Source organism: Rosenbergiella epipactidis, from assembly GCF_018494055.1.
Taxonomy (GTDB): domain Bacteria; phylum Pseudomonadota; class Gammaproteobacteria; order Enterobacterales; family Enterobacteriaceae; genus Rosenbergiella; species Rosenbergiella epipactidis.
The window spans coordinates 1-57,671 of sequence record NZ_JABBFQ010000010.1 but is presented as its reverse complement, the minus strand read 5'-3'; the positions used below and the strand labels follow the sequence as shown (position 1 = coordinate 57,671).

The window sequence follows — 57,671 nt, the reverse complement described above, 5'->3', positions numbered from 1 at the left end:
GAGCCAAGCCACTCTCGACCAACTGGGTCGCCAGCAAGGTGCTTATACCCTTGAAGTGATCAGCCCAGAGGGCGATATCGATTACCAAACGATCACCGCAATAAAGAAAGTCATCCCTTGGGATGCTAACTTATCGCAGCTGATTCAAGTCGGTGCCGATCCTGAAACAAAGCTAATCTCTTTCACCGTGACTGAAGGCGGTTATTTCCTGAAAGATGATGGACACCTCGACCTTAACCATCCCGTCATCGTTCAAGAGTTGGCCGATCCCAACCCTATTGCCACAGTATACGGGGTATTGGTTGCCATTTTACGCCAGCGTCTAGCGACGCAAGCGGGTCCCATTACCTTACTTAATTGCGATAACCTCCGTCATAACGGTGACTGCTTACGTACCGGACTCAACGAATATATCGCGGCGTTGGGCGATAAAGCGTTAGCCGCTTGGTGTGACCAATCGATCAGTACACCAAACAGTATGGTTGACCGTATTACCCCACAAACTGACGAAGCCCTACTCGACCGCTTGGCCGAGCAAGGTATCGACAACGATCAGGTCCCCGTTGCCTGCGAAGCTTTCTCGCAATGGGTCATTGAAGATGACTTTATCGCCGGTCGTCCTGAGCTAGAGCGAGTGGGCGTAGAATTCGTCGAAGATGTGCTTTCCTTTGAAGAAGCCAAAATCCGTGTGCTCAATGCAAGTCACAGCGGTATCGCTTGGGCGGGCGCATTATTGGGGGTGCAGTCCATTGACGAGAGCCTAACGCCGCAGGTTCAAGAATGGATCCGTAACTATATCGGCCAAGACGTCACCGCAGCACTAGCGAAAGGGCCGATCAACCTTGATGAGTATTGTAAGACCACGTTACACCGTTTCAGTAACGCCAAGGTCCGTGATACGAATCAGCGTGTGTCGTCAGACAGTATCGCTAAGCTACAGCAATTTATTTTGCCAACGCTAAAAACGCGCTACCAACAAGGCGAAGTCCCCAAGGCAACGCTGGTGTTAGTCGCATTGTGGTATCTCTTTATGCAACGTCGCGCGGCAGGTACCCTGCCTTTTGAGTACCAAGATCGGGCAATCGACAGCGTGCCTTTCGAGGCGATTTTTGCTGAAGAAGACAGCCTCAAGGCCTTCGCACAATCTCCTGCCCTAATGGGTAGTTTGGCTGAACATCCGACCTTCACCGAGGATCTCCGCGAGATCGTGAAGCAGGTTGAAGGCACTTTAGCGGAATCTCACTAACATCATGAAAAATATTTTTATTGTTGCTGTTACCATCGCCTTGGCGCTGCTATCGATAGCTGTTCTGACCCCCTGGCCTGTCTGGCTGGGGACGTTAGCGGCCTGGGTCACTACGGGATCGTTTTGCCTACAGGTACTGCATATCGTCAAGAATAAGGAAACTAAAGCCCTCTCCTTAGGCATGTGGTCGGCACTATTTTTCGGCGTTGCCTGCTGGACTGGCTACGGTTTCCGCGTCCACGATATTCCTGTGATGATGGCCAACGGTATCACCGCGCTGCTGGCCATTACCGTGATTGGCTTAAAATTATGGTTAGAACGCCCGCGCTTAATTAAACGAGGTCGACGGATCCGTCGAATGCATCGCGTTGTATTAAAGCCACGAATACATAGTCTGCGTCCGCTACAACGAACGCTTAACGCTCGCGCGGCTAAGAAAAGTAAGAAAAGTCAGGCTGCTACTGAACTTACTGAATAATTAGGTGCCTTCCTTATTAGAAAATCGGTCTTTGTCACGCTCCCACTTTAATAGGGAAGGTAAATTATGCTTATTGATAAAAAGTCTGGCCGTACCGGTAACGAAGACCGCCAGCTTGCTGTTGCGTTAGCGGGGTGCGCCGGGATGCTCAATGTATTGGCATTGGGCGCTTTTGGTCTGTTCCCTTCAAATATGACCGGTAACGCGACGCAACTGTCTCAGGAATTATTGCAGTGGGATAAACTGGAGATGATCCCGCTGATCCTATTGCTGACGTGCTTTCTTTCTGGCGCATTTACCTCACGTGTTGCCGTGTCATTTGCGAAGAAAGTGAATCTACGCACCATCTACGCACATATCCTATTAGTTGAAGGCATATTGTTGATTGCTCCGGTGGTCGTGGGCTTCTGGTATCCTCAAGACCTACAGCATGGCTACTATCTGTTTGGCCTCAGCTTCCTACTCGGTGTGCACAACGCGACTTCTACCCAGCTGTCGCAAGGTAAAGTGCGTACCACCCACGTGACAGGAACCTTAACCGATGCTGGCATCGTATTAGCAAATCTATTATTGCATCCGATCATGCGCCACCCTCCGGCACAAATGAAGCAATTCCGCTATCTGCTCAGCGTCTATGTGACCTCATTTATTTCTTTCTTTATTGGCGGGTTGATCGGTATTTTAGGTTACGAGTGGTTTGGGATGAACGCCTTTATTCTGGCTGGTTCAATCTTACTTGCCGTCTCTTTGCTCACCTTGATCCGCGTACTGTGCCGCAAACGCACCAAAGCCTTTCAAGGATGCTCAGTAGAACGTTAAGCCGAAATTCCCCTTTCTCTGCTGCCCGCTATATATTAATATGTGTTCATATGTTCACTTGTAAACTATAGCGAGGCAGCAATGTCATCCCACTCTCACCACTCTGGCCACGATCATCAACATGATCACGACCACTCTCATGTTCCCAAAGTGAATCAAGCCAACCAAAAGAAAGTACTCCTCTCTTTTGTGCTGATTTTTACCTTTATGATTGTCGAGTTTGTGGGGGGAGTCTACGCCGGATCCCTCGCCCTGATGGCTGATGCGGGGCATATGTTGACCGATGCCTTCGCGCTTGCACTCGCTTGGGCGGCGTTTTATTTTGGACAGCGCCAACCCAATAACCGCCTCACCTTCGGCTATATCCGTTTCGAAGTCTTGGCGAGTTTATTTAACGCCATGACACTGTTCCTCATAGCCATCTTTATTATTTATGAAGCCTGGCAACGCCTCACTGCACCGGCCACTGTGATGCCTTGGCCCATGTTTATCGTCGCCTGCGCCGGATTGATAATCAATCTTGTGGTATTATGGATCATGACGCGCGGCGAAACCGAAAACGTCAATATTAAAGGTGTTATCTTGCATGTGATGGGCGATCTGCTGGGGTCGTTTGCGGCAATCGTTGCGGCAATCGTGATTGGCCTGACGGGATGGGCGCCGATTGACCCGATACTATCAGTGCTGGTGGCGGTATTGATTCTGCGTGGGGCGTGGAAACTGATACGGAAAACATCACATATCCTGCTGGAGGGTGCCCCTGATGACGCCGCGCCAAGCTTAATTAGCGCTCATCTATTGGAGCATGTCTCTGGACTCAGTGAGGTCTCGCATATCCACGTCTGGCAAATTAGTACCGGTTATACACTGGCCACCCTGCATATTCGGGCGGTGGAGGATACTCAGGCGAAACAGGTTGTGCGTGCGGTGGAAACCGCCTTACAAGAAAAATTCGCTATCGGGCACAGTACTATCGCGATTGATTGGTCGGACGAGCCTTCGTCACCACAGTGTTTATTGAGTGAGGCAAGCCATCATCACGACTGCGGCGAAACGCCTCATTCCCCTACTCACTCGCATTAATCTTGCACAGGCTCTTCCGTTAGGTGGATGGCCATATCGCGCAGTACATGGCTAACATGATTGTCAGCGACCCGATAGTAGATATGGCGAGCACTTCGCTCGCCAATCACCAACCGAGCGGCTTTTAATAGTCGCAGGTGATGACTCACCAAAGATTGGGAGAGCTGCAACGCCTCGGCAATATCGTTTACCGCAGCCGGTTGCGTCAGACACTGAAGCAAAATACGTAAACGCGAAGGGTCACCTAATAGTTTAAAGGTGTCTGCCAGCCGCGCAATATCTTGGCTACTGAGTACGGGTAACGGTGGGTGCTCTGCAGTGTGCGGTTCACTACATGGATCAGTACGCATAGTCTGTTCCCTAACAGGGGATCTCTTCATACCCAATATTACAGCGTAGATACTAAAGTGCGTCCAGCTTTTCCTCACTTGACCTTTCCCTTACAGGAAGCTGTAGGCTAGGCTTAATTGAACAGGAGGAGTTCATCATGTCTAGCCAATCATCCACATCTCACCACGCCAAACCTCCCCTACAACTGACGGTTGAGGGGATGTCTTGTGCAAGTTGCGTCGGACGCGTAGAGCGTGTGTTAGCCGCTCAACCCGGCGTTGAACAAGCGAGCGTTAATTTAGCAACCGAACGCGCGACCATTATCGGAGAGGTTGATGGGGAAAGCTTAGCACGAGCCATTACCGCCGCCGGCTATCCTGCAAAAATCTTTGTGGATGCCGCCGAGACCCGCGCCTTACAACAACAAAAAAAGCAGGACCATATTAAGGCCTTACAGCGTAACGTATTGATTGCTGTCGTGCTCACGCTGCCTATCTTTGCCGTAGAGATGGCAATGCACCTGAGCCACAGGCTCCAGAACGGGGTCGATCATTACCTCCCTGTACCGGTACGCTGGGTTGCCGAGGCGATACTCTCCACCTTAGTACTGCTTGGCCCTGGCCGACAATTCTACCGTTTAGGCTTACCAGCCTTATGGCATCGTGCGCCTGATATGAACGCCTTAGTGGCGATAGGTACGCTTGCGGCATGGGGCTATTCGCTCTTTGCGACGTTTGCCCCGCAATGGCTCCCGGCCCAAAGCGTTCACGTTTATTATGAAGCGGCCGCGATGATCGTCTGCTTAGTGCTTATTGGCCGCTTGCTTGAGGCGCGTGCAAAAGGCAAAACATCACAAGCGATGCAGCGATTACTGCAACTGCAACCTAATGTTGCCCATCGCTGGCACAATGAACAAAGCGAAGAGGTGGCTACCGAGAGTCTGGTGCTGGGTGATATCGTTGAAGTCAGACCGGGAGAGAAGATTCCAATTGATGGCGAAGTCGTTACGGGAGAGAGCCACGTAGAGGAATCAATGGTGACTGGTGAACCGCTCGCCGTGCGTAAAGGTCCCGGTGACACCTTGACGGGTGGTACCCTAAATCAACAAGGCTATTTACGCTTCAAGGTTACCGCAACGGGAGAGCAGACCGTCTTGGCACAGATTGTTCAGGCCGTCGAGCACGCTCAAGCCGCGAAACTGCCCATCCAAGGCGTCGTTGATAAAGTTACCCTTTGGTTTGTACCAGTCGTCTTCGTGGCTGCACTGTTAACGCTGATTGGCTGGCTCTATTTTGCGCCACAAGGGGGGATCAGTCTCGCCATAGTGAACGCTGTCGCCGTACTGATTATTGCCTGCCCCTGTGCCATGGGCTTAGCGACCCCAACCTCCATCATGGTTGCCACCGGCCGCGCCGCAGAAAAAGGGATCTTATTCCGCCAAGGCAGGGCCTTGCAGCAGCTTCGTGAAACGACGCTGATCGCTTTCGATAAGACAGGCACCTTAACCGAAGGACAGCCAGCGCTCACCGATATCCAACCGGCTGATGGTTACCGCACAGAACAGCTATTGGCCTATGCTGCCGCGGTTGAGCGTTACTCTGAACACCCACTGGCCAGTGCAGTAGTGAAGGCCGCTGAGGCCCAGCAGCTTGAACGACTGTCTGCAACAGATTTCACCAGCCACAGCGGAATGGGGGTGAGTGCTTGGGTGCAGGGTAAGCGGGTCGATATCGGTGCTCAACGTTATCTACACAGCCTGTCTATCGTATCCAGCGATCTCGACGCACTGGCGACCGATTACGCAAAGCAAGGCAAGAGTCCGTTTTATATTGCCATTGACCAGCAACTCGCAGGAATAATTGCTGTGGCCGACCCGATTAAAGCGGTTAGCCGAACAGTAGTTAGTCAGCTGCAGGCTCAAGGGATCACCGTGGCGATGGTCACCGGCGATAACCGTCTTACTGCACAAGCGGTGGCGAAGCAGCTCGGTATCAGCGAAGTAGTTGCCGAGGTCAAACCCCAAGGGAAGATCGAGGCGATTCAAAATTGGCAGCAACGCTTTACCGGTGTCAGTTTTGTGGGTGATGGGATTAACGATGCGCCAGCGTTAGCAGCAGCTGAAGTGGGGATTGCGTTGGGAAGCGGGACGGATATCGCGATGGAGTCCGCCGATATAGTGTTGATGTCCGACTCACTGACCAATGTGCTGAACGCACGACATGTTTCGCAAGTGACAATGACCAATATTCATCAGAATCTGTTTTGGGCCTTTATCTATAACTTAATCTTGATACCGGTCGCTGCCGGTGCGCTCTACCCCACTTTTGGGATCCAGCTTTCCCCCATTCTCGCTGCGGGCGCCATGGCGCTATCTAGCGTCTTTGTCTTGGGGAATGCCTTACGCTTAAAACGCACTTCTTTTATTCATTAGCGAAAAAGGCCCTGAAACCTACAACGGTTCAGGGCCTAAAGGCTTAACGTTGATGATGCCCGTGTTTAATGGACAATCCAATCATCGGTGTTAAAGGAAGACGAGAGATTTGAGTCAGCTGCCAAGCATGGTACAAATCAGGTTTTCCTGACCATATTTCAGTGGAAGGATGCTGCTGCGGATCCAACTCTTGCCACCAGCTACCATTTTGCGTATCGATCAGGTAGCAACCGATGTAGTCCCACAAACGCCGATACCACTCTTCATAGACCTGCTCTCCGGTACGCTTAAGTAGGCTTGCCGCAGTACCGCAGCTTTCTGCCAACGTCCAGTGGACACGGCTGTGAGCGACCGGTTTGCCTTCCCAATCATGGGTATAGACGATGCCAGGTGTCCCATCGACATGCCAGCCGTGGGCCATACCGGCGTGAAATAACCCCTTAGCATCGGTAAGCAACCACTCTGGAACCGGTTCCCCTGCAGCTTGCAATGCGGCCTCAAGATGCAGCAGAAGCCTCGCCCACTCACTAGCATGACCGGGTGTCACACCATAAGGATGGAAACTGTCAGTCGGTTTATCCTTATTGTAGTCGTGCCACTCTTGCCAATCTTCATGAAAGTGTTCAGCTAAGAAATAGTTATTGGCCGGAGCATGTTGATGGATCACTTTATCGACAATCGCCAGCGCGCGCGCGCGCCAAAGCGGATTTTCGGTAAAGTCCGCCAACTGCAGGAAAAGTTCGGTACAGTGCATATTGCTGTTACCGCCACGATAGGCTTCACGATCTTTCCAATCGCGGGTATAGCTTTCGCATAAGGCTTCTTCGTCGGCCATCCAGAAATGGGTTTCTAATGTCTCGACGGCCTGCTGATAAAGTTCGTCAGCCCGCGGGATCCCCGCCAAGCTGGCACTGCATCCGGCAAGCGTCACGAAGACATGCAGATAAGACGCTTTACGCTCATCCGCAACCTTTTCCGGCAGGGTACTCAACCAGCCACCGTGCTGAGTATCTTTCAACACACCAAGCAACGAATCCACGCCCCATTGCGCCAATTCAGCCGCCCCTGGCTCACCTTGCAGTGATGCTAAGGCGAAGCAGTGGGTCATGCGGGCGGTTTGCATGGTATCCGGTTGGCTCTCTTCCGCCTGATAGCCTTTGTCGTCGAGGGCAGTGAAACCGCCGCGTTCGCATCTAGCGCGCTTATAAAATGCCAGTAATTGTCGGCCTTGATCTTCCAACCAGTGGTGATGATATTCTTGGCTTAGCCAACTTTGACTAAATTGCGCAAATAACATAACAACACCTCATAAAGAAGTTAAGAATCAGCCACCTACCATGGTGCCACCGTTAGGATGGATCACTTGGCCGCTGATATAAGAAGAGTCTAAGCTTGCGAGGAAGACATAAATAGGACCGAGTTCAGACGGCTGCCCTGCACGTCCCATTGGCGTTTCATGGCCAAAGTTCTCTAGCAGTTCTGGGTTGTAATCGCCCAATGTCGCAGGCTGCAGCGGTGTCCAAACCGGACCTGGGGCCACGGCATTGACGCGGATCCCTTTGCCTGCAATTTGGTTAGATAGCGCGCGGGTAAAGCTGACAATCGCCCCTTTCGTCGCAGTATAATCAATCAGCATTTGCGGACCGATATAAGCATTAACTGAAGTGGTATTGATGATGCTGTCATCTTCCTTCAAGTGCGGGAGCGCTGCTTTAGTCAGGAAGAAGATACTATGAATATTGGTGTCAAAAGTGTTGAGCCATTGCTCGTCGCTTAACGTGGTAAGATCTTCGTTCGGGTATTGTGTTCCGGCATTGTTCACCAGCACGTTTAATTTACCGAAAGCTTCAACAACGTCGGCAATCAATTTACGGCAATTTTCGGCTTTACGTAAATCAACTGGGTAGATGGCGCACTGTTGCCCTTCTTGCTCGATTAAGGCTTTGATTGAACGCGCATCAGCCGCTTCATCTTCGTTATTCGGAAGATAAGTGATGGCGACATCAGCACCTTCGCGGGCAAAGTGAAGGGCGGCAGAACGGCCAATACCACTATCGCCGCCGGTGACTAATGCGACCTTTCCGGCCAGCTTGCCGCTACCGCGGTAATCTTCACGGATCATTTCCGCTTTAGGTGACAATTTAGCTTCAGAACCTGGTAATTTTTGTGATTGCGCGTGAATTTCAACTTTCTTGACCATTTGATAGCTCCGTTGTCAAATAAAATAGGCTTAGGTTAATAACTATAGTTGACGAAGATCACACTGGCCGGATGAATTGATGAAAACTTTTTATCAAGATGTAAACGGCCCCGCAGGGCCGTAACAATTAGTGGGTATCAGGAAGGCCGTAAGCGATGACATAATCGCCGACGTTTGTGCGCATAAAGTGGTGGCCACCAGCCATAATCACCAGATACTGCTTACCTCCAGCAGAATAGGTCATCGGCGTGGCTTGACCACCTGCTGGTAAGGTGTCGCTCCAGACTTCCTTACCGGTGCGGTTATCGAAGGCACGAATTTTATTATCCGTAGTTGCCGCGACAAAGGTTAAGCCACCCGCCGTAATGATCGGGCCACCGTTATTTGGCGTACCGACATTGATTGGCATATGGGTAGGAAGTCCAAATGGACCGTTCTTCTCACCACTCCCTAACGGGTGCTGCCATAACACTTTACGGGTATGCATATCGATTGCCGTAATCATGCCGTAAGGCGGTTCGTTACAGAGCATCTGCGTGCTATCTAAATAGAACGGCGAGACTTGAATCGCATACGGGGTATCAGCCATCGCACCGTTACCTTCTGCACCGCCGCCGCCAGGCTTATATTTAGGTGAGTCGATAGATTGCAGGCCTAACTTATCGGCTTTTTTACGGGTGATTAACTGGTCATACATTGGTGTATTATTCCAGTTAGCGATCAACACGCCATTTTGTGGGTTATAGGCCACACTGCCCCAGTCACTGCCACCATTGTATCCTGGGTATTCAATCCATGGCTTATCCAAGCTCGGTGGCGTAAATTCACCTTCGTAACGGGCTTGGCGGAACTTAATACGGCAGGCCAACTGATCAAACATCGTTAAGCCCCACATTTTACGCTCGCTCAGATCGGGCAGCCCAAGACGTGGCATCCCCACCGACCAAGGTTGTGTCGGCGCACGCGGGTCTTCTTTGACGACGGCTGCAGGGGCGGCTTTCTCTTCAACAGGTGTCAAAGGCTTACCCGTTTCGCGGTTCAGTACAAACGTTTGACCACGTTTAGTCGGTACAATTATCGCTGGAATTGTCGAACCATTAGGGCCAGGGAAATCGAAGAGTGTCGGTTGTGAACCCATGTCGTAATCCCACACATCTTTATGCACGGTCTGGAAGACCCAGCGGACGTCACCGGTTTTAACATCGATGGCAACGATGGATGAAGAGACCTTGTTCTCATTCGCCGAGCGCAATTTACTGTAGTAATCGGCGGCAGAGTTACCGGTTGGGACGTACACTAATCCTAAACGATTATCTCCTACCATTGTCGCCCAAGAGTTAGGCGTACCACGGCTATATTCTTTACCCGCTGCCGGTTCTTTATGGTCCGTAGGGTTATTCACATCCCACGCCCATTTGAACTGCCCGGTTTCTGCATCATAGCCGCGGATCACACCAGAAGGTGCCCAACGGCGTTGTCCATCCAGCACCTCGTGGTTAACAACGATGGTGCCATTAATAATAGGCACTGGCGCTGTCACGGCAACGAATCCTGGAACGGTATAGCCCAAACCTTTCAGTAAGTTAGTTTGTCCGTGTTCACCAAATCCTTGGCAAGATTGTCCCGTTTCACTGTCAACGGCCACTAGGCGTTCATCCAAGGTGCCGACGATAAGACGAGTGTGACAGGCTTGTCCAACAGGAGTTTGGGTCGAGGTATAGTAGGTCACCCCTTTACACGCGGCGGTATAAGGGATGCTCTCATATTTTACGCCAGTATTGTGCTCCCAGATTTTCTTACCGGTTTTGGCATCCAACTTGATGATGTTGTTGCGTGCCGAGCAAACATAGACGGCATCACCAACCTTGATCGGGGTATTTTCAGCCGCCCATTTGTTGACTTGTCCCGGCGCAGGAAGATCACCGGTACGATAAGTCCAAGCGCGTTTAAGCTGGCCTACGTTATCGGGGGTTATTTGGCTTAAAGGGGAGAAACGCGAGGCATCAGCATCTCGGCCATAATAGGTCCAGTCACTATCCGGTTGCTCCGCCTGCGAAGGGGTAGGCGTTTTAACCAAAGGTTGCTGAGGGAGTGCCTTACCTGAATGAAAGACATGGGTTGGCACAAATGCCATGCCAAAAGCGACAGCAAAGATCACCACAAAAATCCCGGCTAAACCGAAACTCAACTTATTCGAAGGTTGGCGTTGCAAGGCAGGTAAGCTTAAGGCTAAGAGAAAACCATAAACGGTGAGTAAGGATAAACGAGGTACCCATCCCCAATAATCCGCCCCACTTTCATGAATGGTCCAGAGAATGGTGGCAAGGTAGACGATAAAAAAGAGTATTGCGCCGGAGGATTTACGGCGAAAAAGCTGAATGGTACTGATCAGCAGGAAAATACCCGCAATTAAATAGTAGCAGGACCCTGATAGGGAGAGTAAGTACCCGCCCCCAGCTATCATGATGATGCTGGTGAGCAGCAGCAAGACAGACACGATCCTTAGTAATATCAATTTACCTTTCATGGCGATGACCTGTGCAAAAGAGTGAGAGAAAAAGCTGTCGTGTGAGCGCGAAGTTAAACAAATGTAAAGTTGTCTATGGAATTGTGAATGATAGAACTGACACGACAGTTTTTCCGCTCAAAAAAGGCCATTTTGAGCAAAAATTGATTAATAGCCCTGATGTAAATCGATCGCCCCGTCAATTTCACCCTGCCTAAACCAACGAGTTATTTGTGGCACGACCTGTGCCAAAACATGCTCGACTTGGGTTTTCCCCGCAATATGGGGGGTGATGCGGATTTGCGGCACTTGCCAGAGAGGATCCTCGTCACTTAAGGGTTCATTCTGGGTCACGTCTAGTGTTGCGCCCCGTATTTTCCCTGTTTGAATCAATTGAATCAGGTCCTCCTCAATCAGATGACCACCTCGAGCGACATTGATCAAGTAGCCATCGTCTTTGAGTAGAGAGAGATGGTGAAAGTTAAGGATCCCTCGTGTTTTATCGGTCAAAGGTAGCACACAGATCAGTATGCGTGACGCGCGTAAAAAATCCTCCAGCTGCTGCCCATCGTAGCAAGTCACACCAGGGATCGCTTTGCGGCTGTGGCTCCAGCCATTAACCGGATAATCAAACTGGCGCAAAGATTGAGCGATCTTCTCACCCAGTACTCCTAGCCCCATCACGCCAACCGGATAATCTTCACGATGATGGAGTAAGTTGTTTTGCCACCGATGTTGCTGGCGTTGTTGCTCGTATTGCGGAAACTCGCGATAAAATCGGATCACCGCCTCACAGCAGTATTCCGCTAATTGCACGGCCATCCCGCCATCTTTTACACGGATAATCGCAATATCGGCGGGTAAGTTGAGGGACAAGATAGCATCAACGCCAGCCCCCATATTAAAAATCACCTTAAGGTTTGGATGGGCATCGATAAAGGCTTGATCTGGCGCCCAAGTCAGCGCAACCGTCGCCCGTTCATCGTGGACAGGCCATACATTAAGGGTGGCTTCCGGTAATGCCGCCTTGAGAGGGGCTAGCCATAAATCCGTTTCAGCATGACGGCTGTAAAAAGCAATGGGGTACATAGAGTGTGCCTCCGTCAACAGTAGAGTTTTATTAATGTTATAATCGCTTATCAATTGTTAAAAAAGTCTAATTGAATTGATATCAATCAATCTCCTGTAAGCATCAGATATTGCTGCATTAACGAGCTATCTCTATAATTCGTTTCTGAGTCCTTATCGCCAATTAAAAATTATTGCGTAAGAGACCCTATACGTGCGTTGTCACGTGTTGGGTTATCCGCCTCACCAGGGCAAGAAGAGCGTTCTCTTCTACTGCAACAGCTAAAGCTGCTTATAACAGATAAGACTCAGGGAAGGTCGCTCCGTTTCCCTTCTATCGTTACAGACGCGAAGAGGGAACGGAGCCGGCTTTTTTTAATCTTATGTAGGGGAAAAAACATAATGAAATTTCCCAGTAAAATCACCCCCAGTCCTACTACCGCATGCAGATGCCACTGATATCCTTCGAAGCGGGTGGAAATAGCCAAAGCAACTAAGGGAAACAGTACCGTCGCATACGCCGCCTGCCCCGCTCCAATTCGTCCCACTAATAAATAATAAGCACCAAAGCCGATTACTGAGCCAAATAGCGCAAGATAGCCTAAAGCACCAAGATAAAGAGGTTGTGCCGGTAAAACAAAAGAATAGCCGAGTAGATAAGCGCCAGCACCGGCCACTGCCGCGCCGTAACACATCGCCCAACTGTTGGTCGTCAATATTGCTAAGCCCCGCCGCTGATGGCGAATGCTCAACATATTCCCCAGAGAGAAACCATAGGTTCCCAATAAGCTTAGTGCGATGCCCAAGCCTAAGGATGTCGAGAACTGTTTAGCCCCCCATTGATCGCTAAAGAGTATGGCAATACCGATAATTCCCAGCGCGGCGGCGGGCCAAAACCGCTTTACCGGCGTGGTGCGATAAAAAAGCGCTTGGTTGATGGCATTAAACAGGATTGCCATCGAAAAGATAACCGATTCTATTCCAGTGGTAATATGTGCTGCGGCGAGGTAAAAGCAGAAAAAATTAAGACTGAAGGCGCACAGCCCCTGTAAAAAGCAAAATCCATGATCTCGCCACGATAAGTGATTCTTACCTAACCGCCAGCGACTCATCACCAACAGTAGGCTACCGGCCAGCGCAAAACGCCAAAAAATCGAGACCAAGAGAGGGACCTCACCTTGCTGTAAGGCAATCGCAAACCACGTTGTGCCCCAAATCCCCACTACACATAAATATAATAATCCGTTCATCATCATCCTCACTCAGTTATCTGAGCCACTGTGCACTCAGCACAATTAAAATGCTGTCATCTACATGAGGATGATTTATATATTCTTGCGGTTTTTTGTTAGGCAGTGCAGCGAAAGACTAGTAATTCCCCCTATCGCTTCATACACTGCATTATTCCCTGATTATCTGGAGCGTTGCATGCATTATCAAACGTTCGACACCCTAAGTCAGCAGCGAGCGACCTTGCATCAGAAAGTTGCGCTGAATACAGGTATTCAGCTGGCCTCCTGGTCAAACCAGTGCGATCAAATCAAGGTGTTAAGTGATCACCATACCCTGAGTCTTTATACGCACGGTGGTTATCAAAGTTTTCAAAAACGCCACGGCGGTTGGCAGAATGGGGGAGGCCCGGATAAACTTTGTATCATGCCTAAAGACGTAGAGAGCCATTGGGATATCCGGGGGCCGTTGTCCTTTGTGCATCTCTATTGTACCCAGCAGCATCTTCGGCATATCGGCGAGCAGATTTGGGACCGTAGCCCAGCGGAATTGAGTCTGGTAGAAACCAGTTTTCAGCGTGATGACAGGGTGACTGCGCTGTATCGTCATTTTTTACTTAGCTACGATTGGCTGGATAATGCAAACCAGCTGGCACTCAGTTCAGCAAGCTCGCTATTATTAACCCATCTTATTCAACATTATAGTCAAGTCACATGGCGTCTACCGACGGTGACGGGGGGCTTATCGCCTTATGTGCTTCGTAATATTTGCGACTATATTGACGCCCATCTCGCCGAGCCTCTGACGCTAACGGTCTTAGCGCAACAGGCGGCGTTGAGTGAATACCACTTTGCGCGGATGTTTAGCGCCTCAATGTCCATTCCCCCTCACCACTATGTGATGCAGCGTCGTTTACAGCGAGCCAAACAGCTCCTTGCGACCCGTCAACACAGTATGACCGACATTGCCTATCAATGTGGTTTTAGTTCAGCGAGTCATTTAAGCCAACGATTTAAACGCGACACGGGCGTAACGCCAACTGTCTTTCGCCAACAGCGGTGAAAAATTCCTGACGTAGATCAAACCCTGTTGTGATTGAACTCACAAATACTTTACGAAAAATGCTAATTTTATCTCGATTATTACAACAGTTGTTTAATTATAAAGAATCATCTTATCTTGTTAATTGAGATAACGATGCAATGATGCTGGCCCATGTTTCTCTATCGAGAAGAAGGAAAAAAAATGAAAATAACACGTTCGATGCTTTTCGCAGGTTTGTTTGGTTTAATCTGCTTTGCTGCACAAGCTGCTCAAAATATCTCAAAAGAAGAAGTGAAACATTTCAAATTAACTAAAGTGGGATCCATCTCAGTAGCGGAAACCGGAGGTAGTATCTCTTCGCCTTCCGATTTGCATGAAGAGATCTCGAAACGTGCGGACGATAAAGGTGCCAAGTACTACGTGATCATTGCGGCGCGTGAGCACGGTCCAAACTTCGATGCCGTGGTCGATTTGTATAAATAAATAAGATAGGGGGGAGTATTCCCCCCTTTTTCGGTTAGTGGGCGTATTCTTGTAGGGTGAATCTTAGGCCAATTTTATGATCGCCATACCCAACAGTAGCAACAAGATCCCTATGCCGCCGATCCAGTTAAGCCGTTGACCGAATAAGATCCAGCCAAAAGCGATCGTCGCCAGAAGCCCCAATCCGCCCCATAAGGCATAGGCCACCGCTAAGTCTATTCCTTTTACAGCTTGTCCCAGCGCACTGAAAGCGGCCAATACCGCGATAAGTGACAATATGCCGTAGCCTTTTTTCTGAAAGCCATTGGAGAGTTTGAGTAAAACGTTAGCGATAATTTCGACGATCACCGCCAGTAACAACCATAAGCTATGTTGCCACTCAAGTAAGAAGGCGATCATTGCATCACTCCTTGTGCTTTAGGATCGGTTGAACGCGTCCCAATTTTGATCAAGGTGATCCCAAGGATCAACAGGACTAAACCGCAGAGTTTGCCGGCTGACAATGATTCATCGAATAGCCATAGGCTACATAAGGAGATTAAAATAATTCCCACACCTTCCCACATGGCGTAGGCCACCCCTAAGGCGATTTTTTTTATCGCAATCGACAAGGTGAGATAAGAACATCCAATCATTAATAACATAATGTAATAGCCACTGGCGGACCCACTGAGCGTGGACCACTTCATCGATAATGTTCCAGTGACTTCAAAAATAATGGCGAGTACTAATAGCATCCAATAAAACATGGTGATTCTTCCAAATCATGGTAAAGAGCCCCTGCACCGCAAGTGGGTGAGAGATAAGAGTCAAAAACGATTAGGAAGAGAGGAGCTAAAGCGCCGAGCGCCAGTGTTGATCACTCGCAGAGCTAGAGAAAAGGGATAGAAAAGTCGAACAAAAGAATCCTTCTTTTTGGATCGGCATACGCATAAAAATTACAATTTATCCGCGGGGTTGCTTCTCATCATCGCGGAAAAAATTTGTCCTCGGTAGTAGTGTTAGCATAATTCTGGCATAGCCATGGCAGTAAATCCCGCAGCTTTGCGAATCTTTACCCACCATTTTAGGGCTTAGAGACAGTAATTAGACTGAACCGGCTTTTTCTATGACTAAAATCCGCGCTTGCCCGCGGGGATGGGCGACATGTTCAGTGCCGACACTGGCATAAAAGATATCGCCGACCTCTAGCATCGCCGATTTTTCTTCCCCCGCCTCTCGGTAGAACATCTCAACACAGCCCTGCATCACGGCGAACACCTCTTGGCCATCATTGATATGCCATTTATAGGGTTGGTCGGTCCAATGTAATCGGACGGAAGTTCCATCAAAATCTGCAATATCAAGCGCTTGCCAAGCACGCTCCCCGGTAAAGCGACTACTCGACACTATTTTCATTTTCACTCCGCCACTGCGTTAGGCTGCTCAGGACCGCGAAATCCGCAGCAAGGAGGGCTAGGGTAGACTGCCATAATAATTCGGCGTTAAACGGCGTTCCCGCGAGGGCAAAACTGACCACCGCATCGTCGATAATTGTTACGCTTAACCCTAAGTCAGCCGCCGCCCGTACGGTCGAGTTGACACAAAAGCCTGCCACCGCCCCAATAACGGTGAGGTGTGAGATCCCTTCAGTCATCAAATGTGAATAAAGCCCGGTATGACTCAAAGCAGAAGAGCCGTGTTTAATAAAAAATTTTTCATTTGGTAGCGGTTGGAAGCCCTCAAGCGGCATGGCTGCCGCCTGATCAGGATGCAAGGTCCCAGTCGTGTCGAGGTCGTGATGATAGATATGGATAACCGGGCGCTGCTGCTGTCGATAAGCACTGAGTATCGATAGCCCATTCTCAATCGCTTGGTGAGGAAATGTGTCGACACCTTGATCGATACGCTGTTGGACAAATTGCTGCATATCAATGATTAAAAGCGCATTAGCCATAGTCCTACCCCTCACTCATCTTGTAATCCCTGACGATACCGGCGGTCTTACGGCCCCATTCTGAACCGGCGACACGTTGCTGATGCAAAGCGAACGCAGTGTTATCCGTAAAGGATTCGTCGACCCGCCAGACCAAGGGGTCGGCGGTTTGGGTAACAGAAAAAGATAAACATCCTGCCTCAGCACGCGACAGCTGCTGGTGTTCAGGAAGATAGTGGCTGACAGTTTGCGACTCTTCGGGTGTGCGACAACGTAAAAAACCACTCAATGTAATCATCAGTTTTCCTTTACCTCCGGCCATGAAGCTTCTACGTTAAGAGATAATGGGTAAAAAGGCTATAGCTCTGGAGGCTTATTATGTTGCAAGTATGGGGAAGAGAAACCTCTTCAAATGTCCAAGCCGTTATGTGGTGTATCGGGGAATTGGGGCTAGACTATCAACGTTATGATTTCGGCCACCACTTCGGTGGACTGGACTCTGACGCGTTCTATCAGCTGAATCCCAATCGTACCATCCCGGTGTTACAGGACGATGACCATGCTCCGCTATGGGAAAGTGGGGCAATTCTCCGCTATTTAGCCAGTCGTTATGCCCCAGAGACGTTTTGGCCTGAAGAAATTTTTGCTCGCTGCGAAGTGGATCGCTGGGCAGAATGGGCAAAAGTCAGTGTTGTATCACTCTTCACGCAACCTATTTTTTGGCAACTCGTTCGTACCCCCGCTGACGAGCGTGATCTGCCCGCGATTACGCGAGCAATTGATCGGTTTGAGAGTAAATTAGCCATCGCCGACTAACAGCTAAATCAACATCCCTTTTTAGCCGGTGAGCATTTTAGCCTAGCCGATATTCAATTAGGCCACCTTCTCTACCGTTATTATCAGTTGGGGATTGCTCAGCAACCTTTCCCTGCGCTCAACGCGTACTACCAGCGCCTTACCCAACGGCCGGCTTATCAACGTCACGTGATGGTCAGTTATCAATCGCTACGCGTTTAAGTCTTTACGTAAGTAATGGCGTTGCATGCCGACCTTAGGGAAATCTTCCAGCGTCATTACTGTTTGATAACCACTTTTTGTATAGAATAGAGGGGCTTGAAAGCTAAAGGTATCGACTAAGCTTAGTTGGCATCCTAACTGTTTCGCGTGGCTTTCCGCTTGCTGTAATAACCGTCCTCCCACTCCCTGCCCCCTTACTGACTCATCCACCCATAAATAATCAATGCATAACCACTGGCCTTTGATCGAGGCATTCAATCCCCCTAGCATCACTCCCTGCGCATCACGGCAATATACCCCGAAATGCCCCACCTCTTGAGGGGGAAGAAATGTGTGATTGTAACGACGTAACCCAACAAATAGCTCTTGCTGGTCGGTAATATTTAGCGTTGGCGTCAGAATATATTGCATCGTTGATCCTCACTTTTCGACGACGGTAATAAAAAATTACAGTTAAAGCCTCTGATATAACTTATTTACAGCGTTTTTTATTCTTTTAATAGTTGTTTGCACGATCAAAAACTGGCAATTTTCCTAATCAGCTTTTGGTCAAAACGAAATTAGCGTTAAGGGGTTAGGTTGGACGTTACACTTCAAAAACAGAATAAAATTGCGGGAGCAAATATTCTTTGCTTCATACAGATGTTTTCCACCATGGGATTTGCAGTACTCTATTCTTCGCTGGTACTTTACGCCACCAAAAAATTAGGCTTCAGCGAATACTCGGCTAACGCCATTATGGGGATCTTTGGTGCCTTTAATTATGGACTCCATTTATTCGGCGGCTACCTGGGTGGCAGATTTCTCAGTAACCGTAATCTCTTTGTTCTCGGTATGGTATTACAGGTCATCGGTTGTTATCTGTTATCGAGCGCGCAGATAGACGGCCTCTATTGGGGACTCGCACTCTTTTTAACCGGTAGTGGTCTAAATGTTACCTGTATAAATATGATGCTGACCCAAAGGTTTACCCCCAATGACCCGCGTCGCGAATCGGCTTTTCTGTGGAATTATGCGGGGATGAATCTGGGCTTTTTTATGGGCTTCACCGCTGCCGGCTATTTTCAATTGAGCCTGGATTATCACGCCCTATTTTTATTTGCCACCCTCGGTAATCTTATTGCTATCGTGCTCACTGGTATATTCTGGCGTCATCTGGCCGACCTTAATACGCCGCTGAGTCAAGCTTCAGGACCGAAGATGCGCCAACGCCTGGCAATAGGCTGTGTGATCTTATTACTGCTGCTTCCCGTGGTAAAAGTGATGCTGACCCACTCGGAAGTAAGTAGTTACTTCGTTCTAGGCCTAGGCACCTTAGTTCTTGCAGCCCTCTGTATTATTACAGGCCGACATAAGATTGCCGCGGAACGTTCACGAATGATTGCCTACCTCATCCTTACCCTCGGGTCTTTGGTCTTTTGGTCACTGTATCAACTTGCCCCGATGGGACTGATGCTGTTTGCCGAAAATAATCTTAATTTACAGCTATTTGGCTGGCATATCGCCCCGCAGTGGATACAAGATATTAATACGCTGGTGATTGTCTTAGGTGGCCCGCTGCTTGCCCTACTGTTTAAACGGCTGCGCGCGCAGGGCATCACGATTGATATCCCCAGTCAATTTGCTGCCTCACTGCTGTTTATGGGTGCAGGTATGTTAGTACTTCCTATCGGGATTGGCCTTGCCAGTGCTAATGGCTTAGTCGATTTTCAATGGATATTTTGGAGTTACTTACTGCAAAGTATTGGCGAATTACTGATCTCGCCGATAGGCTACGCGATGATTGGTCGTCTGGCTCCGCAGCAATACCAAGGCTTTTTGATGGGGACTTGGATGATGATTTCCGGTGTTGCTTCTATCCTTGCTGGCTATTTATCGCAAGCGATGCCGACCGCACAGGGTTCCACCCCTCTATTAACTAATCCCGGCTATAGCCATTTATTTATCTTACTGGCCATCGCCTCGGGATTAACGGCAGTAGTGCTGATGCTCTTAATCCCGTTATTACGCCGGTTAATTGGGCCAGTACAAGCCAATTAATCACCTCAGAACATCCCTTGGCGACCCTAGGTCGACCAAGGGTTCACTAGGGCTTCACGCCTAGAATTTCAGGCTGTTCGGCCCGATACCCGCCCCCTAGTGCTTTAATTAAGAGCAGATCACAACTTAACTGCTGGGCATCCAGATCAACCAATAATAATTGCTGGGTTAAGGTCGCTCGCTGCGCCTCTTGTGCCAGATAAAGACTGGTTAATCCCCGATGATAATGCGCCTGCGCGCTGTCGGTTGTCAGCTGGGCAGCGGCAACTTTCTGTTGCTGTAACGCGACTTGTTGGTTGAGATCATTCAATTGCTGCGAGGTAATCGCCACATCCCTGACGGCATTTAATACCGCCTGATTGTACTGTTTAATAAGAATATTACTGGCGGTACGGGTTGAACGGAGTGCCGCATTTAACCGTCCCCCATCAAACAGCGGTAAATAGAGCCCAGGTAACAGATTAAATTGTTGGAAAGAGCTCTTAAACAGGTCGCCGATACTCAGCGCGTTGTAGCCCCAAAAAGCTTTGATATCAATATGGGGATAAAATGCCGCTTTCGCTGCATCCACACGGCTTAACGAGGCTTGGACGGTGTGGCTCATCGCCTGTAAATCGGGCCTACGCGCCAACAGATCGAAAGAGAGCGATGCGGGTAAGCTTTGCTGTAGCTGTGGCCAAGGTTGCGGCGCGATGACTAACTTCTGCTGAGCCGTCATCCCCGTGAGTGCACGTAGGTTTTCGCGATCCTGCATAATCGCGGTCTGTGCAGCAATACGTTGCTGCTGAGCGCTATACCACTCCGCTTGCGCCGAGGCGATATTTACTTGGTCCTCAAGGCCGCGCGCTGCGCGCTGCTGATGGGCATTGAGCGAAAACGCGGCAATCGCTTCCTGCTGCGTGAATAACGCCACGCGCCGGTAATTCGCTTGGAGAGAGAAGTAAAGCTGCGCAATACTGGAGGCCAAATCTAATTGTATCCCTGCTGTCTGCGCCAGTTGCGCGTTCTGCTCGCCCATGGCAGCCGCGACGCCAGCCCGATTCGCTCCCCATAAATCGATATTTAGATCCGCGCCCACGCCTACCGTACTGAGGGTGTACCAAGGACCTCGTTTATCGGTAGGTAACGAGATCGAATAAGGCCATGTCGTTTGCCGATTGTTCACCCTCATAGTATTCTGTGCGGCTATGCCGGTGGCCTGAAGGCCTAATGTCGATTGGGCGACTTCAACCGATGATTGCGACTGTTGAATGCGTAATTTAGCGGCTTGGAAAGTCGGCGAATTCGCCAACCCCAACACAATCAGGCTGGAGAGCTGCGGGTCGTGATAAGCTTCCCACCACCGCGCTTGCGGCCACTGACTATTTGCCAGATGGATAACTTGAGAGAGTTGCGCCTGCTGTGCCGGTAACTGTTCGACCTGCGGCGGTTCATCATGAATTAGGGCGCAGCCGCTCAGTAGCAGACTCCCAAGCGTTAATAAGAATCCTTTGTTAAGCGCCATCTCTAACTTCCTGCGTGGTGTGAAAAGCAGTGAGGCAGCATAAAGCCTGCTCCAGTGCTGGGGCATAAGGGTTATGCGCCGTAGGGGCGGCAATCGTCTGAACAGGATACTCTCCCCCATGGGCAAGATAGTGGGCATAGGCCTCTAACCAGGTTGCCGTATCCTTTAAAAAAGGATCCTCATTGTCTGCATAATAGCGATAACCCGTGGTTAACAAGGCTAGCTGTTGAGCAAGTGCGAGGCTCTGGTTAATCGGCCACCGTGCAGCTTCTTGATAGGGATGGGTAGTACTCGCCAAGGGTTCCGCGCGCAGCCGAGTCGCCAGCGCGGTAGCCTGCTGCAGGGAGTCATAAATCGGTAGTGGCGTGGCCTGTTGGCTAGGGTGAGCTAAATAGCGCGCCACCTGCCGATAGAGCCTAGCGATATTTTCCCGTAACCGCGGGGCGTCACTATCTGGCCATAAGTAAAGATAGATAATAGAGGCGATAACCACCCCCAACACAATCCCAATCATTCGATCGCGTAATTCCGTCAGATTACTCATCGGACTAAAGCCGGACAGAAAAAGCAGCGCAAAGGTGAAGCCTAATTGTATTCCGGCATAAGCAATACGTTCGCTCCCCGCCGCCAGCCAAGCCGATAGCGCGAAAATCGGTAAACACATTAAGAGCAGCCCGACAATAGTGTCGAGATGGGGCTGAATAAAGACCATACAGCCTACCGCCGCCACCGCCGCCGCAAACGCGCCAACAATACGTAAGCCCGCTTTCTGATAGGTCGCGCCTAATCCCTGCTGTGCGACGATAACACAACTGAGCATGATGGTGTGTACCCCTTGCCATGCTGTCGCGGTGTAGAACAGGTAACACAGTAGGCTCGCCAATAAAGTCTTCAACGCAAACTGCAAATAGACCGGATTACGCCAAGCATCTGGAGCCATTAAAGGCGGCTTGTCGATCTCGCCAGGCGGCGCGGCAATAGATTGTCCGTCAGTCAGGCAATGACATAGTCTCGTCATTTCAACGAGTAATGGGTCTCTGGCCACTATGGTTAGGCTACTGGGGGGCGATAATTGTCGCTGACGCGTGCGCTCGGCCAGTTGACGGAAGTAGTGAGCAAGCATGGTAGCGTGGGTCGGATCATTTTTCTCAGGATTGAGTCGATAGGATTCCGATAACTCTACGCATCGTATAGCCATATTTGATAGTGAGCGCCAACTTTCTTTATTCTTCTGGAAGTCACTGTTAGTCAAACTGGCGAGCGTCAATAATGTCTGAATTTGGCTAAGATGCTCCGCGATAAGCGTGCCTGCCTGCCCCTTGAGAGACTGGGTTGGTTGTAGTCTGTCAGCCGCCTGCTCATAAAGGTCAGCTACCTGCTGAGCAAACTGGTAGTGGGGGTACGCCTGTATAAAGCAAGCATTCACTAACACTGTAACCCCAATGGCCACAACCATAGACATCCATAACCATAGAATAAGCCGCACGATAATTTCGCTTTCACCGGTCATCGAGGGGAAGGTTTGCGCGTAGATAAGGACCAAGGCGACGACAAAGAAGGCTAACCCCAGCTTACCCAGTACCCGCATAAAAAACATCGCCCAGAAAAAGAGAAAGAGCGAAGCCACTAAACGGATTAAGGGATAATCGTAAGTGTACTTAATAATCAGCAGCATCCCACCCAGTGCGAACAGCGCAACCACAATAAAACCGAGGCCTATTCCTGCGGTGAGCACAACATTCTTTTGTGTGACATAAAAAACGACGATGATCGCGACGGCTAAAAAGGGTATCTGTAAACTGAGAAAGAGTAAGGTCATGATCAGGCAGGAAAGGGTCAGCCGCAACGCGGCATGACAACGTTCACTCGAAACCTGACTGGCTTGGGCTAACCATGACCGGGGGCTCATGGCTGAGAAGCCCCGATTTTTAGTGTTGCCGTCGCCGAGGCCCCTAGGCGAAACAGGCGAGGATCGGCATCTGTTACAGCAATTTTTACTGGGAAGCGTTGTGACACATGCACCCAATTAATACTCTTTTGGATAACGGGTAAGCCTTCAATCACACTATCGCCACTCGCGAGCACCCCTGCCCCCACGGAATCGACACGTCCTGAAAAGACGCGCTGGTGATCGGTCATCACGCGAAGCGTTGCCGCCGTGCCGGGATGGATATCATTGAGATCAGTTTCTCTAAAATTAGCCACCACATACCAGTGGTCGCTATCAATCAGTGTGAAAATCGGCTTAATCGCCGAGGCAAATTGACCCGTCGTGGTTTTTAACGCTACCACTGTGCCAGAGAAGGGAGCCCTCACCTCGGTCAGTTCAAGGTTAATGGTCGCTAAGGCAATCTGTGCCAGCGCCCCTTCACGTTGTGCCACCAGCGCATCCACCCCTGATACCGCGGCCGTCGCTTGTTTAGCTTGGAGTAAGGTGGCATTAAGCTCTGCCCGCGCAGCTTTTTCAGCGGTACGCGCTTGGTCCAGTTCCTCTTGTGAAGCAAACCCCTGCGGGACGAGCGGTTCCAGTCGCTGACGTGAGGAGGTTGTCTGCTGGACTAAGGCTTGTGCCCTGGCAACCGCAGCGCTGACAGACTGAGCATTATATTCTTGGGCTTTAACCGTTCGCCCGGTGAGACGAATTTGGGCATCTAAGGACGCTAATCGCGACTGTGCATCGACGAGCATTGCCCGGTATTGCCTATCATCAATTTTAAACAGTAGATCGCCCTTTTTGACCTTCTGATTATCTTTAATAGGCATTTCCACAATTTGGCCACTCACTTCCGGCACGACTTCAATGGTATCCGCATAGACATAAGCATCATTGGTTTGCGGCGAGGTTTGTAAAGTGGCAATCACGCCAATTAGCGCCACAATCGCTAGGCAGACAACCACTAACAGTGGCCATTTTCGTCGAATAAGAGGGGTATTCGATGTTGTCATGAAGACTCAACCCATAAAGAAAAGTAGCCATACTATGACGGCATAGATAAACATTAAGGCCAGATAACTGATGACCAACGGAGAAAATGGGCGTAGCCACCCTTGGCGAGCGAAAAGGAGATGAGTCGGGATCAATAATAACGCGCCCGCCAAGCTACAAAACAGCCAAGCAGGAAACGCCGCACCCAACACAGGGATAGAGGGCGAGAGCGTGCAGCCAGTCAGTAACCCAGCCAGCATTAAGAGCAGGGGCTTTTTCCATTGATAACGCTGCCACACAATCGTTACTCCCTTAACCCTTAAGAGGATTGATTGTTAACTTTTTTTGCTGAGATTGGAAGTAAAAGCGCGACAGATTAGGATGAGAATAGCTAACAAATAAAAATTAATGCCAACGCGTAACCGGCTGAGTAGCAGAAAGCACGCAGCCTATATTATTCAGAAAAAGTCACATATATAAAATTATAATTAAAACATTGAGAGAATAGAGCCATTAATAATAGCTCTATTTTAAAACTCTTCCTAATTTATTCAATATAATATAACCCTCGAAAATAATTCCAAATGTTATAACCTGTGGGTGACGAGAGTGTTTTTATAAGATAACTTAACGGCTCAATTTATTATTGCGATCGAAAAAACCGACAACGGAACTCGCCCTGTTCAACACTAAGGTGTAACGATTGGTATTGTTGCTCATCGCGGCTTGCGATCAGTAACTTCTGACTGATTTGAGGTAATAAGGTATTGGTGAGGATCGCATCGACCATCCTTCCCCCAGACTCCACTTCTGTACAACGTTGGACGATTTGCGTGATAACACTATCGTCGATATCGGTCACGATATGGTGATTGTCCAGTAAACGTCGTTGAATACGGGCTAATTGTAAGCGGACGATCTCGCCGAGCATCTGATCGCTCAATGGATAATAAGGCACCACCAATAACCGACCTAATAATGCAGGCGGGAAGACCTGTAAGAGTGGGCCGCGTAAAGCGGTGGCAAGTGTCTCTGCATCAGGTAACAGATCCGGATCGGCACACATTCCGCTGACGAGGTCCGTTCCAACATTGGAGGTCAGAATAATCAGCGTATTACGAAAATCAATATGGCGTCCTTCACCGTCTTCCATCCAACCTTTATCAAACACTTGGAAGAAGATTTCGTGGACATCAGGGTGCGCCTTTTCAATTTCATCGAGCAACACCACGCTATAAGGGCGTCGGCGAACCGCCTCGGTTAAGACGCCACCCTCTCCATACCCAACATAACCAGGAGGCGCACCTTTTAAGGTCGATACGGTGTGGGCTTCTTGGAACTCACTCATATTAAGGGTAATGACATTTTGCTCACCACCATAGAGAGATTCCGCTAATGCCAAGGCGGTTTCCGTTTTTCCGACACCGGATGGCCCGCACAACATAAAGACCCCCACGGGTTTGTTCGGGTCATCAAGACGCGCTCGTGAAGTTCGAACACGTTTGGCAATCAGATCGAGACCATGGCGTTGGCCAATGACCCGTTGATTGAGGGTATCTGCGAGAGTTAATACCGCATCAATTTCATTTTTAACCATCCGCCCCAACGGGATACCGGTCCAATCTGACACAACGGCCGCCACAACGTTTTCATCGACAGCGGCAAACAGTAGGGGATCTTCCCCCTGTAGCTCGGTCAATTGTTGCTGTGTCGCCAGTAATTGCTCGCGGATCTCGGGGAGCGCCTCAGAGTTGGCTTGGTGAAGCTGCGCCCGTTGTGCGATAAGCTGGCTCACTAATGCTTTCTCTTGCTGCCAACGCGACGCTAACGCTTCGCATTCCGTTTGCTGAGCCACGCGCGCACATTCTAGCTGCTCGACGCGCTGATCATCCCCGAGTGCCACACGGGCCTCTCGCTTTACAATCTCGATCTCGACTTCAAGCGCCGCGATATGTTGGCGACAGTCGTCGAGTTGTGCGGGAGGGGCACTCTGGCTGACCGCGACGCGAGCGCAGGCTGTATCCAATAAGGCAATCGCTTTATCGGGAAGTTGACGCGCAGGAATATAACGATGAGAGAGTTTCACCGCTGCGCTGACCGCTTCATCCAATAGCAGGACTTGGTGGTGTTTTTCTAGCGGTGATACCGTGCTACGTAGCATCAGAACCGCTTTATTTTCATCCGGTTCAGGGACTTGAATCGGTTGGAAACGGCGCGTCAAGGCGGGATCTTTCTCAATATATTTTTTATACTCTGCCCACGTGGTGGCGCCAATCGTCCGCAGCTGGCCTCGTGCCAATGCAGGTTTAAGCAAATTGGCTGCGTCGCCCGTACCTTGCTGCCCCCCTGCGCCAACGAGGGTATGAATCTCGTCAATAAAAAGAATGATCGGTGTTGGACTGGATTGCACTTCGTTGATCAACGATTGTAAACGTGCCTCGAACTCCCCCTTCATCCCAGCGCCAGCTTGTAATAAGCCGATATCGATCAGCCATAACTGGACATTTTGTAAAGGTTCCGGCACCTCGCCTGCTGCGATACGGCGTGCAAAGTCCTCCACTACTGCCGTCTTCCCCACGCCAGCCTCACCGGTCAGTAGCGGATTATTTTGCCGACGTCGCATTAAAATATCGATCAGTTGACGGATCTCTTCATCGCGTCCGACAACCGGATCGATCTTCCCGTCTCGTGCATGCTGAGTCATATCTTGGCCATACTGAGCCAAGGTCTGGGAGGCTGTGGGGACACCCTGTGGCGTCTCTACCTCGACAGAAGCCTGCTGAGCTTCTTTACTCTGCGACAGTAGGGTCGTGAACTGCTCACTTAACAGTTCCAGATTAATACGGGTGAATTGAGGCGATATCCCCTTTAGAACGGTGGCGAGATTCCATGTTTTTAGGATCCCAATAAGTAAATGCCCGGTCCGCAAACGATTCACGCCAAATTTAAGCGATCCTATCACCCAGGCCCGTTCTACCGCGCTATCGATATGCTCTGACAAATCAGAGACAGAGCTGGCGCCACGCGGTAATGCATCCAATGCGGCAATAATATCGCGGGTCAGCGCGGCCTCATCTAATGCAAAGTGCTGAATGATATACTGTAGGTCGCCTTCTTGCTGCTGCATCAGTTGATGTATCCAATGCACCAACTCTACGTAAGGATTACCACGCAACTTACAAAATGCCGTCGCACTCTCTAACGAGGAAAAGAGTAAGGGTTCCAGTTTGCCGAAAAGAACGGCTCGACTAATTTCTGACATGTTCAGTTCCATTGATAAGATTAATCGTTTATTAAGGGTGGCTAGGATGCCATTCGAGGAGATGAGCAAAGTGAACCGTCAGTCTATCCGCCATCGAGAGTAAAGAGTCGATAATAAAAATCAATAATCCAATTTATTATTCCGTGGAGTGAGTCTTTCACTATGACCTTATTTATTCAAAAATATGAATAATCCCTCACCTATTCAATCCCTGCTTTACACTACTGATATTTTTAGTCCTTTAATAAGTTGACATAGCGATTAACTCGCCTCAATAGGAAATATTTCATAGGGAATAAATATAAAAAAAATAATCTAATTAATTTATTTAATCCAGACACATCATTTAATTAAAAGATTGAGGGTAAATGTTCCATTTTATTACTAAAAATAATCATTTCTTGGTAATTGATTTTATGCAGTATTAATCTGAAAAAATACTAACAGTGTGGTGGCAAAATCGTCCGAAAAAAAACCCTCGTGATAACGAGGGCTTGTAGCGAAATCCGAATGGGATTTTAGAACGGGATATCGTCATCAAAATCCATTGGTGGCTCATTACCGCCTGCAGGCGCTTTAGGAGATTGCGGGGCTTGTCCGCCACCACTAAATTGCGCACCAGAGGATTGTGGCTGTTGTGGCTGACCCCAACCGTTATTATTGTTTGGTGCACCGCCGCCTTGAGGAGCGTTGTTGCCTTGACGGCCGCCAAGCATCTGCATGGTACCGCCAACGTTAACAACCACTTCAGTGGTGTAACGATCTTGGCCACCTTGGTCTTGCCATTTACGCGTACGCAGTTGGCCTTCGATATAAACCTGAGAGCCTTTACGCAAATATTCGCCAGCAACTTCTGCTAACTTACCGAACAACACGACACGGTGCCATTCAGTAATCTCTTTATTTTCACCGGTTTGCTTATCACGCCAGCTTTCAGAGGTTGCCAGTGTAATGTTTGTCACAGCTCCTCCATTTGGCATATACCGGACTTCTGGATCTTGACCCAAATTACCGACAAGAATCACTTTGTTTACGCCGCGACTGGCCATTGCACTCTCTCCTGATGAAAAATTACACAGATACTATCTAACGGATGATAGCACGTCACGGCTTAGGTTGGGTAGTTTAGAGCAACCGCACAAAGGCAATCCTTATAGCAGAAAGTACTGGATATTTATTCAGGTTATTTTTTGTGCCATACTATAGAGTCTGCTTGAAATCGATGCAGAGCGATGTCATCTCAGCGTATAGGCAATCAAATTGGGAAATGTGAATGGATAAGATCGAAGTACGGGGTGCACGAACCCATAATTTAAAAAACATCAACCTCACCATCCCCCGTGACAAGCTAGTGGTCGTCACTGGTCTTTCTGGATCAGGTAAATCCTCGCTGGCCTTTGATACCCTTTACGCCGAAGGGCAGCGACGTTATGTCGAATCATTATCGGCTTATGCGCGACAGTTTCTTTCGTTGATGGAGAAACCGGATGTCGATCATATTGAGGGGCTTTCACCGGCTATCTCAATCGAACAGAAATCGACCTCGCATAACCCACGCTCGACCGTAGGGACCATTACCGAAATTCACGACTACTTGCGGTTATTGTTTGCGCGAGTCGGTGAACCACGCTGCCCCACCCACCACCAACCCTTGGCGGCGCAAACCGTCAGCCAAATGGTTGATCAGGTGTTAAAACAACCGGAAGGGCAGCGGTTAATGCTACTTGCCCCTATTGTGAAAGATCGTAAGGGTGAACATGTTAAAACCCTTGAGAGCCTTGCGGCACAAGGGTATATTCGGGCACGCATCGATGGCGAGGTCTGTGATCTGTCCGATCCGCCAAAACTTGAGCTACAGAAAAAACACAGCATCGAAGTCGTGGTGGATCGCTTTAAGGTCCGTGACGATATTGGCACTCGCCTAGCTGAATCTTTCGAAACCACTCTGGCCTTATCTGGGGGCACGGCGGTGGTCGCCGATATGGATGATGACAAAGCTGAAGAGTTGCTGTTCTCGGCCAATTTTGCTTGTCCGATATGCGGTTACAGCATGCGAGGGCTTGAGCCACGCCTGTTCTCGTTCAACAACCCTGCCGGAGCTTGCCAAACCTGTGATGGGCTTGGTGTACAACAATATTTTGACCCCGAGCGAGTCATCCAAAATCGCGAAATCTCCTTAGCGAACGGCGCTATCCGTGGCTGGGATCGTCGTAATTTCTATTATTATCAGATGCTGCGTTCGCTCAGCGAACATTACAAGTTTGATATTGAAGCGCCCTTTGAATCCTTAAGTGCTGACACGCAGAAGGTCATCCTTTATGGTTCGGGGAAAACCAATATTGAATTTAAATATGTCAATGACCGAGGCGATACCTCTGTTCGACGCCACCCCTTCGAAGGGGTACTCCATAATATGGAACGTCGTTATAAAGAGACCGAGTCCAACGCGGTACGCGAAGAGTTAGCGAAATTTATCAGTAACTGCGCCTGCAGTAGCTGCCATGGTACGCGTTTGCGGGAAGAGGCGCGTAACGTGTTTGTGGCTGAAAATACGCTGCCAGAGATCTCGGAGATGAGTATTGGCCATGCCAGTGACTTTTTCGAACAACTCGCGCTAAGCGGCCAGAAAGCGCAAATCGCGGAAAAAATCTTGAAAGAGATCCGCGAGCGGCTCGGCTTTTTAGTCAATGTCGGACTGAATTATCTATCCTTATCGCGTTCGGCTGAAACCCTGTCAGGGGGAGAAGCACAGCGTATTCGTCTCGCCAGTCAAATCGGTGCAGGGCTTGTCGGGGTGATGTATGTGCTCGACGAACCCTCAATTGGACTGCATCAGCGCGATAATGAGCGCCTACTCAATACCTTGATTCATCTGCGTGATCTCGGTAATACCGTGATAGTGGTCGAGCATGATGAAGATGCGATTCGTGCAGCAGACCATGTGATCGACATTGGCCCAGGTGCCGGTGTGCACGGTGGTTCGGTGGTCGCTGAAGGGAATGTTGACCAGATTATGGCCAACGAAGATTCCCTAACTGGCCAATACCTTAGCGGTAAAAAAGCTATCGAAGTGCCGAAAGAACGCGTTAAAGCCGACCCAGAGAAAATGCTGCGGATTGCTGGCGCTCGCGGTAATAATTTAAAAAATGTTACGCTTTCGCTACCGGTAGGACTGTTTACTTGTGTGACGGGCGTATCCGGTTCCGGTAAATCAACCTTAATCAACGATACTCTGTTTCCTATCGCGCAACGCCAATTAAATGGCGCGACGATTGCTGAACCGGCTCCTTACCATGAGGTCAATGGTCTCGAACATTTCGATAAAGTCATTGATATCGACCAAAGCCCTATTGGACGTACCCCGCGTTCCAACCCAGCGACCTATACCGGCATCTTTACGCCCGTACGGGAGCTGTTTGCCGGTGTTCCTGAAGCGCGTTCGCGAGGCTATACGCCCGGTCGCTTTAGTTTCAACGTGAAAGGCGGCCGCTGTGAAGCTTGTCAGGGTGATGGCGTGATTAAAGTTGAGATGCACTTTCTCCCCGATGTCTATGTCCCCTGCGATCAGTGTCAAGGCAAGCGTTACAACCGTGAGACCCTAGAGATTAAATATAAAGGGAAGAATATTCACGAAGTGCTGGAGATGACCATCGAAGAAGCAAAAGACTTTTTCGAGGCGGTTCCTGCGCTGGCGCGGAAGCTGCAAACCCTGATCAGCGTAGGCCTCTCCTATATCCGCCTAGGTCAATCGGCAACGACCCTCTCGGGAGGGGAAGCCCAGCGGGTCAAACTTTCTCGTGAACTGTCCAAACGCGGCACGGGTCAGACGCTATATATCCTCGATGAGCCGACAACGGGTCTACACTTTGCGGATATACAACAGCTACTGGTGGTATTGCATCAGTTACGCGACCAAGGTAATACCATTGTTGTTATCGAACATAATCTGGACGTGGTTAAAACGGCTGACTGGATTGTCGACCTGGGTCCAGAGGGCGGAAGTGGTGGTGGCGAGATTCTGATTGCTGGCTCTCCAGAGACTGTCGCGGAATGTGAAAAGTCCCACACTGCTCGCTTCCTGAAACCCCTACTAAATCAGTAAAACGACATGCCCAGAAATGCTGGGCAATTTCTATTTCACTATGAGGAGTTATCATGGCAGAGATTCATGCTTATGCAGCACAGGATGAAAAATCCCCCCTAACCCCATTTGATTATTCATCTAGGGACGTGCGCGATAACGACGTCAAAATTGAGATTTTATACTGCGGCGTTTGTCACTCTGATCTGCATATGGCACGTAACGAGTGGAAAGGTACGCAATACCCTATCGTCCCTGGTCATGAAATCGTTGGACGTATTGTTGAGGCGGGCGCGTCAGCGAATAAATTTAAAAAGGGTGACTCAGTCGGCGTCGGTTGTATGGTCGACTCCTGCCGTACCTGTTCAAGCTGTGAAGAAGGCGAGGAAAACTACTGCGAAAATGGTTTCGTGGCCACTTACAACAGCAAAGACCGTCATTCAGAAGCCATTACTTATGGCGGCTATGCAACCGATATTGTGGTCGACCAAGACTTCGTACTAAAAGTCCCTGAGAACCTCGATCCTGCCGGGGTTGCCCCACTACTTTGTGCAGGGGTGACCACCTATTCCCCTCTACGCCATTGGAAAGTCGGACCCGGGCAGAAAGTCGGTATTGTCGGGTTAGGCGGACTGGGCCATATGGGCGTTAAACTAGCTCATGCGATGGGCGCCAAGGTGGTGTTATTCACCACTTCCACCTCGAAAATTGAAGATGGAAAGCGCTTAGGGGCTGACGAAGTGGTTATCTCTAAAGATGCAGAGCAGATGGAAGCGCAAGTCAATAGCTTCGATCTAATCCTCAATACCGTTGCGGCTCAACACGACCTAACGCAATTTATTCGTTTGCTGAAACGTGATGGACACTTAGCCTTAGTCGGGGTTCCAGAACACGACCATCCCGCACCGAGCGTCGCCGAGTTAGTTTTTAAGCGCCGGACCGTCGGTGGTTCACTTATCGGCAGTATCGCGGAAACCCAAGAAATGCTCGATTTCTGCGGCGAACACAATATCACCGCAGATATTGAGTTAATTAATATCGATCAAATCAACGATGCCTACGAGCGTATGCTTAAAAGCGACGTAAAATACCGTTTTGTCATCGATAATAACTCGTTAAGAAAGTAAGTGATCACTTACCGTTCCCGTTCTAGGGAACGGTATTCTTATCTCGACTCACCTTGAATTGTGGCGATAATTCTACGCCCACCGCCGTGGAATCGATGCTCTCCCAGCCAGATCCCCTGCCATGTCCCTAACATCACCTTTCCCCGTGAGATCGGTAATAATAGAGAAACCCCTAATAGTGATGATTTGATATGGGCAGGCATATCATCTGCGCCCTCGTAATCATGTTGATACACGGCATTATCCGGTACGGTGCGCAGAAAATGCTGCTCCATATCGGCCCGCACTGTCTGGTCACAGTTTTCGTTTAGCGTTAACGATGCCGAGGTATGCTGAAGCAATAACTGTAATTGTCCTACCTTGATACTGGCGATCTCTGGAATAGCCGACAAGATCTCATCGGTGACCAGATGGAATCCACGTTTTTTCTCTTTTAACTGGATCGTTTTTTGAACCCACATAGCGCTCTCCTTTATACCTTTCCCTTCAGTGTAGCAATCTCTCGAAGTCCCTGTGCTATCAGATGCTGAATTGATGAAATGACAAAGTAGCTCAACGATTTTTCAGCTAATGAAAAAAAAATAACTAACCCCGTTAATGGCTTAGCATTTACGTCTGTAAACACAATAAATTGAACTTATTGCAAGTATTGATAATGAAAATAATTATCACTATGATTCGCCATCGCTTATCTATTGAGCGTGACAACACAGCAAAAAGCGTTAACTGCCCATTATAATTACAATTAGGTAACACACATGACATCGCAATTTATCACATCAGGGAACAGGCCCTCAGCCCTCTCATTGCTGAGCGTAGCTGTTGGGTTAGCACTTACTACGGGTCTAGCCTTTGCGGCAGAGACCCCAACACAGACACTTACTGTGACCGGGCAAGATAGCAGCACATCAGACGGCGCGAGTGACCAAGACGCTCACCGCTATACTGTTCCAATTACCCGCAGTGGAACGAAGATGAATCTCACCAACCGTGATATTCCTCAATCGGTCAGCGTGATCACTGAACAACGGATGAAAGACCAAGATTTACGAACCCTTAATGATGTCTTGAAACAAAGCCCTGGTATCTCCTCGAATCAGAGCGATAGTGAGCGATATTCCTATTTTGCTCGTGGTTTCTATATCAATAATTATAGCTACGATGATATTCCCGTGACCCAAACCGCGCCGTGGAACTTCGGTGAAACCGATGATGATATGGCGAAATATCAACGGGTCGATATTGTTCGTGGCGCAAGTGGATTGATGTCTGGTACGGGTAATCCGTCAGCAACCATCAACTTAATCCGTAAGAAAGCCGAGAGCAAAACCTTTACTGGGGATCTCTGTGCGAGCTACGGCAGTTGGAATAACCAACGCTACGTCGCGGATCTGCAAGGGCCGCTTAATGAGAGTGGCACGTTACGCGGCCGCTTAGTCAGTGGTTACCAAGATCAAGATAGTAATCTAGACCGCTATCATAAATCCTCGAAATTCTTCTACGCCGATATCGCTGCAGACTTGACCGATAACACGACCTTAGACATTGGTTATGATTATCAAGAAAGAAACACTGGAAATCCAACCTGGGGAGGATTGCCGACGTGGTATACCAATGGCGATAAAACCCATTACAGTCGCCGCACCAATGCGGCGGCAGATTGGACCCACTACAATACGCTCGCGCGTAGACAATTCGCAAATCTCGTCACCCGCTTTGATAACGGTTGGGAGACACACATCAATGCGATGCATGGCGAAACGCAGATGGATAGCCGCTTATTTTATCTGAGTGGTTTTCCTGACCAAAGCACCGGTATCGTACAATCTACAGGCTACGGTTATGCCGGTTGGTATAAAGGGATCCGTACTCAAACCGCCGTCGATGCTTTTGCGACCGGACCCTTTAAGCTATTGGGCCGTCAGCATCAACTTGTTGCGGGTGTAGATTATAGCCGTCAACGTAACCGCTATGATTATTCGACAGCGATGTATACGCCAGAGCAGCTGGGTAACTACAATCAGTGGCAGGGAAATATTCCACAACCGGATTGGCCAGCTTGGGCGCTCTCATCTAATGATACTATTCGCCAACGCTCGGGTTACGTTGCGGCACGCTTCTCATTAGCCGACCCACTGTCGTTAGTGACGGGCATGCGCTATACGGAATACACCACCAACGGCACCAGTGCCAATATGCAGAAGAACAATATTACCCCTTATGGTGGCTTGGTCTACGATATCACCGACTCGCTGTCTGCCTATGCGAGTTATACCTCGATTTTCCAACCCCAGACCTATCGGGACCGTACCGGCCATTACTTGAAACCAGTAACGGGCAAGAACTATGAAACAGGGTTGAAAGCTGACTGGATGGATAGCCGCTTAACCTCTACGTTATCGGTCTTCCGTATTGAGCAAACGAATCTCGGTCAAGAGATTACTGGGCAATACGTCAACAACAGCAGTGAGACGGCATACCGAGCCGCGAGCGGCGTGGTCAGTCGTGGTGTGGAGTTCGAAGTTAATGGCGCAGTGACTGATAATTTAAATATGACCTTCAGCGCATCACGCTATGTGGCGCAGGATAGCAGCAAAGATCGTATAAATCCTCAGCTGCCACAAACTCAGTTTAAATTGTTCTCCAGCTATCTGGTTCCCGCTCTGCCTGACCTGACCATTGGCGGCGGTATTACGTGGCAGAATGCGACGTATCAAGATGCAACCGGCCCCAATGGCAATACGGTACGTGTAGTTCGCGGCAGCTATCCGCTGGCAGATCTCTTTGCCCGCTATCAGCTGACTCGCCAGCTTTCAGTACAAGCTAACGTGAAAAACCTCTTCAACCGCGATTACGACAGTAACTTAAGCGATTATGTTGTCTACGGTGAATCTCGTAACTACTCCGTTAATCTTAACTACCATTTCTAATGTTTCAGAGGGGGAACTGATCCCCCTCTTCCCATTATCACTAGGTTGAACCCTAGCGAATAAGGAGTAAAAATGTTTACGACCCGACGTTCGTCCTCCCCTCTGTTAGTCAGTGCCCTTACCGTATTGATTAGTGGTTGTCAGTCTCATCCCTCTGCGAAAACCACACCGCCCCCCGCGCCTAAACCCCCTACTGTTGCCACTTCTTCGGCCGTTCAGGAAAAAGCGATCGGTGAAGGATTGTATGAGATGGCACTGTTTGGATCGTCATCAAGCTTATATGTCGCCAGCGCGCAAAGCTTCAAAAATGACAACGGTGGCGTACTGTATAAAGTTAACCCTACCACCCTCGCGATAACTGGCTTAACCCACACCGATTTGAAAAATTTCGGGATGGCGAGTCAACCGGATAATGACTTTTTCTATACCACTAACTCGCTAGACGGTACAGTGTCGAAGGTAGAAGTGAAGAGCGGCAAAGTGGTGAAACGTTTAGCGCTCAGCAAGAAGAATAGTAAAGGCGAAACGGATGGTGCTCGTGAACTCCTCTGGGTGGGCAATGAGCTCTATGTTGGCGCTGTCGCGAATCCCGGCTATATCAGTGTTATCGATACACGCACCTTCACCGTGAAAACTCGCATCATGCAGGCAGGGAAATGGGTAACGGGCTTACTGTACTCCCCCACTACGCAACGCATTTACGCGGGCAATGGCAGTGGCGAAATCTTAGTTATCAATCCTAAAAACCATCGAATCGAGAAACGTTGGACAACGGGTGAGGGTAAAACCAACCTATTCCTTAACTTCGCTGAGGATGCCGCAACGCATCGACTTTTCGTGACTGATAATTCGCAAGGTAAAGCGACTTATGTGTTCGATGAGCTAACGGGCAAAGTGATCAAAAAAATCCCGGGTGATAGCTTAGGCATCAAGTTTAATGCACAACGCAACGAGCTCTACATTAGCCAACGCGAGTCTAAACAGGTTCTGCGTGTCGATGCCACCACTTATGCAGTAAAACAACAGTGGCGCTTTACTGGATCACCGAACAGCCTTCTCCTTTCCGATGATGGCAAAATGCTGTTTGTGACAGTGAAACAAGAATTGAATAAGGACTATTCGGCTAAAGGTCCTGACAGCCTAGTACGTATCGACGTCTCTGCTCAATAACCCCCATAAAAAAGGGCGCCTTAGGCGCCCTACTTGTTACATCACTGCGGCCATAGCCGAAGCGACTTTTTCAATGTTTTTCTGGTTCAACCCTGCCATACACATTCTTCCACTTCCGATAAGATAAACACCAAACTCTTCACGTAAGCGAACGACTTGTTCTGGGCTCAAACCGGTATAACTGAACATACCGCGTTGACGGGTTAAGAAACTGAAATCTTTGCCAGGAATTTTCTGCTGTAAGGCGCTAACTAAGGCTTCACGCATCGCTAAAATCCGCAGGCGCATTGCTTCGAGTTCTGCTTTCCAATCTGCGAATAATGGCGCATCGGTCAGGATCGTGGCGACAACTTTCGCCCCAAACGCGGGTGGGCTAGAGTAGTTACGACGTACCGCCGCTTTGAGTTGCCCTAACACGCGATCAGCTTCTTCGCTACTGTCACAGGCGACAGACAACCCACCAACACGCTCGCCATACAGCGAGAAAATTTTCGAGAATGAATTACTGACAATAACCGGTAAACCTTGTTGCGCCGCTTGACGGATCGCGTAGCAATCCTCTTCAAGACCTGCGCCAAAGCCTTGATAGGCGATATCCATAAAAGGAATCAGCTTACGCGCTTTAAGTAAAGCAATGGTCTCATCCCATTGTGCATCCGTAAGGTCTGCACCGGTAGGGTTATGGCAGCATGGATGGAGTAAGACAATGCTCTGTTCTGGCAGGCTTTTTAGCTTGTCGATGAAACCGCTAAAATTTACGCCTTGCGTGGCAGCATCGTACCAAGGATAAGTATGTACCGGGAATCCTGCACCATTGAATATGGCAATATGGTTCTCCCAAGTGGGATCACTCACCCATACCTCAGATTCGGGGAAATAACGTTTTAGGAAATCGGCACCGACTTTCAATGCTCCAGAGCCCCCTAACGTTTGAATCGTCGCCATATTTGCGGCATCAGCCTGCGCCCCAAACAGCAATTGACCTACGGCTTTACGATAGTTCGCCAGCCCTTCCATCGGTAGATAAACCGATGCTTCATTAATGGATGATTGTAAACGCGTCTCAGCCTCGGCAACGGCGTTAAGCTGCGGGATAATACCTTCTTCGGTATAGTACAGACCAATACTTAGGTTAACTTTTTCGTCACGCGGGTCTTGTTTGAATTTTTCCATTAGCGACAAGATTGGATCGCCAGCGTAAGCATCAACATTCTGAAACACAGTAGAAATCTCCATCAGGGGGCTGAAATACGATAAGCGCCGTAGTTAGCGTTACCCTACCTTATTATCAATTGCTTCAAGAAAGAAGATGTAATCTCGCAAAATTAGACTTTAGGTCTATATCAGCCCTATTCTTCGTCGTAATCCGGACCGGCATAGTTATCAAAACGTGACCATTGCCCATTAAAGGTGAGTCGCACCGTACCGATAGGACCATTACGCTGCTTACCGATAATAATTTCCGCGATACCTTTAAGATCACTGTTTTCGTGATACACCTCGTCACGATAGATAAACATGATCAAGTCGGCATCCTGCTCAATCGATCCTGACTCACGCAAATCTGAGTTGACTGGCCGTTTATCTGCACGCTGCTCCAATGAGCGGTTAAGCTGTGATAAGGCGACCACTGGCACATTCAGTTCTTTCGCTAAGGCTTTTAAGGATCGTGAGATCTCAGCAATCTCTAAGGTCCGGTTTTCGGTCAGCGCAGGCACTCGCATCAACTGAAGGTAATCGATCATGATCATACTTAAGCCATTATTTTCACGGTAGATTCTTCTCGCGCGTGAACGTACTTCAGTCGGGGTAAGACCAGAGGCATCATCAATAAAGATGTTCTTTTTCTCTAATAGAATCCCCATCGTTGCGGAGATGCGCGCCCAATCCTCGTCGTCGAGTTGGCCGGTCCTAATCTTAGTCTGATCGACACGCGATAAGGAAGCCAGCATACGCATCATTAGCTGTTCGCTGGGCATCTCTAAACTGAAGATGAGTACCGGCTTATCTTGTAACATTGCCGCATTTTCACAGAGGTTCATTGCGAAGGTAGTTTTACCCATCGATGGACGTGCCGCGACGATAATCAGATCCGATCCCTGTAACCCAGCAGTTTTCTTATTCAGATCTTGATAACCTGTATCAACCCCGGTAACACCATCATGAGGCGTCGAGACCAAGGCTTCGATACGGTTGATCGTCGCCTCAAGAATTTGCTCGATATTTTGCGGACCTTCGTTCTTATTCGCCCGTTTTTCGGCGATCTTAAAAACGCTCGATTCGGCGAGATCCAGAAGATCTTCGCTAGAACGCCCCTGAGGATCAAACCCTGCATCGGCGATCTCATTGGCAACTGAGATCATCTCACGCACAACTGCACGTTCGCGGACAATGTCGGCATAGGCACCGATATTCGCGGCACTAGGGGTATTTTTGGCCAGTTCGGCTAAGTAAGCAAAACCACCGGACAGTTCTAACTCGCCACGCAGCTCAAGGGATTCTGAAAGTGTAATCAGATCAATAGGTTGCCCTTGCTCCAGTAGACGATGCATCTCAGAAAAGATAAGACGATGGGGACGGCTATAGAAATCTTCCGCGACAACGCGTTCTGAAACATTGTCCCAGCGCTCATTATCGAGCATCAGCCCGCCTAAGACCGACTGTTCAGCCTCCACAGAGTGTGGCGGCATTTTTATCCCCTCAAGCTGTTTATCTTGAGGAGCCGGTTTGTTAGAGGGTTTATTTCCTGCCATAGTATTGATACCAGTCGTCAGTAAGGGGCGAGCCCATTATACGGTTTTCGCGCTGATTGTCGCCCCAAGTCTTGTAGAAGACTTCCCTATCCTTATGGAGAATCTATGGCAAATCGTATTGAATTCCACCAGCATGGTGGGCCAGAAGTGTTGCGCTGGGCGACCCATGATATCGGCCAACCGGCGGAGAACGACATTATCGTTCGCCACCACGCCATCGGCCTCAATTATATTGATACCTACGTGCGCAGCGGCCTTTACCCGGTGAGTCAGTTTCCTTCCGGATTAGGTACCGAGGCAGCCGGTGAGGTGGTTGCCGTGGGGAGTCAAGTGACACGGTTTCAGGTCGGAGACCGCGTCGTCTACTGCCAGTCTGGCTTAGGGGCCTATAGTGAATATCATCATGTCGATCAGTCAAAAGCGGTCATCCTGCCAGCGTCGATCAGTTACCAAAGTGCCGCCGCCTCGTTTTTAAAAGGGTTAACGGTCTATTATTTATTCCATATGACGCATAAAGTGCAAGCCGGTGAAACCCTTCTCTTCCATGCCGCAGCCGGAAGCGTAGGCCTGATCGCCTGCCAGTGGGCGAAAGCCTTAGGTGCTCAGTTGATTGGCGTCGTAAGTTCAGAAAGCAAAGCCCAACGGGCACAGGAGGCAGGCGCCTGGGCGACCATCGATACCTCGCAAGAAGATATCGCAAAGCGTGTTAGTGAATTAACTGCAGGGCAGAAAGTGCCCGTTGTCTACGACTCGGTAGGAAAAGCAACATGGCAAGCATCGTTAGACTGCTTGCAACCCCGCGGGCTATTGGTCAGTTTCGGTAATGCATCTGGCCCAGTCACCGGTGTCGATTTGGCAATACTTAATCAGAAAGGATCGTTATTTGTCACCCGGCCTTCCCTCAATGGCTATCTCACCACTCCTGAGCAACTTGATCAGGCGAGCGCCGCCCTGTTTACCCTAATTAGCGAAGGGAAAATTGAGGTGAATGTACCGACCAGCCAACAATTTGCATTGCGTGATGCAGAACGCGCGCATCGTGCATTAGAGAGCCGCATGACCACAGGGGCATGCTTGTTGATCCCATAAAAAAAAGCCTCCCCAGAGGGAGGCGATTTTTATGTAAAAATGTAGGGACAGAGGGCACATGAATACTCAAGCGCTTAGCCGCATAATTACAGAAATCAGATAAGAAAAACTTAACTTAACTCACACTTTCTCGGTATTGCTGTGCGACTTTAGCCAAAGCCTGTTCAAGTACGGTAACATCAGCGCCCGCTTTATGAGCATTCTCGCTAAGATGACGTCGCCATTGACGCGATCCTGGAATTCCTTGGAACAGCCCCAACATATGGCGAGTGATATGCCCTAAGTAAGTCCCCTGCGCTAACTCTTTTTCAATATAGGGGTACATGGCCTCCACCGCGGCCACGCAATCGACACTCGGTGTCGTAGCGCCAAACAGTTGACGGTCAATCTCCACTAACAACCCTGGATTTTGATAGGCTTCGCGACCAATCATCACGCCATCAAGATGAGTGAGATGTTCTTTTGCTTCGTCGATCGTTTTAATACCACCATTTATCGCCAGCGTAAGTTGCGGAAAATCCTGCTTTAGCTGATAGACCCGTGGATAATCTAACGGCGGTATTTCCCGATTTTGCTTCGGGCTTAATCCCGATAACCAAGCCTTACGAGCATGGATAATAAACGTATCGCACTGACCTTGATCTGCCACGGTATTAATAAATTCACAGAGAAAGGCGTAGCTGTCCTGCTCATCAATACCAATACGCGTCTTAACCGTCACGGGGATTGAAACCGCATCTTTCATCGCCTTAATACCGTCAGCCACTAACGCGGCATCGGCCATTAAGCAAGCGCCAAAGCGACCATTTTGAACTCGGTCAGAGGGACACCCCACATTGAGGTTAATTTCATCATAACCTCGGGCTTCGGCAAGACGCGCCGCGTGGGCAAGATCGTGTGGGTCGCTTCCTCCCAGCTGCAGACAAACAGGATGCTCCTCTTCACTGTATGCCAGATAGTCGCCTTTACCATGAATAATCGCACCAGTGGTCACCATTTCGGTGTACAACAATGTATGTTGTGTCAGTTGTCGTAAAAAGTAGCGACAGTGGCGGTCCGTCCAATCGAGCATTGGGGCAACCGAAAAGCGATTACTGGGAAAGGACACTTGGCTGTTGGGTGACGTTAACTCTTGCGGGCAGTTTTTATCTAGCATTTTTTAGTCTTTTAAAATCATCGTATTACGGGTTATTTTCCCCAGCAATGCCGATGCTTGATGAGGCGCGTTACAGGTCTATAGAAACCGCATCACTATATCATAAAATTCATCGTGACGAGGACCTCATCCTAAGCATGATGCGCAGAGCCTTTCTGCCGCGATGGCGCGATAATCAACGAACGCCCCGCAACAGGGTAGCTAAGCCGCAAATCTAAAATATTTTTTTGAGGATAGTTAATACTTCGATTACGCGTTCATCTTTAATGGAATAGTGGGCTTCTTTACCCGTCTTTTTTCTTTCAAGAATCCCGATATCGATCATTTTCACTAAGTACTGAGATGTCGACGAGACACTCAATCCACATAGGGTAGCGATTTCGCTATTACTCAATCCCGGCGTTTTCATCAACGCACAGAGGATTAATAAGCGGCTGGGATTACTGATCGATTTTAAAAAAAATTGCGCTTCATTAGCGCGCTGAAATTCATCACTTAAGTCATGCATAATAGGTGCTCCTCCACTCGATTTATGCTTATCACTATACGCCGCCACAACTTACCCTACAATAACTTAATATATATTAACTTGTTAGCTCGGCGGCTTGAGTAGAAGGCATGTTCTGCGCTTCAGCGAAGATATGTGTTAGAATCTAGGCAATGAATTTAACGATTGAGGCGTTTTTATGCAGCCATGTCCTGCCAAGAAGATAATCGCTGAGGCTGAGAAACTGTGTAGTCAGCGTGGTGTTCGGCTCACCGCACAGCGCGCAGAAGTATTACGTTTGATGATTGAACATCCGCACGCGATCAGCGCTTACGATCTTCTGGATAAATTACGCATAAGTGAACCTCAAGCGAAGCCGCCCACCGTTTACAGAGCCTTAGACTTTTTGCTGGAACAGGCCTTTATTCACCGCGTTGAGTCTAACAATAGTTATGTGGTCTGCCCGCATTTCGATCACCCTTCTCACACCTCAATGTTATTAGTTTGCGATCAGTGCGCTTCAGTAACGGAGAAACCCGCGGAAGGCGTTGAGAAATGGATTACCGAGCAATCGACTGAGGCTGGCTTTACGCTTCGCCATAGCATTATTGAAGCCCACGGATTATGCCAGCAGTGCAGCGCCATTCTACATTGTGAAGACCCAGAACATTGTCATCATGACCACCAAAATGTGGTTGAGCCTAAGCGTAAAGCTGGACGCGCCTAACCTAGCGACTCAGATCAAACCAACTATTTTGTCGCTGGTGTTGGCGCCATGCATAGCCTAGCGTTATTCCACGCAGGGCCAAAAACACCATTAATGCCAGCCAGAGGCCATGATTACCGATCAATGGTACAGATAATAAGGTTAGTGCAAAGCCTATTGCTGCGATCAGCATACTATTCCGCATTTCTCGACCACGCGTAGCGCCGACAAATAGGCCATCGAGCAGGTAACACCCCACCCCCACTAGCGGACAAATCGCCTGCCAAACAAGGTAATGGTTAGCCCCTTGCTGTAAAGCGGGAATCGAGGTGAGAAGCTGTACGATATATTGGCCGCAGCACGCATAAATTCCACTAAATAGCAGAGCCACGGCAATGGCTTGCTTACAGGCTGAATGCCATATTGCCTTTAAAGAATCAGCATTTCGCTCACCGAAAGCTTCGCCCGCAACAGATTCGACAGCATAAGCAAAACCATCCAACGCATAGGACGTGAAGGTTAAAAACATCAACAGGATGGCATTAACGGCGACAATAGTGGTTCCTAATCGCGCGCCAATAATAGTGAAGCTGATCAGACAGAGCTGGAGTAAGAGTGAACGTAATAAAATATCGCGATTAAGGCGGAAGAGCCGAGCCAATCCCTGACGTAAATGAGACAGCTTAGGGATAAGGGATAAGTTACGCTGTTGTGCAGCCCGCCAGACTAAATAAAGGCCTAACCCTAAGCTAGCATACTCTGCGATAACAGTCGCCCAAGCAGCGCCGCTCACTGCATAGTGCCAATGCAACACGAAGAGTAACTCCAATACGATATTGACCGTGTTTCCCCCAATCAGCAGAATTAACGGCGCTTTTGCATATTGTACGCCTAATAACCAACCCAAGATGACCATATTGGCTAGGGTGGCTGGGGCACTGAGCCAGCGGATTGAAAGAAAGAGTGAGGCTTGCTGATGCGTTGCGTGCTGCGTGCCCATCACACTCAGTATGAGCTCAGTGATCGGTTGATGGAATAGCGCAAAGAGAGTGCCTACGCCTAAGGCCAAAATCATCGGCTGGAAAAAAGCTTGTACTATTTTCTGCTGGTTTTTCTTTCCCCAAGCTTGGGCCGTCATGCCTGTCGTGCCCATCCTCAAAAAGAGAAATAACATGAAGACGAAACTGGTCGCGCTACTACCAATCGCCACCCCAGCTAAGTAGATTTCACTACTCAAATGCCCGATGACCATCGTATCGACCAGTCCCAGCAGTGGGACTGAGATATTGGACAGGATCATCGGCACCGCGAGTTGCCACAGTTTTTTATCTGTTGCCGTCAATCCTGTTAACATCAACTATTACCTATAACCACTCGCCATTACGAATAATCCCGACCGCTAGCCCTTCGACCATTAAACTCTGTTCGCGAGTGTCGACAACAATCGGGCTGAATTCGCTGTTTTCAGGAAGCAGGTGGACCGTGCTACCTTCTTTTTTCCAACGCTTCACTGTCACTTCATCGTCGATACGTGCAACAACAACTTGTCCATTACGGACTTCTTGTGTTTTGTGCACAGCAAGCAGATCACCGTCCATAATGCCGATATCTTTCATCGACATCCCACTTACACGCAGTAAGAAGTCAGCATTGGGTTTGAAGAGTGCCGGATCGACATGGTAGTGACTTTCAATATGTTCTTGCGCCAGAATAGGCTCACCCGCCGCAACACGACCAATTAATGGTAGGCCTTCGACTTCTGGCTCTTCCAGCAATAAACGCAAGCCACGCGAAGCCCCTGAAACAATTTCAATCACGCCTTTGCGGGCAAGGGCTTTCAAATGTTCTTCAGCGGCGTTAGGCGAACGAAAGCCGAGTTGCGAAGCGATCTCGGCTCGGGTCGGAGGCATACCAGTCTGGTTAATATGATCACGAATCAGGTCATAAACCTGCTGTTGCCTTGCTGTTAACGCTTTCATCCGACCCCCTGGTTGTTTATACAGTCTCTGTGAGTATATACAGGTATTTTATAAATAGAAACCGGCATCACCGATAAATTGCTGGGGTTTAGCGGAAATAATAGTGCCAACTCTCAACCAGTAAAGCTATCCACACCGCTAATGACCAGAGGAGTGCAAGTAACACCGCCGCCGATCCCATGTCTTTAGCGCGACCGCAGAGTGTATGCCACTCTTCCCCGAAACGGTCCACCACTGCTTCAATCGCACTGTTTAATAGTTCAACAATAATCACTAATACCATTGAGCCGATAAGGACCAGTTTGGCAAGAATAGATACCGGCAATAGCAACGCAATCATTGTGCCAAAGGTCCCTAAAATGACTTCTTGCCGAAAGGCCGCCTCGTGCTGCCAAGCGGCTTTATACCCTTTCCATGAATAACCTGCTGCGTTAATAATACGACGCAGTCCGGTAACTTGGTTAGTCATTAACTCTTTTCTCCATGAAGAGCTGTGATACAGCCCGATATTACATTTTTACTGGACAGATCTTCGCAAACGTTTCTGTTATGATGACCGCGCTTTGCTCATTTAAGAGGCTATGAATTCAACTATGTCAGGTTGGCGTGATTTACTTTATAAATTATTAAACTTACCCCTCTCATTCATCGTGAAAAGTCGGGTAATTCCTGGAGATCCAGTCACAGAATTGGGTCTCGACTCAACGCGTCCTATTATGTACGTTTTCCCCTACGATTCCAAAACGGATTTGCTCGCCTTGCGAACGCAATGCTTGAAGCATGATCTCCCCGATCCCTTAGTCCCTATCGAGATAGACGGCGTACTACTCCCACGCTATGTTTTTATGCATGATGGCCCACGTGTCTTCCCTTCATTTACCCCTAACCAAGAGTCGGTAAAAATTTTTCACGACTATCTGGATCTGCATAAAAATAATCCTGCATTAGATGTTCAGTTAGTGCCTGTTTCAGTAATGTTTGGTCGTGCCCCCGCCCGCGAGATTAATGGCGAGCCAGGCCCATCTTTACGCGAACTGAATGGGTTACAAAAGCTGTTTGCAGTACTGTGGTTGGGCCGCGATAGCTTTGTACGCTTCTCGGCTAAAGTCTCCATGCGCCAAATGGCTGACGAACACGGCACCGATAAATCAATCGCGCAAAAATTAGCGCGAGTCGCCCATATCCATTTTTCGCGCCAACGGCTTGCCGCGGTAGGGCCGAGTTTACCAGCCCGCCAACAACTGTTTACTAAACTGCTTCAATCGCCTGCGATTGCGAAAGCCGTCGAGGACGAAGCTCGTACTAAAAAAATCTCTCACGACGAAGCGCAGAAGAACGCAGTCGAGATGATGGAAGAAATTGCGGCTGACTTTACCTACGAAGCCATTCGTATTACTGACCGAGTGATGAGCTGGTTATGGAGCCGTTTATATAAAGGGATTACCGTAAACGGTGGCGAGCGTATTCGCCAACTGGCGCAAGATGGGCATGAACTCGTCTATGTCCCTTGCCATCGTAGTCATATGGACTATTTACTGCTCTCCTATGTGCTGTACCACCAAGGCCTTGTTCCGCCCCATATTGCAGCCGGTATCAACCTCAACTTCTGGCCAGCCGGTCCTATTTTCCGTCATTTGGGCGCATTCTTTATTCGCCGAACCTTTAAGGGTAACAAACTCTATTCTACGGTCTTCCGTGAATACCTCGGTGAATTATTCAGCCGCGGGTATTCGGTTGAATATTTTGTTGAAGGCGGGCGTTCTCGAACCGGTCGTTTGTTAGATCCTAAGACCGGTACGCTAACCATGACCCTGCAAGCGATGTTACGCGGAACCAATCGCCCTATCACCTTAGTGCCGATCTATATTGGCTATGAGCATGTGATGGAGGTCGCGACTTACGCCAAAGAATTACGCGGTGCCGCGAAGGAAAAAGAAGGATTCTTACAGATGATCCGCGGGTTAAGAAAACTGCGTAATCTCGGCGAAGGTTTTGTTAACTTCGGTGAACCTTTACCCCTTAACGCCTATCTTAATCAGCATGTTCCAAACTGGCGTGATGATATTGATCCGATTGAAGTGCAGCGCCCGACGTGGTTGACCCCAGCGGTGAACGATATCGCGGCACAAGTTATGACCCGAATCAATAATGCCGGTGCGGCGAATGCGATGAACCTCTGTGTAACCGCGTTATTGGCTTCTCGTCAGCGTTCTTTGACTCGTGAGCAGTTACTTGATCAGCTTAGCTGCTATAGCGATCTATTACGCAATGTACCTTATTCGTCAGAATCGACGCTGCCCGATATGACTCCACAGCAGCTGCTTGATCATGCTCTTGAGATGAATAAGTTCTCTATTGAGCAAGATACCTTAGGTGAAATCATTGTATTGCCTCGCGAACAAGCAGTGCTGATGACCTATTATCGTAATAATATTCATCACCTTCTGGTCTTACCTTCGTTGTTGGCAAGCATCGTTCTGCAACATAAGTCGTTGACCTATGATGAATTACTGCAGCAAGTTAGATTGATCTATCCAATGCTTAAACGCGAGCTGTTCTTACATTGGAGTGATGAACAACTTGAGCCAGAGATTAAGCGCTTACTGGAAGAATTGCGTCGCCAAGCATTGATTACCGAATCTGAAGGTGTGATTGCCGCGACCTCAACACAGAAATATCGTACTTTACAACTTCTCGCCGCAGGGGTACGTGAAACGCTACAGCGTTACGCCATCACCTTCACAATCCTCAGTGCGAAACCGACCATTAACCGTGGTACTCTTGAAAAAGAGAGTCGTACACTGGCCCAGCGCTTATCGGTTTTACACGGAATTAATGCGCCTGAGTTCTTCGATAAGGCAGTCTTTACTGGCTTGGTCTTAACGTTACGTGATGAAGGCTATATCAGCGACCGAGATGATGCGGATATCGATAAATCCATTGTGATGCGTAACCTACTCCTCGACTTGATGAATCGAGATGTTAGGCAGACGATTGAAAATTCAGATAATCTTCTTCCTGAAAATAGTTAAAAAGCGATCAAAAAAGGCGACCTACTGGTCGCCTTTTCTTTATGACTCGATCTACATCAAGTTAATAAACGGCAGAATATTTAAAATTATTCCAGCAAAGATCACTAATCCAACATAGTTATTATTTAAAAAGGCTTGGAAGCAGGCCCCTCGCTCGCGAAGGTAGATAAGCTTTTGCTGCCACCCAAACAGTATCGCGGCGACCACCAAACCACCGTAATAAAAGCTATTTAGGTGCAGAGACCGGCCAACTAAAACCAGCAGTACTAAGGTAATGAACTGTAATAATCCAATGATTAACCGATCATGCTTACCAAAAAGGATGGCTGTCGATTTCACCCCAATCTTAAGGTCATCATTCCGATCGACCATTGCATATTGCGTATCATACGCCACGGTCCAACAGATATTAGCGAAAAACAGTAACCAACACACACCGGGTAGCGTTTCCGTTACGGCTGCCCATGACATCGGAATCGCCCACCCAAATGCCGCACCTAACACCACTTGTGGCAAGTGAGTATAGCGCTTCATAAAAGGATAGATAGCCGCCAGCGCCACACCACCGACTGACAGTAAGATCGTCATACGATTCATGGTCAGCACCAGTAAAAATGAACACAGCACTAAGACGATAAATAAAACTTTCGCTTCCTTAGCCATTACGCGGCCGCTCGCCAGCGGGCGATTCTTAGTTCTTTCTACATGTCCATCGATATTCCGATCGGCATAGTCATTCACCACGCAACCCGCCGCACGCATGAAAATAACCCCTAAGGTAAAGACGATCAGTACCGGAAGTGGCGGAAAAGACATTCCCGATAACCACAAAGCCCAAAATGTTGGCCAGAGTAGAAGAAGTGTACCGATAGGCTTATCCAGCCGCATTAATTGCAGGTAAGCTTTTATTTTTGAAGAGGTTGCAGAATGCACGGTAAAGATCCTTTTGCCAATAGCGGGTAAAGTGGTGAAGCGGGTAAAAATATTTCGGTCAATAATAACGGTTTATTGGCGAGGCGTAACAAGGAACGTCTCGCCCATAATCCATTCATCGTGCCCGGCGTTAAAAAATCTCGACATAATGACGAGGATTGAAATAAATAATGTCCTAAGGGTCGAGTGCCTAATGCCATTAACGAGGCCTCAGGTCCTTGTAAACTGCTTTCGGGTATCACCGTTCTCCCCGCAAGCCAAGGTTCTCCGTCCGCCAAAAGTTGTACTTCTCGCAACCAAAATCGCGTGTTTTCTGCGTCACCAACAACTAACTGATGCTCGTCCGGCGTCAGCGCATGTTCAGAAAAGAATCCTTCTTTAACGATAGTAACCTCTAGTTTCTGACAATACGCTTCTAATCGTGCCGTCATTGACGTTTCATCCACCAGCCATGAATAAATATCTGGAGCACAGTCAGATTCATTGAGGGCGCGAAATTGATCGGTCAGTAATCGCTGTACTGAGAGGTCATGCATGAAACGCTTCCGTATTCTTCTTGAAAATGTCACTCATCATAACAGAGGTTGAGTCCATCTTCTGCAGATAACCAGAACCTGCCCCCTACTCTCTTTTAAGGCGGCGGCTATTTGCCAACCAAAGTGTCACCACCAACACCAAAATCGCAGCAGAATAGATCAGCGTATCCAATGGGTTTTTATGGTCGACGATAATGAGGCGAACAATCGCGGTGATACCAATGTAGATAAAGTAGCGCAGGGGAAAGTGATAACCGGATAAGAAATACTTAATGATTAGGGCGATAAACTCGAAATAGAGGAAATAGATCACGATTCCTTCAATCAATAGATAAGAGGATTGCTCCTCACCCCGATGAAACAATACGGTTACCAAGTTAACCGTCTCTTTACCTAAAAAGACCGCTAAGATTGCGGCTAAAACGATCAGACCGATATTCAATACCCACTGTAAAAAGTTGGCAATTGCCCGTGGAATTTTTGGTGTAACAACTTGATCATTCATTATTTTTACTCATTTTTATTATAAGAGAGCTAAAATAATAATGTTTTAATGTGACAGATGCCTCAAAAATAATGTTTTTTCTTAAAAATAAAAAAGCGGCACTATCGCCGCTTTTTCTCTACTGCTATCTCGGTTTAACGCCAAGATTTATATTGGTTGATTAGCCCATTGGTGGAGCTGTCATGTGACGAGATCTTCTCTTCAGCTTTCAATTCCGGCAGGATGCGGTTCGCAAGCTGTTTCCCTAGCTCAACCCCCCACTGATCAAAGGTAAAGATATTAAGAATCGCACCTTGGGTGAAGATTTTGTGCTCATACATCGCAATCAGCGCACCGAGGCTATAAGGCGTGATCTCTTTCAATAAGATAGAGTTGGTCGGACGGTTCCCCTCGAAGACTTTGAATGGGACGATGTGTGCAACGTCTTGCGCAGATTTCCCTGCATCCGCGAACTCTTTCTCTACCGCTTCTTTCGATTTACCAAACGCTAAGGCTTCCGTTTGAGCGAAGAAGTTAGACAGTAACTTGTCGTGATGATCGCTTAATGGGTTATGCGTGACTGCTGGCGCAATAAAGTCGCAGGGGATCATCTTGGTCCCTTGATGGATCAATTGGTAGAAAGCATGTTGGCCATTGGTGCCTGGCTCTCCCCAAATGATCGGGCCTGTCTGGTAGTCCACTGGGTTACCGTCACGGTCAACATATTTACCGTTGGATTCCATGTTACCTTGTTGGAAATAGGCGGCAAAACGGTGCAGATACTGGTCGTAAGGTAGGATAGCTTCGGTTTCTGCGCCAAAGAAGTTGTTGTACCACAGGCCAATAAGCGCCAGGGTTACAGGCAAGTTCTTCTCAGCCGGTGTTTGGGCGAAGTAGTTATCCATCGCATGGGCGCCGGATAATAGCTGCTCGAAATTATCAAACCCAATCGACAGCGCGATAGATAGACCAATTGAAGACCAGAGCGAGTAGCGTCCCCCTACCCAGTCCCAGAATTCAAACATATTATCGGTATCAATCCCGAACTCGCTGACCGCTGAGCTGTTCGTGGATAGCGCGGCAAAGTGTTTGGCAACGTGCTGCGCATCACCGGCTTTCGCCAAGAACCAATCACGCGCACTGTGAGCGTTAGTCATGGTCTCTTGCGTGGTAAAGGTCTTAGAGGCGACCAAGAAAAGTGTGGTTTCTGGATTGAGCGGTTTTAAGGTCTCGGCAATATGTGTGCCATCAACGTTGGAGACAAAATGCATAGAGAGATGGTTTTTATACGGTTTTAACGCTTCGGTGACCATATAAGGACCTAAGTCAGATCCGCCGATACCGATATTGACGACGTCAGTAATCGCTTTACCGGTGTAACCCTTCCATTCACCACTGATGATACGCGCTGAAAAATGTTTCATTTTTTCCAGTACCGCATTCACTTCCGGCATGACGTCTTTACCGTCTACCAAGATTGGCGAATTACTACGGTTACGTAGTGCAATGTGTAGCACAGCGCGGTCTTCGGTACGGTTAATTTTCTCACCGGCAAACATCGACTTAATTGCACCAGATAAATCACACTCTTTCGCCAGGTTTAAAAGCTTATCTAAGGTCTCTTGAGTGATACGGTTTTTGGAGTAATCGACGAGAATTTTATCTTCAAAAGTGGTCGAAAAATGCGTGAAACGTTGCGGGTCTTGAGCAAAAAGTGAGGCGATATCTGTTTCGTTAATCGTTTGAAAATGCTGTTCTAAGGCTTTCCATGCTGCTGTTTGTGTAGGGTTAATATTTTTCATAACAACACTCTTAGTTAGTTAATAATCTGTCGACTTAAACACACTTTACGCACTGTTAACCAGTCTCGCGTCAATGTTTGGGTTGAAATTTAACACTCCGGTGCAACCGCTCCCATCTTGAACGAAAATGGGTGAGATAACCATAGTCTTGCGACTCGGATGCCTCTTGATTATCCCTTACTCTAGAACGTCCAACCCTAAGGGGTTTGCTAGGAGGTGCTATTTAGTGGTGCACAGAATACCGAGTCACCGGGTCATACTGAAACTTTACTAATTAATTTCTGCGATAGACGATTTAGCGTTGACAGCACCGGTATTAAACGATATTTGTACTTAGCGGCGTTCTATCGTCGCACCAGAAGAGGCGCGTCACCCAGGCAGTATGTCAGAGAATCCGTATTCATTGACGGCATATCAGGGGGAGTGACGCCGAGACGATAAACATACGGGCTGTTTATTTGTCGGCTACAGGGGCTGAATCCCTTGAGTTGTCACCAATACATCAGTTGATGTTAATGACGTTAGGTGGGGGGCTTCTGAGTAGAGAACAGTTAGACTGTATCTTCACCCCTCACCTAAAAATGATTTGTTTATTTTTTTTAGAATCGAGGGTGTTAAGCATGTCCCAATCCACATTCATTGTGGCAAAATTCGGTGGTACCAGTGTTGCTGATTTCGAAGCAATGTCCCGCAGTGCCGATATTGTACTCAGTCATCCAGACGTTAAGCTTGTTGTTCTTTCGGCATCTGCCGGTATCACCAATATTTTGGTTGAACTTGCCTCAGGTCAAGAGACCGCCCGTCGGGCTTTCTTACTCGACGAAGTCCGTCGTATTCAGTATGCGATTGTCGATAATCTCCGTAGCGCCGATGTTGTTCGCGATGAAATTGACCGCATCCTCGAAAGTATCACCACGTTATCCGAAGCAGCCTCACTTGCGACATCTTTAGCGCTTACCGATGAACTCGTCAGTCATGGTGAACTGATGTCGACACTGCTGTTCACCGAACTTATCCGTGAGCGTGACGTCGCCGTCAAATGGTTCGATGTCCGTAAAGTCATGCGCACCAGTGATCGTTTTGGCAGTGCAGAACCTGAGCTTAAGAGCGTCGATGAGCTGGCAACCCAATATTTGGCCCCACTCTTAAATGATAATCTTGTTATCACCCAAGGCTTCATCGGTAGTGAGGAAAAAGGACGTACCACTACGCTTGGCCGTGGAGGCAGTGACTATACTGCTGCGTTACTCGGCGAAGCCCTACACGCCAGCCGTATTGATATCTGGACCGACGTGACGGGGATTTTCTCTACCGATCCACGGGTTGTACCTACCGCTAAGCGTATTGCCGAGATCTCTTTTGAGGAAGCCGCTGAAATGGCAACCTTTGGCGCGAAAGTTCTCCACCCCGCGACGCTTCTTCCTGCTGTACGCAACAATATCCCAGTCTTCGTGGGCTCAAGCAAAGCGCCAAACGATGGCGGTACGTTTGTCTACCCTGAGACGAATGAGAAGCCTCTGTTTAGAGCCTTGACGTTGCGCCGACGCCAAACACTATTGACGCTTCATAGCTTAAAGATGCTGCACGCACGGGGATTCTTAGCGGAAGTTTTTGCTGTTCTGGCTCGCCACCATATTTCGGTTGATTTGATTACCACATCAGAAGTCAGTATCGCTTTGACCTTGGATACAACCGATACCAGTGGCCAAGCACGAGGGCTGTTAACTCAAGCACTACTTACTGAATTATCGGCCTTATGCCGCGTCGAAGTTGAAGAAGATCTCTCTTTAGTGGCATTGATTGGGAATCAACTCTCGCAATCTCCAGGGGTAGGAAAGGAAGTGTTTGGGGTGTTATCTCCCTTTAACCTGCGTTTGATTTGTTATGGTGCGAGTGAACATAACCTCTGTTTCTTGCTACCCAGTAAGGATGCGGAAGCGGCGGTACAAACCCTGCACCGACATCTCTTCGAATAAGGAAGAGTGTAATGTTAGCCAAGGTAACAAGGTTATTTCCGTTATGGGCAGTAGCATTATCGGCGGTCGCCTATTGGCGACCGACTGGCTTCACAGCAATAGGGCCTTGGGTCAGTGAGCTTTTGATGCTGATAATGTTCGGGATGGGAGTAACCTTAAGTTTAGACGACTTCCGTCGCGTACTGAATCGCCCTGCTCCGGTATTGGCAGGAACATTTCTACACTATCTTGTTATGCCGGCGGCCGCATATGGCTTGGCTAAAATCATGCATATGCCCGCCGATCTTGCGGCGGGGATGATATTGGTCGGCAGTGTCGCGAGTGGTACGGCGTCAAATGTGATGATTTATCTGGCTAAGGGTGATGTCGCTTTATCTGTGACGATCTCTTCTGTCTCGGCCCTCGTCGGGGTGATAGCGACCCCCTTATTGACGAGGTTATATGTCGATACCCATATTCAAGTCGATATTGCCGGTATGTTGTGGAGCATCGTCAAGATCGTGCTGATCCCCATTAGCTTAGGATTGATTGTGCATCATAGCTGTAAAAAGCTGGTCGAGCGGATTGAGCCCTATTTGCCCACGCTTTCGATGGTCGCTATTTTGCTCATCATTGCAGCCGTGGTGGCGGGAAGCCAGCAGTATATCTCAAGCGTCGGCTTAACCGTCATTGTCGCGGTAGTCCTGCATAACGCCATAGGTTTAATGGCGGGCTATTGTGGAGGTAAGCTCTTTGGCTTTGATGAGTCGGTGTGTCGTACGCTAGCTCTGGAAGTAGGAATGCAAAACTCAGGACTCGCTGCGACCTTAGGTAAACTCTATTTCTCACCTTTGGCCGCATTACCGGGTGCACTTTTCTCGGTCTGGCATAATATTTCCGGGTCGCTGTTGTCCGGTTATTGGTCGGGTAAGAAGACCTCTTAGACCTTTCTTTGGCTCGACAACGTTTTGCTGTCGGGCCTATCTTTTATTCCTCTTCTGCCTCACGCTGGTCAAGTACCCCATAGGCCACTGAACAAAATAGGGAGTTTAATCTTTTCATCTCTCCCAATAATCCTAAGTGCAGTGAACTGGTTTCGAGGCTCTGCTTATTTTGTAGCGATAATCGCTCAACATGCGTCAATGAGTAACGCTGGGTTAACCGACGAAAACGGTGCTTAGAACGCCGTAACCGTCGTGCAGCATCCAGATCACGAGCAATAAAGACGGATAGACTGAGCTGTAGATTTTCCAGAAGATTATCGTATAACGTTTTGAGTTCTTCGAGGCCTTCCGTAGAAAAGGGTCGTTGCTTAGCCAGTGATTTCGCTGCAATATCTACCGTCATCGTCTCTAGAATATCCCCTGCTTGCTCCAAATTAACAGCTGTATTAAAGATCTCAGCCCAGCGTTCAGATTCTTGTTCTTGAAGCTCTTCTCTAGGGATTTGCGCCAGATAGAGTTTGATTCCGGTATATAAGGCATCCACTTGGTCGTCATAACGGGTTACCACCTTCTCTTCGCCTTGCTGTCCTTGAAAAGCCCGCTTGAGGCTGATCATCATCTTTTCGATGATATCCCCCATACGCAAAGTTTCTCTGGCCGCATTGACTAACGCTAAGGAGGGAGTATCAAGTGCCGCACGATCTAAATACCTTGTGGTGAATTTTTCTGTTTCGTTGGTAGCCGCCGGGATCCAGCGCTCACATAAACACGCCATCTTCTCGGTTAGAGGGAGTAACAGTAGGCAGCGTACTACGTTGTAAAATACATGGAATAAGATCACTAAATCAGCGCTCGATACCGTCAATTTATCAAGTTGATGGGCAAAAATACCAATAAAAGGTAATACCACTACAGCACCCATAAGCTTGAAGAGTAAGCTGCCTAACGCGACTTGCTTACTTTCGACGCTCGCCTTACCACTATTTAATAATGCAAGAATCCCACTACCTATATTCGCGCCAACCACTAAGCACAGGGCAACTTTTAGCGCAATCACATCTGTGGCGGTCAGCGTGGCGGTAATCAGGACTGCCGCTAGGCTTGAGTAACTGACCATCGCAAAGAATGCCCCAACCAGTGCATCCAATAATATGTCACCGGTCAGCGATGAGAATAAGACCTGAACGCCTGTAGCATGGGTAATGGGACGAGAAGCTTCGACAATTAATTGTAACGCTAAGAGGATTAGGCCAAGACCGATGAGTGTATGGCCTATCTGACCGACTCGGGTCTGCTTACGGCTAATAAAAAGCATGACGCCGATAAAAATAAATAGCGGTGATAGCCAAGAAAGATCGTAGGTCAGTACCCTTGCCATCAACGCAGTGCCGACATCAGCCCCCAGAATTACCGTGAGCGCCGGGGTGAGCGTCATAAGATTCTGCGCAACAAAGGAAGTCACCAATAACGTGGTCGCATTACTGCTCTGTACCAGCGCGGTTACCCCTATCCCTGCCAAGAAGGCGAAAGGCTTTTTCTCCACGCTTCGGCTTAATACGCGTCGTAAATCTGCGCCAAAAACACGCATTATTCCCGAGCGTACTATCTGAGTCCCCCATACCAATAGGGCTATTGCGGCCAGTAGATTAAGTAATATCAGCATTTCGTCCCGCTTTATCGTTACTGTTATGCGTAAAAGCGTAGACGAAAATGATGATCAAACAACCTTGGGAATACCGCGACTTGCCCTGTTAATCCAAAGTGGGATTCATCTCTCGTAAGTCGAATGGCGTGATTTGGTAGACATAATAATTGAGCCAGTTAGCAAAAAGTAGGTAGCCATGACTGCGCCATGTCGCCTTCGGCTTATTCGCAGGATTATTATCGGGAAAATAATTATCGGGTAAGATAGGCGATAAACCCGCTTCTGTATCGCGAATAAATTCTGCCGCCAATGTATGCGCATCGTATTCTGGATGCCCCGTCACTAATACTAATCTTTTGTCGCGAGAGGCCATAAGATAAGCCCCTGCTTGCTCAGAGCTGGCTAAGATATCTAAATCAGTATGCGTTTTAATTGTCTCGACGGGGAAGGCTGCATAGCGGGAGTGTGGGGCCAGAAAGGTTTCATCAAAACCGCGAGTCAGTAAAGCATGAGGCTCTAAGTTGAGATGCTCATACACTCCAGAGATCTTCTCTTCCAGTGTTTGTTTAGGCACATCATAAAGAATATTTAACGCCGCCTGTACCGCCCAACATACACAAAGGGTTGATGTCACATGTTTTTTCGCCCAACTCAATACCTCACTGATCTGTGGCCAGTAGGCGACATCGTCAAAATCGACTAAACCTAACGGAGCCCCGGTCACGATGAGGCCATCATAGTTCTCATCCTTAATATCGTCGAAATTACGGTAAAAGGTATTAAGATGTTCTGTGGGCGTGTTACGTGATTCTCTGTTATCGATACGGAGGAGTTGGATATCGAGTTGCAATGGAGAGTTCGATAGTAAACGTAAAAACTGATTTTCCGTCTCAATTTTTTTCGGCATCAGGTTGAGGATCAGTACCTTCAATGGGCGAATATTTTGGAGATGCGCACGAGTATCGGTCATCACGAACACGTTTTCATTGCGCAAAAAATTCACTGCAGGAAGCTCATCAGGTACTTTAATCGGCATAACCTTTAATCCTCAAACTCTATTTAGACGTCCAGATAGCCAATATAGCGTGGCAGAGAAAGGCTGTCGAGCAATGCGAGGGGTAGGTGAAATAATTTCAGCTTAGCTTAGAACAAAAAGAGAAAAGCAAAAAGGCCACCTATAAAGGTGGCCTTTTTTAAAAGGATCCTGGCAGTTCCCTACTCTCGCATGGGGAGACCCCACACTACCATCGGCGCTACGGCGTTTCACTTCTGAGTTCGGC

The 57,671-nt window shown here is 48.6% G+C and carries 49 protein-coding genes, 1 rRNA gene, 1 pseudogene and 1 riboswitch (1 of these 52 running past the window's edge); of the genes and pseudogenes, 18 read left to right on the top strand and 33 right to left on the bottom strand.

The features are described 5' to 3' along the window. From dalD to HGT71_RS14000, 4 genes are all read left to right on the top strand, one after another. Window positions 1–1,246, top strand: the 3' portion of a protein-coding gene (dalD, locus tag HGT71_RS14015) for a D-arabinitol 4-dehydrogenase (RefSeq protein WP_214218312.1). The gene continues 161 nt to the left of window position 1, outside the view; only the last 1,246 of its 1,407 coding nucleotides appear in the window; the start codon falls outside the window, past its left edge; the stop codon is at window positions 1,244–1,246. Window positions 1,247–1,250: 4 nt separating this feature from the next. Then, window positions 1,251–1,724: a SemiSWEET family sugar transporter gene (locus HGT71_RS14010; protein WP_099822183.1), complete on the top strand. Its 474-nt coding sequence runs from the start codon at window positions 1,251–1,253 to the stop codon at window positions 1,722–1,724. A gap of 66 nt (window positions 1,725–1,790) precedes the next feature. Next, window positions 1,791–2,543, top strand: a complete 753-nt coding sequence (locus HGT71_RS14005; RefSeq protein ID WP_214218311.1) for a YoaK family protein — start codon at window positions 1,791–1,793, stop codon at window positions 2,541–2,543. Window positions 2,544–2,624: 81 nt separating this feature from the next. Then, window positions 2,625–3,626: a cation diffusion facilitator family transporter gene (locus HGT71_RS14000; RefSeq protein ID WP_214218310.1), complete on the top strand. Its 1,002-nt coding sequence runs from the start codon at window positions 2,625–2,627 to the stop codon at window positions 3,624–3,626. Here the strand turns inward: HGT71_RS14000 and HGT71_RS13995 are convergent. Continuing rightward, complete coding sequence (locus tag HGT71_RS13995; RefSeq protein ID WP_214218309.1) at window positions 3,623–3,976, bottom strand: ArsR/SmtB family transcription factor; 354 nt, start codon at window positions 3,974–3,976, stop codon at window positions 3,623–3,625. The genes HGT71_RS14000 and HGT71_RS13995 overlap by 4 nt on opposite strands. A gap of 137 nt (window positions 3,977–4,113) precedes the next feature. On the opposite strand from HGT71_RS13995, the gene HGT71_RS13990 reads away from it, so the two are divergent. Further along, window positions 4,114–6,387 (top strand): heavy metal translocating P-type ATPase, encoded by a 2,274-nt coding sequence (locus HGT71_RS13990; protein WP_214218308.1) that lies wholly within the window; start codon window positions 4,114–4,116, stop codon window positions 6,385–6,387. Window positions 6,388–6,430: 43 nt separating this feature from the next. On the opposite strand, the gene HGT71_RS13985 is transcribed toward HGT71_RS13990, so the two are convergent. The 5 genes from HGT71_RS13985 to HGT71_RS13965 all read right to left on the bottom strand — a co-directional run bounded on the left by HGT71_RS13985 (window position 6,431) and on the right by HGT71_RS13965 (window position 13,411). Beyond that, entirely contained in the window at window positions 6,431–7,684 is a 1,254-nt protein-coding gene (locus HGT71_RS13985) for an AGE family epimerase/isomerase (protein ID WP_214218307.1), read from the bottom strand. A 27-nt stretch (window positions 7,685–7,711) separates the two neighbouring features. Beyond that, a complete protein-coding gene (locus HGT71_RS13980; RefSeq protein ID WP_048913501.1) occupies window positions 7,712–8,587 on the bottom strand; it encodes an SDR family oxidoreductase in 876 nt (291 codons plus the stop codon). Between the two features lie 127 nt (window positions 8,588–8,714). Beyond that, window positions 8,715–11,114, bottom strand: coding sequence for a membrane-bound PQQ-dependent dehydrogenase, glucose/quinate/shikimate family (locus HGT71_RS13975; RefSeq protein ID WP_214218306.1), 2,400 nt, complete (start codon window positions 11,112–11,114; stop codon window positions 8,715–8,717). A gap of 147 nt (window positions 11,115–11,261) precedes the next feature. Continuing rightward, entirely contained in the window at window positions 11,262–12,182 is a 921-nt protein-coding gene (locus HGT71_RS13970) for a 2-hydroxyacid dehydrogenase (protein WP_214218305.1), read from the bottom strand. A gap of 287 nt (window positions 12,183–12,469) precedes the next feature. Then, the gene (locus tag HGT71_RS13965; protein WP_214218304.1) at window positions 12,470–13,411 is read right to left on the bottom strand and encodes a DMT family transporter; all 942 of its coding nucleotides are present in this window, start codon (window positions 13,409–13,411) and stop codon (window positions 12,470–12,472) included. Between the two features lie 178 nt (window positions 13,412–13,589). Here HGT71_RS13965 and HGT71_RS13960 point away from each other — a divergent pair, with 178 nt between their 5' ends. Together HGT71_RS13960 and HGT71_RS13955 are read left to right on the top strand one after the other, a co-directional pair. Further along, on the top strand, window positions 13,590–14,453 hold the full coding sequence (locus HGT71_RS13960) for a helix-turn-helix domain-containing protein (RefSeq protein ID WP_214218303.1): 864 nt from the start codon (window positions 13,590–13,592) through the stop codon (window positions 14,451–14,453). Window positions 14,454–14,636: 183 nt separating this feature from the next. Continuing rightward, window positions 14,637–14,918: a YdgH/BhsA/McbA family protein gene (locus tag HGT71_RS13955; RefSeq protein ID WP_214218302.1), complete on the top strand. Its 282-nt coding sequence runs from the start codon at window positions 14,637–14,639 to the stop codon at window positions 14,916–14,918. A 63-nt stretch (window positions 14,919–14,981) separates the two neighbouring features. On the opposite strand, the gene mdtI is transcribed toward HGT71_RS13955, so the two are convergent. From mdtI to HGT71_RS13930, 5 genes are all read right to left on the bottom strand, one after another. After that, entirely contained in the window at window positions 14,982–15,317 is a 336-nt protein-coding gene (gene mdtI / locus HGT71_RS13950) for a multidrug/spermidine efflux SMR transporter subunit MdtI (RefSeq protein WP_048913694.1), read from the bottom strand. After that, window positions 15,314–15,667, bottom strand: a complete 354-nt coding sequence (mdtJ, locus tag HGT71_RS13945) for a multidrug/spermidine efflux SMR transporter subunit MdtJ (RefSeq protein ID WP_048913695.1) — start codon at window positions 15,665–15,667, stop codon at window positions 15,314–15,316. Before mdtJ ends, mdtI begins: the two co-directional genes overlap by 4 nt. 337 nt (window positions 15,668–16,004) lie before the next feature. After that, window positions 16,005–16,316, bottom strand: a complete 312-nt coding sequence (locus tag HGT71_RS13940; protein WP_214218301.1) for a cupin — start codon at window positions 16,314–16,316, stop codon at window positions 16,005–16,007. Beyond that, window positions 16,297–16,854 (bottom strand): isochorismatase family protein, encoded by a 558-nt coding sequence (locus tag HGT71_RS13935; protein WP_214218300.1) that lies wholly within the window; start codon window positions 16,852–16,854, stop codon window positions 16,297–16,299. Before HGT71_RS13935 ends, HGT71_RS13940 begins: the two co-directional genes overlap by 20 nt. A gap of 4 nt (window positions 16,855–16,858) precedes the next feature. Beyond that, window positions 16,859–17,131, bottom strand: coding sequence for a putative quinol monooxygenase (locus HGT71_RS13930; protein ID WP_099822219.1), 273 nt, complete (start codon window positions 17,129–17,131; stop codon window positions 16,859–16,861). A gap of 80 nt (window positions 17,132–17,211) precedes the next feature. Between HGT71_RS13930 and HGT71_RS13925 the strand changes: the two are divergent. After that, window positions 17,212–17,850 (top strand): annotated as a pseudogene (locus HGT71_RS13925) (glutathione S-transferase family protein). Here the strand turns inward: HGT71_RS13925 and HGT71_RS13920 are convergent. Beyond that, window positions 17,839–18,261, bottom strand: a complete 423-nt coding sequence (locus HGT71_RS13920) for a GNAT family N-acetyltransferase (RefSeq protein ID WP_048913700.1) — start codon at window positions 18,259–18,261, stop codon at window positions 17,839–17,841. The pseudogene HGT71_RS13925 and the gene HGT71_RS13920 sit on opposite strands and share 12 nt — an antisense overlap. Before the next feature lie 168 nt (window positions 18,262–18,429). Here HGT71_RS13920 and HGT71_RS13915 point away from each other — a divergent pair, with 168 nt between their 5' ends. After that, window positions 18,430–19,890 carry a peptide MFS transporter gene (locus tag HGT71_RS13915; protein ID WP_244986534.1) on the top strand — a complete coding sequence of 487 codons (1,461 nt, stop codon included), beginning with the start codon at window positions 18,430–18,432 and terminating at the stop codon, window positions 19,888–19,890. 46 nt (window positions 19,891–19,936) lie between these two features. Here the strand turns inward: HGT71_RS13915 and HGT71_RS13910 are convergent, their stop codons facing one another. The 6 genes from HGT71_RS13910 to HGT71_RS13885 form a co-directional block, all read right to left on the bottom strand. Beyond that, window positions 19,937–21,394, bottom strand: coding sequence for an MdtP family multidrug efflux transporter outer membrane subunit (locus tag HGT71_RS13910; protein WP_214218299.1), 1,458 nt, complete (start codon window positions 21,392–21,394; stop codon window positions 19,937–19,939). Beyond that, complete coding sequence (locus HGT71_RS13905; RefSeq protein ID WP_214218298.1) at window positions 21,384–23,303, bottom strand: FUSC family protein; 1,920 nt, start codon at window positions 23,301–23,303, stop codon at window positions 21,384–21,386. Before HGT71_RS13905 ends, HGT71_RS13910 begins: the two co-directional genes overlap by 11 nt. Then, window positions 23,300–24,340 (bottom strand): multidrug transporter subunit MdtN, encoded by a 1,041-nt coding sequence (gene mdtN / locus HGT71_RS13900; RefSeq protein ID WP_214218297.1) that lies wholly within the window; start codon window positions 24,338–24,340, stop codon window positions 23,300–23,302. Before mdtN ends, HGT71_RS13905 begins: the two co-directional genes overlap by 4 nt. Window positions 24,341–24,346: 6 nt before the next feature. Next, window positions 24,347–24,580, bottom strand: coding sequence for a YtcA family lipoprotein (locus tag HGT71_RS13895; RefSeq protein ID WP_214218391.1), 234 nt, complete (start codon window positions 24,578–24,580; stop codon window positions 24,347–24,349). Window positions 24,581–24,963: 383 nt separating this feature from the next. Then, the gene (gene tssH, locus HGT71_RS13890; protein WP_214218296.1) at window positions 24,964–27,582 is read right to left on the bottom strand and encodes a type VI secretion system ATPase TssH; all 2,619 of its coding nucleotides are present in this window, start codon (window positions 27,580–27,582) and stop codon (window positions 24,964–24,966) included. A 518-nt stretch (window positions 27,583–28,100) separates the two neighbouring features. After that, window positions 28,101–28,631, bottom strand: coding sequence for a single-stranded DNA-binding protein (locus tag HGT71_RS13885; protein ID WP_099825125.1), 531 nt, complete (start codon window positions 28,629–28,631; stop codon window positions 28,101–28,103). A gap of 224 nt (window positions 28,632–28,855) precedes the next feature. Here HGT71_RS13885 and uvrA point away from each other — a divergent pair, with 224 nt between their 5' ends. Continuing rightward, window positions 28,856–31,684 (top strand): excinuclease ABC subunit UvrA, encoded by a 2,829-nt coding sequence (uvrA, locus tag HGT71_RS13880; RefSeq protein ID WP_214218295.1) that lies wholly within the window; start codon window positions 28,856–28,858, stop codon window positions 31,682–31,684. Between the two features lie 53 nt (window positions 31,685–31,737). Next, the gene (locus tag HGT71_RS13875) at window positions 31,738–32,790 is read left to right on the top strand and encodes an NAD(P)-dependent alcohol dehydrogenase (RefSeq protein WP_214218294.1); all 1,053 of its coding nucleotides are present in this window, start codon (window positions 31,738–31,740) and stop codon (window positions 32,788–32,790) included. A gap of 38 nt (window positions 32,791–32,828) precedes the next feature. Here HGT71_RS13875 and HGT71_RS13870 read toward each other — a convergent pair whose 3' ends face one another. Beyond that, window positions 32,829–33,251 (bottom strand): secondary thiamine-phosphate synthase enzyme YjbQ, encoded by a 423-nt coding sequence (locus tag HGT71_RS13870; protein ID WP_214218293.1) that lies wholly within the window; start codon window positions 33,249–33,251, stop codon window positions 32,829–32,831. 297 nt (window positions 33,252–33,548) lie between these two features. On the opposite strand from HGT71_RS13870, the gene fhuE reads away from it, so the two are divergent. Further along, the gene (fhuE, locus tag HGT71_RS13865; protein ID WP_214218292.1) at window positions 33,549–35,720 is read left to right on the top strand and encodes a ferric-rhodotorulic acid/ferric-coprogen receptor FhuE; all 2,172 of its coding nucleotides are present in this window, start codon (window positions 33,549–33,551) and stop codon (window positions 35,718–35,720) included. A gap of 72 nt (window positions 35,721–35,792) precedes the next feature. After that, complete coding sequence (locus tag HGT71_RS13860; RefSeq protein WP_214218291.1) at window positions 35,793–36,890, top strand: YncE family protein; 1,098 nt, start codon at window positions 35,793–35,795, stop codon at window positions 36,888–36,890. A gap of 36 nt (window positions 36,891–36,926) precedes the next feature. Here the strand turns inward: HGT71_RS13860 and HGT71_RS13855 are convergent, their stop codons facing one another. Then, entirely contained in the window at window positions 36,927–38,111 is a 1,185-nt protein-coding gene (locus HGT71_RS13855; RefSeq protein ID WP_214218290.1) for an amino acid aminotransferase, read from the bottom strand. 128 nt (window positions 38,112–38,239) lie between these two features. Next, window positions 38,240–39,643 (bottom strand): replicative DNA helicase, encoded by a 1,404-nt coding sequence (gene dnaB / locus HGT71_RS13850; protein ID WP_048911313.1) that lies wholly within the window; start codon window positions 39,641–39,643, stop codon window positions 38,240–38,242. Between the two features lie 105 nt (window positions 39,644–39,748). Between dnaB and HGT71_RS13845 the strand changes: the two genes are divergently transcribed. Beyond that, window positions 39,749–40,732, top strand: coding sequence for an NADPH:quinone reductase (locus tag HGT71_RS13845; RefSeq protein WP_214218289.1), 984 nt, complete (start codon window positions 39,749–39,751; stop codon window positions 40,730–40,732). A 115-nt stretch (window positions 40,733–40,847) separates the two neighbouring features. On the opposite strand, the gene dusA is transcribed toward HGT71_RS13845, so the two are convergent. After that, window positions 40,848–41,888 carry a tRNA dihydrouridine(20/20a) synthase DusA gene (gene dusA, locus HGT71_RS13840; protein ID WP_214218288.1) on the bottom strand — a complete coding sequence of 347 codons (1,041 nt, stop codon included), beginning with the start codon at window positions 41,886–41,888 and terminating at the stop codon, window positions 40,848–40,850. 214 nt (window positions 41,889–42,102) lie between these two features. Beyond that, window positions 42,103–42,396, bottom strand: coding sequence for an ArsR/SmtB family transcription factor (locus tag HGT71_RS13835; protein ID WP_048911309.1), 294 nt, complete (start codon window positions 42,394–42,396; stop codon window positions 42,103–42,105). A gap of 178 nt (window positions 42,397–42,574) precedes the next feature. Here HGT71_RS13835 and zur point away from each other — a divergent pair, with 178 nt between their 5' ends. After that, window positions 42,575–43,102, top strand: coding sequence for a zinc uptake transcriptional repressor Zur (gene zur, locus HGT71_RS13830; protein WP_214218287.1), 528 nt, complete (start codon window positions 42,575–42,577; stop codon window positions 43,100–43,102). 1 nt (window position 43,103) lies between these two features. On the opposite strand, the gene dinF is transcribed toward zur, so the two are convergent. The 3 genes from dinF to HGT71_RS13815 form a co-directional block, all read right to left on the bottom strand. Then, window positions 43,104–44,435 (bottom strand): MATE family efflux transporter DinF, encoded by a 1,332-nt coding sequence (gene dinF / locus HGT71_RS13825; RefSeq protein WP_214218286.1) that lies wholly within the window; start codon window positions 44,433–44,435, stop codon window positions 43,104–43,106. A 10-nt stretch (window positions 44,436–44,445) separates the two neighbouring features. Continuing rightward, window positions 44,446–45,060, bottom strand: coding sequence for a transcriptional repressor LexA (lexA, locus tag HGT71_RS13820; protein ID WP_048911306.1), 615 nt, complete (start codon window positions 45,058–45,060; stop codon window positions 44,446–44,448). 88 nt (window positions 45,061–45,148) lie between these two features. Beyond that, window positions 45,149–45,529, bottom strand: a complete 381-nt coding sequence (locus HGT71_RS13815) for a diacylglycerol kinase (RefSeq protein ID WP_214218285.1) — start codon at window positions 45,527–45,529, stop codon at window positions 45,149–45,151. A gap of 124 nt (window positions 45,530–45,653) precedes the next feature. Here HGT71_RS13815 and plsB point away from each other — a divergent pair, with 124 nt between their 5' ends. Next, complete coding sequence (gene plsB / locus HGT71_RS13810; RefSeq protein WP_214218284.1) at window positions 45,654–48,092, top strand: glycerol-3-phosphate 1-O-acyltransferase PlsB; 2,439 nt, start codon at window positions 45,654–45,656, stop codon at window positions 48,090–48,092. 51 nt (window positions 48,093–48,143) lie between these two features. Here the strand turns inward: plsB and ubiA are convergent, their stop codons facing one another. From ubiA to pgi, 4 genes are all read right to left on the bottom strand, one after another. Beyond that, entirely contained in the window at window positions 48,144–49,025 is an 882-nt protein-coding gene (gene ubiA, locus HGT71_RS13805) for a 4-hydroxybenzoate octaprenyltransferase (RefSeq protein WP_342355462.1), read from the bottom strand. Further along, window positions 48,998–49,561, bottom strand: a complete 564-nt coding sequence (gene ubiC, locus HGT71_RS13800) for a chorismate lyase (RefSeq protein ID WP_214218283.1) — start codon at window positions 49,559–49,561, stop codon at window positions 48,998–49,000. Before ubiC ends, ubiA begins: the two co-directional genes overlap by 28 nt. Window positions 49,562–49,646: 85 nt before the next feature. Then, window positions 49,647–50,066, bottom strand: coding sequence for a phosphate-starvation-inducible protein PsiE (gene psiE, locus HGT71_RS13795; protein WP_214218282.1), 420 nt, complete (start codon window positions 50,064–50,066; stop codon window positions 49,647–49,649). 134 nt (window positions 50,067–50,200) lie between these two features. After that, window positions 50,201–51,847, bottom strand: a complete 1,647-nt coding sequence (gene pgi / locus HGT71_RS13790; RefSeq protein ID WP_214218281.1) for a glucose-6-phosphate isomerase — start codon at window positions 51,845–51,847, stop codon at window positions 50,201–50,203. A 351-nt stretch (window positions 51,848–52,198) separates the two neighbouring features. Further along, window positions 52,199–52,391, top strand: a riboswitch (Lysine riboswitch). Window positions 52,392–52,467: 76 nt separating this feature from the next. On the opposite strand from pgi, the gene lysC reads away from it, so the two are divergent. Then, window positions 52,468–53,823 carry a lysine-sensitive aspartokinase 3 gene (gene lysC / locus HGT71_RS13785; RefSeq protein ID WP_214218280.1) on the top strand — a complete coding sequence of 452 codons (1,356 nt, stop codon included), beginning with the start codon at window positions 52,468–52,470 and terminating at the stop codon, window positions 53,821–53,823. 11 nt (window positions 53,824–53,834) lie between these two features. Then, window positions 53,835–54,746, top strand: a complete 912-nt coding sequence (gene panS / locus HGT71_RS13780) for a ketopantoate/pantoate/pantothenate transporter PanS (RefSeq protein WP_214218279.1) — start codon at window positions 53,835–53,837, stop codon at window positions 54,744–54,746. 43 nt (window positions 54,747–54,789) lie between these two features. Here the strand turns inward: panS and HGT71_RS13775 are convergent, their stop codons facing one another. The 3 genes from HGT71_RS13775 to rrf all read right to left on the bottom strand — a co-directional run. Further along, window positions 54,790–56,409 (bottom strand): Na/Pi cotransporter family protein, encoded by a 1,620-nt coding sequence (locus HGT71_RS13775; protein WP_214218278.1) that lies wholly within the window; start codon window positions 56,407–56,409, stop codon window positions 54,790–54,792. 88 nt (window positions 56,410–56,497) lie between these two features. Then, window positions 56,498–57,427, bottom strand: coding sequence for a homoserine O-acetyltransferase MetA (metA, locus tag HGT71_RS13770; RefSeq protein ID WP_214218277.1), 930 nt, complete (start codon window positions 57,425–57,427; stop codon window positions 56,498–56,500). 166 nt (window positions 57,428–57,593) lie between these two features. Next, window positions 57,594–57,671, bottom strand: a 5S ribosomal RNA gene (gene rrf / locus HGT71_RS16020); the annotation flags it as partial.

Coding starts and splice junctions, on each gene's coding strand:
- plsB (WP_214218284.1), top strand. CDS start 45,654: ATGTCAGGTTGGCGTGATTTACTTTATAAATTATTAAACTTACCCCTC.
- HGT71_RS13995 (WP_214218309.1), bottom strand. CDS start 3,976: ATGCGTACTGATCCATGTAGTGAACCGCACACTGCAGAGCACCCACCG.
- HGT71_RS13930 (WP_099822219.1), bottom strand. CDS start 17,131: ATGATTACATTGAGTGGTTTTTTACGTTGTCGCACACCCGAAGAGTCG.
- HGT71_RS13990 (WP_214218308.1), top strand. CDS start 4,114: ATGTCTAGCCAATCATCCACATCTCACCACGCCAAACCTCCCCTACAA.
- HGT71_RS13965 (WP_214218304.1), bottom strand. CDS start 13,411: ATGAACGGATTATTATATTTATGTGTAGTGGGGATTTGGGGCACAACG.
- HGT71_RS13845 (WP_214218289.1), top strand. CDS start 39,749: ATGGCAAATCGTATTGAATTCCACCAGCATGGTGGGCCAGAAGTGTTG.
- HGT71_RS13860 (WP_214218291.1), top strand. CDS start 35,793: ATGTTTACGACCCGACGTTCGTCCTCCCCTCTGTTAGTCAGTGCCCTT.
- mdtI (WP_048913694.1), bottom strand. CDS start 15,317: ATGATCGCCTTCTTACTTGAGTGGCAACATAGCTTATGGTTGTTACTG.
- HGT71_RS13835 (WP_048911309.1), bottom strand. CDS start 42,396: ATGCATGACTTAAGTGATGAATTTCAGCGCGCTAATGAAGCGCAATTT.
- zur (WP_214218287.1), top strand. CDS start 42,575: ATGCAGCCATGTCCTGCCAAGAAGATAATCGCTGAGGCTGAGAAACTG.
- panS (WP_214218279.1), top strand. CDS start 53,835: ATGTTAGCCAAGGTAACAAGGTTATTTCCGTTATGGGCAGTAGCATTA.
- HGT71_RS13920 (WP_048913700.1), bottom strand. CDS start 18,261: ATGCAATATATTCTGACGCCAACGCTAAATATTACCGACCAGCAAGAG.
- HGT71_RS13895 (WP_214218391.1), bottom strand. CDS start 24,580: ATGCTGGCTGGGTTACTGACTGGCTGCACGCTCTCGCCCTCTATCCCT.
- HGT71_RS13775 (WP_214218278.1), bottom strand. CDS start 56,409: ATGCTGATATTACTTAATCTACTGGCCGCAATAGCCCTATTGGTATGG.
- HGT71_RS13985 (WP_214218307.1), bottom strand. CDS start 7,684: ATGTTATTTGCGCAATTTAGTCAAAGTTGGCTAAGCCAAGAATATCAT.
- HGT71_RS13875 (WP_214218294.1), top strand. CDS start 31,738: ATGGCAGAGATTCATGCTTATGCAGCACAGGATGAAAAATCCCCCCTA.
- lexA (WP_048911306.1), bottom strand. CDS start 45,060: ATGAAAGCGTTAACAGCAAGGCAACAGCAGGTTTATGACCTGATTCGT.
- HGT71_RS13870 (WP_214218293.1), bottom strand. CDS start 33,251: ATGTGGGTTCAAAAAACGATCCAGTTAAAAGAGAAAAAACGTGGATTC.
- HGT71_RS13815 (WP_214218285.1), bottom strand. CDS start 45,529: ATGACTAACCAAGTTACCGGACTGCGTCGTATTATTAACGCAGCAGGT.
- lysC (WP_214218280.1), top strand. CDS start 52,468: ATGTCCCAATCCACATTCATTGTGGCAAAATTCGGTGGTACCAGTGTT.
- metA (WP_214218277.1), bottom strand. CDS start 57,427: ATGCCGATTAAAGTACCTGATGAGCTTCCTGCAGTGAATTTTTTGCGC.
- HGT71_RS13975 (WP_214218306.1), bottom strand. CDS start 11,114: ATGAAAGGTAAATTGATATTACTAAGGATCGTGTCTGTCTTGCTGCTG.
- ubiC (WP_214218283.1), bottom strand. CDS start 49,561: ATGCATGACCTCTCAGTACAGCGATTACTGACCGATCAATTTCGCGCC.
- mdtN (WP_214218297.1), bottom strand. CDS start 24,340: ATGACAACATCGAATACCCCTCTTATTCGACGAAAATGGCCACTGTTA.
- mdtJ (WP_048913695.1), bottom strand. CDS start 15,667: ATGTTTTATTGGATGCTATTAGTACTCGCCATTATTTTTGAAGTCACT.
- fhuE (WP_214218292.1), top strand. CDS start 33,549: ATGACATCGCAATTTATCACATCAGGGAACAGGCCCTCAGCCCTCTCA.
- HGT71_RS13960 (WP_214218303.1), top strand. CDS start 13,590: ATGCATTATCAAACGTTCGACACCCTAAGTCAGCAGCGAGCGACCTTG.
- dnaB (WP_048911313.1), bottom strand. CDS start 39,643: ATGGCAGGAAATAAACCCTCTAACAAACCGGCTCCTCAAGATAAACAG.
- uvrA (WP_214218295.1), top strand. CDS start 28,856: ATGGATAAGATCGAAGTACGGGGTGCACGAACCCATAATTTAAAAAAC.
- HGT71_RS13970 (WP_214218305.1), bottom strand. CDS start 12,182: ATGTACCCCATTGCTTTTTACAGCCGTCATGCTGAAACGGATTTATGG.
- HGT71_RS14010 (WP_099822183.1), top strand. CDS start 1,251: ATGAAAAATATTTTTATTGTTGCTGTTACCATCGCCTTGGCGCTGCTA.
- HGT71_RS13910 (WP_214218299.1), bottom strand. CDS start 21,394: ATGGCGCTTAACAAAGGATTCTTATTAACGCTTGGGAGTCTGCTACTG.
- HGT71_RS13885 (WP_099825125.1), bottom strand. CDS start 28,631: ATGGCCAGTCGCGGCGTAAACAAAGTGATTCTTGTCGGTAATTTGGGT.
- psiE (WP_214218282.1), bottom strand. CDS start 50,066: ATGAATGATCAAGTTGTTACACCAAAAATTCCACGGGCAATTGCCAAC.
- HGT71_RS13940 (WP_214218301.1), bottom strand. CDS start 16,316: ATGAAAATAGTGTCGAGTAGTCGCTTTACCGGGGAGCGTGCTTGGCAA.
- HGT71_RS14000 (WP_214218310.1), top strand. CDS start 2,625: ATGTCATCCCACTCTCACCACTCTGGCCACGATCATCAACATGATCAC.
- HGT71_RS13935 (WP_214218300.1), bottom strand. CDS start 16,854: ATGGCTAATGCGCTTTTAATCATTGATATGCAGCAATTTGTCCAACAG.
- HGT71_RS13955 (WP_214218302.1), top strand. CDS start 14,637: ATGAAAATAACACGTTCGATGCTTTTCGCAGGTTTGTTTGGTTTAATC.
- HGT71_RS14005 (WP_214218311.1), top strand. CDS start 1,791: ATGCTTATTGATAAAAAGTCTGGCCGTACCGGTAACGAAGACCGCCAG.
- dusA (WP_214218288.1), bottom strand. CDS start 41,888: ATGCTAGATAAAAACTGCCCGCAAGAGTTAACGTCACCCAACAGCCAA.
- HGT71_RS13980 (WP_048913501.1), bottom strand. CDS start 8,587: ATGGTCAAGAAAGTTGAAATTCACGCGCAATCACAAAAATTACCAGGT.
- tssH (WP_214218296.1), bottom strand. CDS start 27,582: ATGTCAGAAATTAGTCGAGCCGTTCTTTTCGGCAAACTGGAACCCTTA.
- pgi (WP_214218281.1), bottom strand. CDS start 51,847: ATGAAAAATATTAACCCTACACAAACAGCAGCATGGAAAGCCTTAGAA.
- HGT71_RS13905 (WP_214218298.1), bottom strand. CDS start 23,303: ATGAGCCCCCGGTCATGGTTAGCCCAAGCCAGTCAGGTTTCGAGTGAA.
- dinF (WP_214218286.1), bottom strand. CDS start 44,435: ATGTTAACAGGATTGACGGCAACAGATAAAAAACTGTGGCAACTCGCG.